Below are 56,056 nucleotides of genomic sequence, written 5' to 3' on the forward strand. Positions count from 1 at the left end.
TCATCGGTCAGCTGATTGAACATGTCTTCCGCGCGGTCATATAACCCGGCGGCCATGTAATCACGCCCCAGTTGTTGAATCGCCAACAGACGCTGTTCATAGGTCAGCGAGGCGCTTTCCATTAGGGTCTGATGGATGCGAATAGCGCGATCAACTTCGCCACGCGAACGGAACAGGTTTCCGAGCGTAAGGTGGGCTTCAACGGTGCCTGTATCCTCTTTAAGCATATCGAGAAACAGGTCTACCGCTTTATCCTGTTGATTACTAAGCAGGAAGTTAACCCCCGCTACGTAATCACGCGACAAGCGGTTGGCTTCATCTTGCTTGTTTTGTTGCGCACTTCTGCGGCCCATATACCAGCCATAGGCAGCGGCTACAGGCAAAAGCAGAAACAACAACTCCAGCATAGAAAGTTATTCCTTCGCCGCTGACGAGTGCGGCACTACAGCCACGTCAGTCGCGGGTGAAAGCTGGTTTTCCAGTCGCTTTATTTTACGTTCAGCGCGCGCCAGGGAAACACGAACTCGCAGCCAGAACAGGCCACAAATCAACCAACCGATAGCAAACCCCGCAGCAAACAATACCGCCAGCAATGTGGAAATACGGTACTCCCCTTGCGCTAACAGATAATTAAACGTCACCTGTTGATCGTTCTGCGCACCCAACGTGACCGAAATCACGAAGATCGCTAACACCAGTAAGAAAATGAGTAAATATTTCACATTACTTCCCGTTATGTGGTTAGAGCGAATAAATTATGGTCAACTTACCGCAATAGCCCTTTAAAGTACCATTTTCGCGCCGTCTGCGAAATGGCATCCACACGCATTGTTGATGATTTAAGGGCTAAATTCGGAAAATCAACCAGCGTTAACTTTCTTGTTCTCGTTGCGCTATTTCGCGATTTTCTTCCGCAGGCGGTGTTAATGGCCCACAAATTCGTTGCGTAAGCCACGTTGCCACCGCCACCAGCGCCCACGAAATCAACGTAGCTACCACCAGATCGCGTGGCCAATGCATCCCGAGCAGCAGGCGGCTTCCCATGACTCCCGTTGCCCAGACCAGCAAGATAGCAATGGTTAACGTTCGCCGACGCGGCCACAGCAAACCAACGGCCAGCAGTGCCCAACTGGCAGCAAACATCGTGTGACCGGAAGGAAAGGCAAACCCCGTCTCTTTCTGCCAGTGTGAACGCAAATATTGTGGGATATTTTTCTCTTCAGCCAACTGTTCTTTCACTAGATTTCCGCGTTCTGCTCGCTTTAAAGTGTAGAACTCATCAACCGGAATATGATGTGTTTTTTCCAGCCAGATAACAAAAGGTCGTGGTTCCTGGACTTTGTCTTTGATCCAGGATTTAACGCCTTGTCCCACAAGGATTGCCGCCGCCAGAATGGCAAATAATACAAAGGCAGCCTTAATGCGAAAACGCAGACACCAGAGAAACCAGCCGAATAAAATCAAATGTGTAATGACGCCCCAGGGCTGGGTGACAGTTTCAGTAACCCAAAAAGCCGCTTTTAGTAGCCAACTTTGTTCTCCAGGTTGCCAACGCCAGCCAGAAATCCATACGGCTACTGGCATAACAAGCAATAGTGCAGCTCCCACTGCGGTACGTCGGGCAATCGAACGCATGGCCTCTCCTTTTTGATAAGTCCCACAATCATAACTGAAAATGCCAGTTCCAGGAAAAATTGACAGATTTGTGCCATTCCGTGAACGATCGACGCGTCGTGATTAGGTGAACCCCTTCTCGTTATGGCAAAATAAGCCAATACAGAACCAGCATTATCTGGAGAATTTCATGCAGCTTAAACGTGTGGCAGAAGCCAAACTGCCAACCCCATGGGGCGATTTCCTGATGGTGGGATTTGAAGAACTGGCAACCGGACACGATCATGTCGCGCTAGTCTATGGCGATATTTCCGGGCATACCCCGGTACTTGCGCGCGTCCATTCCGAATGTCTGACCGGTGACGCCCTGTTCAGCTTGCGCTGCGATTGTGGCTTCCAGCTCGAAGCGGCATTGACGCAAATTGCCGAGGAAGGCCGTGGTATTTTGCTGTATCACCGTCAGGAAGGTCGTAACATTGGTCTGCTGAATAAAATCCGCGCTTACGCACTGCAGGATCAAGGTTACGATACCGTAGAGGCTAACCACCAGTTAGGCTTCGCCGCTGATGAGCGCGACTTCACTCTTTGCGCTGATATGTTCAAACTCCTTGGCGTCAATGAAGTCCGCTTGTTAACCAATAACCCGAAAAAAGTCGAAATTCTGACCGAAGCAGGGATTAATATTGTTGAACGCGTACCATTGATTGTAGGTCGTAACCCCAATAACGAACATTATCTCGATACCAAAGCCGAGAAAATGGGCCATTTGCTGAACAAATAACCCTCTTGCATTGTGTAATTCATTTGCTTGCCGGAAGCAAAATAACCGGCAAGTAAATAGTTGTTACTTCAACATATTACGAATGACATAATGCAAAATGCCGTCGTTCTGGTAGTAGGTCAACTCCGTCGCGGTGTCGATACGACAACGGCAGGGTACGACTTCCTGGCTACCATCCGCGCGCGTAAGCGTCACCGGAACCGTCGCGCCGGGTTGTAGGTTTTGCAGATCGCCAATATCAATCTTCTCTTCCCCGGTTAGCCCTAACGTTTTACGCGTTACGCCTTGCGGAAATTCCAGCGGCAGGATGCCCATGCCAATTAAATTCGAACGGTGAATTCGTTCAAACGATTCGGCAATCACCACACGAATACCAAGCAGACGCGGACCTTTTGCCGCCCAGTCACGACTGGAGCCTGATCCATACTCTTTCCCGGCAATCACCGCCAGCGGCGTTTGCTCCTGCTTATAGCGCATCGCAGCATCATAAATAGAGACTACGTCGCTGTCAGGTAAATGCCGCGTCATCCCCCCTTCAACGCCAGGCACCATTTCATTACGGATGCGAATATTGGCGAAGGTGCCGCGCATCATCACTTCATGGTTACCACGCCGCGAACCGTAGGAGTTAAAGTCTTTTCGCTCAACACCCCGACCTTGTAGATATCGACCCGCTGGGCTGTCGGGCTTAATACTGCCCGCCGGAGAGATATGGTCAGTGGTGACTGAATCCCCCAGCATTGCGAGGATCCGCGCACCGTGAATATCTTCCACTGGTGCTGGTGTTGCCTGCATTTCATCAAAGAAAGGCGATAAGCGAATATAGGTTGAGTCCTCCTGCCAACCGTAGGTATCGGATCGTGTGACGTTAATTCCCTTCCACTCTGCTGTGCCTTCAAAAACTTCTGCGTACTCTTTGCGGAACATTTCTGTGGAGACTTGTTCTACCGCACGGGCAATTTCTTGTGCCGATGGCCAGATATCTTTCAGATAAACCGGATCGCCTTTGCGATCATGGCCGATAGGCTCAGAAGCCAGGTTGATATTCATATTTCCCGCCAGCGCATAGGCAACCACCAGCGGCGGCGAGGCCAGCCAGTTAGTTTTAACCAGCGGATGGATACGGCCTTCAAAGTTACGGTTGCCGGACAGCACCGCACCGACGGTTAAATCGCCTTTTTTGATTGCCGTTTCGATAGGATCGGGCAGCGGCCCAGAGTTACCAATACAGGTGGTACAACCGTATCCCACAAGGTTAAACCCCAGTTCGTCGAGATACGGTGTCAGTTTCGCTTTTGCCAGATAATCAGAAACGACTTTCGAACCCGGTGCCAGCGACGCTTTGACCCATGGTTGCCGCTTGAGGCCCAGAGTTACGGCTTTTTTCGCCAGCAAGCCTGCGGCCATCAGCACACTTGGGTTAGAGGTGTTGGTGCACGAGGTTATCGCAGCAATGACCACAGCGCCATCAGGTAACTGATACTGATGTCCGTTCATAACATAATCGACCGCCTGGCGATCTTTATGCGTGGCATTCACATCCAGTTCGTTACTGGCGGCAAATGCTTTTGGTACATCGGGCAGTGCAACGCGATCCTGTGGGCGTTTAGGCCCTGCCAGGCTCGCTTCAACGTCATTCATATCCAGTTCTAACGTACTGGTAAAAATTGGTTCATCGCCCGGGTTACGCCACATGCCCTGCGCTTTGGCATATTTTTCGACCAACTCGACCTGATCTTCGCTGCGCCCGCTTAAACGCATGTAATCGAGGGTTACAGCATCGATTGGGAAGAAGCCACAGGTGGCACCATATTCTGGCGACATATTGGCAATGGTGGCGCGATCCGCCAACGGTAGTGAATCCAGACCATCACCATAAAATTCGACGAATTTCCCCACCACGCCATGTTTGCGCAGCATTTGGGTAACCGTGAGAACCAGGTCTGTGGCGGTAATACCTTCACGTAATTTTCCGGTAAGTTTAAAGCCCACTACGTCCGGGATAAGCATGGAAACCGGCTGGCCTAACATTGCGGCTTCTGCTTCGATGCCACCCACGCCCCACCCCAGCACGCCAAGGCCGTTGATCATAGTAGTGTGCGAGTCAGTACCAACGAGTGTATCCGGATAAGCAATCCATTCACCGTCCTGCAATTCGCTCCACACTGCTTTGCCGAGATATTCGAGGTTAACCTGATGGCAAATGCCTGTGCCTGGCGGCACGACGCTAAACCGACTGAACGCTTGCTTTCCCCATTTCAGGAACACATAACGTTCGTGGTTGCGCTCCATTTCCAGGCGTACGTTTTCTTCAAATGCCTCATCATCACCAAAACGATCGACGGTCACCGAGTGGTCAATGACCAGGTCGACCGGTGAGAGCGGATTAACCTTTGCAGTATCGCCGCCGAGGCGTTTAACCGCTTCGCGCATTGCCGCCAGATCAACAACGGCAGGTACGCCGGTAAAGTCCTGCATCAGCACCCTTGCCGGGCGGTAGGCAATTTCACGGTCAGCATGGGCATTTTTCAGCCATCCCGCCAGCGCGTGGATATCCTCTTCGGTAACCGAGTTACCATCCTGCCAGCGCAGCAGGTTTTCGAGCAAAACTTTGAGTGACTTGGGTAGACGGGTGATATCGCCCAGTGATTTGGCAGCAAGCGGCAGGCTGTAGTAGTGGTAAGTTTTATCTTTGGCCTGCAACGTGTCCTTACTGGCTTCTCGTAGGGTTGACGACATAGCTCCTCCTTAATGACAGGGTTGCGAAGCCCTGATTCTCTTCAGGGTGAATATTAAAGATAACACAAACATCGCGTAACGATTTGATAACAACCCAAATTGATAAAAGAGGAGAAAGCTTGTGGCAAAGCAAATGAAAACCCCGCCGCAGCGGGGTCAAGGATCAGTGAGTAATGATCCAGAGGAGTTCGGCCCAGAAGAGCATCGACAGAGAAAACGCGCCCATCCAGGACCAATATTTCATATTTGTGTTGATCATAGGCTACACCCTTAACGGTTATTACTTTGTGTTGAGATAACTCAACCTGTTATTGCTGCGGTGTATTAAAAGCCCTTTAATTCATTAAAAATGGGTAATAAGAATGATGATAATTATTGTTTCGGCTGATCATCTTCAGCAAACAGTTCTATAAAGGCTTGCTGCTGCGATGTTAGTTGCCAGTCGTCTGGAATAACGACGGAACATTCCCGTTTCGTTTCTGGTTCATTGTCACTATCCTGGCATAATGGTGACGACTCCAGTTGCTCCTGACCAACCATAGTTATCCCCACACTTTCCAAATCAGCAGTGCGACAACCACCCAGAAAAGTGCAGAACCAAGAAAAACCGCCAGCCAGGCTTTACGTTTTAATTCAGGATCGCGGCGGGGTTCCTGATTTCCAGAAGGCATTGCTAACCTCATATAATCGCCATCACTTATCAGCAAGACGTTGAACGATTGGTGTAATTAATCATACGATGAGACAAATCCTAAAGAAACTTTAGTCAAAAATCCAGCGAATTTACGAATCGTCTCCAGTGAATAATTCAATCTTTTGACCTGAAATAGATATTTGAAAACTGGAATTTGCGAGGCGGGTAATTAGACACTACTTTACAGGTAATTTACCCTATAAATATGAGGGATAAAAATATTGTGCACGGTATACAAATAAGTAACAAAAGAGAATATATTCCGGCACCTTCGCTACATAAAAGGTGCCGAAAATAACGCAAGAAATTATTTTTCCGGCAGTTTTATATCTTTAAACATGACCTCAATTTCTTCATTAGAGCGCAATGCGACAGCCGCATCAACGACATCACGCGTTAAATGCGGTGCAAAACGCTGAATGAAATCATACATATAACTGCGCAAAAAAGTACTACGGCGAAAACCAATTTTGGTTGTACTGTGGCTGAAGATATCGTGAGCATCAACACGCACAAGGTCGGGATCGGCGACCGGATCCACCGCCATGCTGGCAATGACCCCTACCCCCAGCCCTAACCGGACGTAAGTTTTAATGACGTCAGCATCCGTTGCCGTGAAGACGATACGCGGCGTTAACCCTGCGCGGTTAAAGGCAGTATCCAGTTCTGAACGTCCGGTAAAGCCGAAGGTATATGTCACCAACGGATATTGCGCCAGTTCTTCAATGGTAATGGCTTTTTTGCCTGCCAGCGGGTGATCCGGAGTGACTACAATAGCCCGATTCCAGTGGTAGCACGGTAACATCACTAAATCTTCATACAGATGCAGCGCTTCTGTGGCGATAGCGAAATCGGCATTGCCTTTAGAGACGGCATCAGCAATTTGTGTCGGCGAGCCCTGGTGCATATGCAAAGAAACGCGGGGATAACGCTCAATAAAGCCTTTGATGACGTTTGGTAATGCGTAGCGTGCCTGGGTATGCGTGGTGGCGATATACAGTGAGCCTTTATCCGGCCAGGTGTGCTCTCCGGCAACCGATTTTATGGCATCGACTTTCGACAGGACTTCGCGAGCGATACGAATTATTTCTTGCCCTGCTGGCGTTACCTGCGTCAGGTGCTTGCCGCTTCGGGAAAAAATTTGAATGCCTAGCTCGTCTTCCAGCATTCTGACTTGTTTACTGATCCCGGGTTGTGATGTGTAAAGTCCTTCCGCTGTTGATGAGACATTCAGGTTATGATTGACCACCTCAACAATATAGCGAAGTTGTTGTAATTTCATGTTAAACCATCCACTTAGACGCCATCAGAACATCGTTTTTTCGTCACACCAGGCGGCGTGACTAATACGATTTAATAATAAAAAAGGTGCTAACTATAACCACTATATCATTTATAGCCTTAGTGTATAGGTGTGAAGAAAAAATAATATGCAATAAAAAAGGGCCGCTTTCGCGACCCTTTGTTTATAAAAAACTGACAGAATTAAAGGTTATTTTTTCCCTTCAACCCATTTGCCATCAACATAAAATGCTGACCAGCCAGTCGCCTTTCCGTCTTTTTCCGAAGAGACATATTGCTGTTTGGTTTTACGGCTAAAGCGAACCATGGTCTTATTACCTTCCGGATCCTGCTGCGGCGCATCGGCCAGATAACGCAGTTTTTCCGGCAGACGGTCGCGGAAGCGATACAGCTCTTCCACCAGCGGCGCACGCGTTTCACGCGATTTCGGGAAAGTGTTGGCAGCCAGGAAAACACCCGCAGCGCCGTCACGCAACACAAAATAAGCATCCGATTTTTCGCAAGGTAGTTCTGGCAGCGGAACCGGATCTTCTTTCGGTGGTGCCACTTCGCCGTTACGTAAAATCTTACGTGTGTTTTTACACTCTTCGTTGGTGCAGGCCATGTATTTACCAAAACGCCCCATTTTCAGGTGCATTTCAGAGCCACATTTTTCACACTCAACGATCGGGCCGTCATAACCTTTAATGCGGAATTCGCCCTCTTCGATCTCGTAACCGTCGCAAGTTGGGTTATTACCACAGACATGCAACTTACGTTTCGGATCGATGAGATAGCTGTCCATCGCCGTGCCACATTTCGGGCAACGACGTTTTGCGCGCAGCGCGTTGGTTTCAGCGTCTTCGCCTTCCAGCACGTTCAGCACTTCGTTTTCCGGCACCAGGTTAATGGTGGTTTTGCAACGCTCTTTCGGCGGCAGCGCATAACCAGAACAGCCAAGGAATACCCCAGTGCTCGCTGTGCGAATCCCCATTTTGCGACCACAAGTCGGGCAGTCAATGCTGGTCAGAACCATCTGGTTCGGGCGCATACCCCCCTCTTCCGGATCTTTTTCAGCTTTATCTAACTGCTGGGTGAAATCCGAGAAGAAGTGATCCAGTACAGCTTTCCACTCTGCTTCGTGATTTGCCACCTGGTCAAGGCTGTTTTCCATCTGCGCGGTGAAGTCGTAGTTCATTAACTCGCGGAAATTCTCTTCCAGGCGATCGGTGACGATTTCGCCCATTTTTTCCGCATAGAAACGACGATTTTCTACTCGCACATAGCCACGATCCTGAATGGTCGAAATGATCGACGCATAGGTAGACGGGCGACCGATACCACGTTTTTCCAGTTCTTTAACCAGCGATGCTTCACTGAAACGGGCTGGCGGCTTGGTAAAGTGCTGGGCTGGTGTCAGTTCAACGAGCGTCAGAGCATCGCCTTTATCGACTGCCGGTAAGATACGATCTTCATCGCCTTTACGCAGTGCAGGCATCACTTTCGTCCAGCCATCAAAGCGCAAAATACGACCGCGTGCTTTCAGGCGGAAATCGCCCGCACCAACGGTCAGCGTCGTGGAGTCATATTTCGCTGGGGTCATCTGGCAGGCAACGAACTGACGCCAGATTAACTGGTACAGTTTCTGCGCATCTGCTTCCATATCCTTCAGCGATTCCGCCATCACATTGACGTCAGAAGGACGAATCGCTTCGTGCGCTTCCTGTGAGTTTTCTTTGCTGGCGTACTGATTCGGACTTTCCGGCAGATATTTCTTACCAAAATTATCGCTGATATAACCGCGAACCATATTTACCGCGTCCTGACTCAGGTTAGTGGAGTCGGTACGCATGTAAGTGATATAGCCTGCTTCATACAAACGCTGCGCCATCATCATGGTTTTTTTCACGCCAAATCCAAGACGGGTGCTGGCAGCTTGTTGCAGCGTAGAGGTAATAAAAGGAGCGCCAGGTTTACTGGTTGTCGGTTTGTCTTCACGTTCCAGCACGCTGTAGCGCGCTTTTTCCAGCAGACTTACCGCAGCCTGAGTTTGTTCTTTGTTGACCGGACGGAACGGTTTGTCGTTCTGATGAGTCACCTGCAACGCCAACGCTTCACCAGATGGCGTGGTCGTGCTGGCATCGACTTCCCAGAACTCTTCCGGCACGAACGCTTTAATTTCACGCTCACGCTCGACCACCAGGCGGACTGCCACCGACTGCACACGACCGGCAGACAGACCACGAGCGATCTTTTTCCATAGCAGCGGCGAAACCATATACCCCACCACACGGTCCATAAAGCGACGCGCCTGCTGGGCATTAACACGATCAATATTCAGCTCACCCGGTTTGTTAAATGCCTGGCGGATCGCGTTTTTAGTAATTTCGTTAAACACCACTCGGCTATAGCGCGCATCATCACCACCAATCACTTCCCGCAGGTGCCATGCAATGGCTTCCCCTTCGCGGTCAAGGTCGGTTGCGAGATAGATGTGGTCGGCTTTTTCAGCCAGTTGTTTCAGTTCAGAGACGACCTTCTCTTTACCAGGCAACACTTCATAGTGCGCCTCCCAATTGTGCCACGGGTCAACCCCCATACGGTTGACGAGAGCGCCACGTTCATCCTTTTTAGGCTTTTTAGCCGTCTTGGTGGAGGTAGAGTCGGCACTCTTTTTGGCAGCTGAGCCACTGGTCGGCAAATCGCGGATGTGACCGACGCTGGATTTCACCACGTAGTCACTACCCAGATACTTGTTGATCGTTTTGGCTTTTGCCGGGGACTCAACGATGACAAGAGCTTTACCCATATTCACCTTACCTAATTTGATTCTTCCAGGAATGCGTCGCACGTTGATAAACCTTCCACTGGCAACGAGTTACCGATATGGACTCGCTCTCTGCGGATATCAACCCCTTGTCGTGACTCTGTTCACGAAAATTCAGGTGACTGAGTTAACAGGTCTTGGCCTACAGGCGCTATAGCACGACGGAATTTTGGTCGAATGTCAAGCAAATCTATTGCCAGATTGACGAAAGCGTCACACTGTACCTGATAAAATCCGATACGCAACTTTATTAGCATGCAAAATCCAAAGTTGCCAGTAAGGCGCTCTTGCCACCAGCGTGGTATATTTGTCTGCAAGCCATGCCTGGCGTAGACTAATGTCCTTGTTTAAGGAGTAAATAATGAACAAAGAGACACACCCCATCGACCGCGAAACGCTGTTGAAAGAGGCCAACAAAATCATTCGTGAGCATGAGGATACGCTCGCAGGGATTGAAGCCACCGGCGTCACGCAGCGTAATGGCGTGCTGGTATTTACCGGCGACTACTTTTTAGATGAACAAGGATTGCCAACAGCCAAAAGCACCGCGGTGTTTAATATGTTCAAACACCTGGCCCATGTGCTTTCAGAAAAATATCACCTGGTTGATTAAAGCAAAACGCGAGGTCTTACCCTCGCGTTTGTCTTTTACATCAATGGCTTTTGCCCCCGCTGCCACCAGCGTAACAACAATCGATCGGCGCTCTCTGCCGCGCTGCCGGTGAATCGGTCAATGAGTCGTTTACGCTGCATATAGCGTACATTGACCACTTCTCGGCCTTCCATCAGGCTAAGAATAACTTCATCACTGGTGTTGATTTCATCAACCAGGCCTTTCTCTACCGCCTGTTGTCCGTACCAGTGTTCACCCGTTGCCACCTGTTCAATATCCAGAGACGGACGCATACGCTTCACAAAATCTTTAAATAACTGATGCGTTTCGTTCAGCTCTTCGCGGAATTTCTCCCGCCCTTCTTCGGTATTTTCACCCAGCAAGGTCAGCGTACGCTTATACTGCCCGGCGGTGTGAAGTTCGATATCAATATCTTTACTTTTCAGGAAGCGGTTAAAGTTGGGCATTTGCGCCACCACCCCAATGGAACCCACAATAGCAAACGGTGCGGAAACAATTTTGTCCGCCACACAGGCCATCATGTAACCGCCGCTGGCAGCGACTTTGTCTACCGTAACAGTTAAAGGAATGTTTTTATCACGCAGACGCTGCAGCTGCGAAGCCGCCAACCCGTAACCATGCACCATGCCACCAGGGCTTTCCAGACGTAGTACAACCTGATCCTGCGGTTTGAATGCTGCGAGTACAGCCGTTATCTCTTCACGTAGCGAGTTCACTTCATGGGCGTCCATGCTGCCTTTAAAATCCAGCACCCAGACGCGGGGTTTACTGTCAGTTGCCACCTCTCCCAGTTTGGCTTTCGCTTTTGCTGCTTTCGCTTCTTGCTTATGCTTTTTCTTCTGCGCTTTGTGCCACTGTTTTTGCTGATGTGAGTCCATCAGCGCCGCGGCCAGTTCTTCTTTCATCTCCTTATACTGTTCGCTGAGATTGTTGACCCGTAACTCGCCACGCTGGCGTTTATTACGTTGAGCAACATTGACAATAATGGCGGCAATCGCCGCAATCGCTAGCACAACGGTAACGATTTTCGCCAAAAACAAACCATATTCAGACAACAATTCCACGAGTCCCCACCTTGGTTAAACAACGCTTTGGCTCACAGTTTACAACAGGCATGTTAAGCCGTCTCGCAGAGATGTTATTGCAGCGAAAGTATGACAAAGTATCCATTTTGCGGTGTTATCGCCCCAGGCTGATTGAAATGCCCTTCTGTTTCAGGCATAAAGCCCCAAAGTCATAAAGTACACTGGCAGCGCGACAGACAACGTCGTTGAGGAGTAGCCATGCATTACCAGCCAAAACAAGATTTACTCAATGATCGCATTATCCTGGTGACGGGAGCCAGCGATGGGATTGGCCGTGAAGCCGCGATGACGTATGCACGCTATGGTGCGACAGTGATTCTGTTGGGCCGTAATGAAGAAAAATTACGTCAGGTAGCCAGCCACATAAACGAAGAAACTGGACGTCAGCCACAGTGGTTTATTCTCGATTTGCTGACCTGCACGTCCGAAGATTGCCAACAACTGGCACAGCGCATTACCGTTAATTATCCGCGTCTGGATGGTGTTTTGCATAATGCCGGATTGCTCGGCGATGTTTGCCCAATGAGCGAACAAAATCCACAGGTCTGGCAGGACGTCATACAGGTCAACGTTAATGCCACCTTTATGCTCACCCAGGCACTGCTTCCTTTATTACTCAAATCGGACGCCGGTTCACTGGTCTTTACTTCATCAAGCGTTGGACGTCAGGGACGAGCCAACTGGGGCGCATATGCAGCGTCGAAATTTGCCACCGAAGGGATGATGCAGGTACTGGCCGATGAATATCAGCAGCGCCTGCGCGTCAACTGCATTAACCCAGGCGGTACGCGCACCGCAATGCGTGCCAGCGCCTTCCCGACCGAAGATCCACAGAAACTTAAAACACCCGCTGATATCATGCCGCTCTACCTCTGGCTGATGGGCGATGACAGCCGCCGTAAAACCGGCATGACCTTTGACGCCCAACCGGGCCGTAAACCAGGAATTTCCCAATGAGTGATGAACGCTACCAACAGCGTCAGCAGCGAGTGAAAGAAAAAGTAGATGCTCGTGTGGCCCAGGCCCAGGATGAACGCGGTATTATCATCGTCTTTACCGGCAATGGAAAAGGCAAAACCACCGCGGCATTTGGTACGGCAACACGCGCAGTTGGTCACGGAAAAAAAGTGGGCGTCGTGCAGTTTATTAAAGGCACCTGGCCTAATGGCGAACGCAATCTGCTGGAGCCACATGGCGTTGAGTTTCAGGTGATGGCAACGGGCTTTACCTGGGATACACAAAACCGCGAGTCTGATACCACCGCCTGCCGCGAAGTCTGGCAACATGCAAAGCGGATGCTTGCTGATTCCTCACTGGATATGGTTTTGCTTGATGAGCTGACTTATATGGTGGCGTATGACTATTTGCCACTGGAAGAAGTGGTGCAGGCGTTAAATGAACGTCCACATCAACAGACGGTGATTATCACGGGTCGAGGCTGTCATCGGGATATTCTTGAACTGGCGGATACGGTGAGTGAGTTGCGCCCCATCAAACATGCGTTTGATGCCGGTGTAAAAGCGCAGATAGGGATCGATTATTAATCTGTAAAAATGCCGGATATGACGTCCGGCATACTTTGATTAACCGTTATTATTACGTCCGCCAGAACGACGACCGCCGCTCACCTGACTGTGACGTTTCACCGCACGACGAATCTGATTCGCCTTCATGCGACGACGGTCTTTTTCTACAGCGACTTTAGAGCTGGTTTCTGGCGGTAGCTCCACCAGTTCGCGCAGATAGTTAGTCTGGGCGAGGTCCAGCTCCGTCCAGCCACCGCGTGGCAGACCTTTCGGCAGTGGGATATCACCGTAACGAACACGGATCAGGCGGCTGACCTGCACACCAACCGCTTCCCACAGACGACGAACTTCACGGTTACGGCCTTCGGTCAGAGTAACGTTGTACCACTGGTTGATCCCTTCGCCGCCGCTGAACTTGATGGTTTTAAAAGCTGCCGGACCATCTTCCAGTTGCACGCCACGACTCAAATCACGCAGTTTCGCGTCGTCAACCTGACCAAATACACGCACGGCGTATTCACGTTCAACTTCACGGCTTGGATGCATTAAACGGTTTGCCAGTTCACCGTCAGTGGTGAACAGCAGCAGACCACAGGTGTTAACGTCCAGACGACCTACGGCAATCCAGCGTGCGCCACGCAGCTTTGGCAGACGGTCAAACACCGTCGGACGCCCTTCCGGATCGTTACGGGTACACAACTCACCTTCCGGTTTGTAATAAGCCAGAACGCGACAAATTTGTTCAGCGGACTCACGTACCGAAATAAGGTGACCATCGATACGGATTTTCAATCCAGGGGTAACTTCAACGCGATCGCCGAGTTTAGCAATTTTGCCATCAACACTCACACGACCGGCTTCAATAATAGATTCGATTTCACGGCGAGAACCGTGGCCGGCACGCGCCAGCACTTTCTGTAGCTTTTCGCTCATAGAGCTTCCTTTTGGTGTCGCCTTCCCAGGCGTCTGATATGCTTTTGTGCAACAGTGAGTCAGAACTTACATCTGACTCACTGATAGTAAAGTCTGTTTGAACTCCTCAGGCCTTAAGTAAACGACTCGACGTTTTAACTGGCCTGGCTTTGAGGCGCAACATACTACACTATCTTTATGGTTAAAGCTTGTTTCGATTAACATCAGCTTAATTACCAGCCACCACCGCCTCCGCCACCCGCGCCGCCGCCAGCACCACCACCGGAATAACTTCGCCCCAACAAACTGGTATAGGCCCCGCAACTTAGGTGCGTCTGTAATGAGAATAAAACGCCGCTACGGGCAATTTCCGGGGCGCGAACAGCCGCTGTGAGTGATGGGGTGATACGTGCTGCCCATTATCTGCCAAGGTTTGCCGAGACCGCCCAACCTAGCAACGCATAATCCAGTTTCCGTGTTTCCCCTTTCCGACGCCGCCCACTGTGTGTTGCCGCCTCTTTACGCGCAAGATAGTTAACGATAGCTTCACCGTGGGCATAACGTTGCTGTCCAGTTTGGGTAAACTTTGGCAGAAAAATATACCCCATGCCAGTGAGATAACCGGTCAGGAAAACAGCGGTAAAATAACCCGCTGGCATATACCAGTAAAAGAATACATCTCCGACATTGATGTAGAGAGAATAGAAGGCCACGCCTGAACAAATCAGTGGTAAAAACAAAGTGATGATTACACGATTAACGCAAGGCTTGTCATCATCGCGGGCAAACAAAAGCTCAAGGGAACAAAATAAAAAAGGAATAATCCAGCAGATCATAATAAACATATCGCCCACCAGACTCATTCCTGCCCAGCCTACAGAACTCAAGTTACCGTAAAGAATGACCGCCAATATTGCCAGTCCACCCCATTGCAAAAAAGTATCAGACCGGTAAAACGAAGACTTTTTACGCGGCAGATAAAATTTCTGCATCCGTAAAAATGCCCTGCGTAAGACTCTGTTGCGTCTCCCCGTAAGAACGACCTTATCGCCTTTACGAAATAACGCTTCCAGTAATAACTGCTCTGCGGGCAGTAATACCGCATTATTTCTGGTCGCGCCTTCATTAACACGAATCAGGATTTGCTGGTTCTTGTCAGACTGATCTGACAGATGAATTTTTCCTTTCACAATCAGATTTACGATATCGGCACAAAAACCTTTATCGTCGTAAACTAGCTTCGCATCGAGACGTAACATGCCGGGCGTGTAATCTGGCGGAATGACATCGGTTTCAATCACATCTACCGGCGTAAATTGCGGCCTGCGCTTCCAGAGATATAACCATCCACAAACCAGGAACAGACACGGAAACCAAATTAACAACGATGACGTGGAGGGTAAAAGAAGATGGCTGAAAATATTCGTCGTTTGCGGAGCCGAGGCATTGCTAAGTAAAGCGTGAGGCCAGCGGTAGAGGACCGTGAAATCTTCACGATAAAACGGATCGCGGGATTCAATTCTTCCGTCCTCAAGGATGCGGCCATTACGATATGTGTCGCCCTCTTCTCCGGTAAAGAGATCGATTTCGCTAAATGGATTACCCGCAATATTAGAGAACTGGAGAGAAAAACGGGTCTTATAAATTTCAAACGGCCAGTGGTTACCGGTCACGTTCCAGATTAGCAGATCAGAATCCCCCTCACGCAGGAAAGCATTTTTAACCTGATAATGAATTTGATAATGATAGTCGCCTTGAGGCAAGAAACGTTGTTTATCGCCCACGACAATACTCATTAACCCGATATGCCAGTCAAGATGCCAGGGTTCAGGAATACCATCACGGGTGACGCCAACAATATGATAGTTCAGCAGTGCAGCGTCCCCATCAGGCTGCATCCAGAGTCGTGGTAAATCACGATAAAAGCCGTGCTTAATCTGCTGATTTCGCGCCTGAAAATGAATATTTTCTTTGATGTCGAGCACCCCATCTGGTTGCAGAGTGGCTTCAACATCAAAGAGCGAGATCCCTTCTTCATAAGAAGGGATCTCCGTGTTTTCTGCATAACTTAGAGATGATACAAACAGCCCTGCTATCAACAGCAAAATGCAGCGAAACTTCCCTGCCATAGTCTTCCATCCATGGAACGCAATTTGTTATAAGAAAGGCTTCACATCACCTACGCCTTCACGCACCACGACCGGCGTATCATCGGTAAGATCAATAACCGTTGTTGGTTTCTGCCCGAGATAACCGCCGTGAATAATCAAATCTACCTGTTTTTCCAGACGGTCTTTAATTTCTTCCGGATCGGATTCGGTAAATTCGCTGCCTGGCAGCATTAGCGAAGTGGAAAGCATCGGTTCGCCCAATGCTTCAAGCAACGCTTGCGCAATCGGGTTAGAAGGCACACGCATACCGATGGTTTTGCGTTTTTCCTGCAACAGACGGCGTGGCACCTCCTTCGTCCCCTTCAGGATGAAGGTAAAGTTGCCCGGCGTGTTGTTTTTCATTAAACGAAACGCAACGTTATCGACAAATGAATAGGTCGAGAGTTCAGAAAGATCGCGACACATCAGGGTAAAGTTGTGACCGTCCGGCAGCTGGCGAATACGACAAATACGCTCCATGGCGTTTTTATCTTCAATTTTACAGCCGAGCGCATAGCCGGAATCAGTTGGATAAACAATCACCCCGCCTTTACGCACGATCTCCACCGCCTGGTTGATCAGACGTTGCTGTGGGTTATCAGGATGAATATAAAAAAACTGGCTCATAATTCCCTCTCTGTGGTGTTCTGCGGCTGTTCCCATAGCTGCCAGACGCCTTCAACGCCTGCGGGCAGCCAGAGTTTACGACCCAGTTCGATCCACGGGCATGGCTGATGAAAATCAGATCCTTGTGATGCCCATAAATGATGCTGACGCGCAAGGGTCGCCAACTGGGTGCGTTCATTGGGCGATTGCTGGCACTGCGCGACTTCCATCGCGTCGCCGTGGTGTTCGGCAAAATGCGCAACCAATCTTTTCAGCCATTTAGCACTAAGATTGTACCGCCCAGGATGAGCTAGCACCGCCTTACCGCCAGAATGATGAATGACATCAATAGCTTGTTCTATTGTACACCACTGTGGCGGAACGTATCCGGTTTTCCCGCGCGCCAGATACTTTTTAAAGACATCCGCCATTGAACTGGCTTTGCCGCACTCCACAAGGAAACGCGCAAAATGACCGCGCGTCACTGCGCCGCCCTGAGCCAGTCGTTGCGCGCCTTCCAGCGCCCCAGGTATTTGCGCTTTTTCAAGTCTTTCGGCAATGAGCTGCGCCCGCTGATTGCGCCGTTCTGTCTGCTGCGCGAGGAACTCACACATTAGCGGATGAGTAATATCAATATTCAGCCCGACAATATGAATTTCATGATTTTCCCAGACCGTGGAAATTTCCACGCCGGGAATAAGATTCAGCGCCAGTCCCGAACGTGAAATTTCCTCTCTTGCTGGTGCGATTGCAGCTGTGGTGTCATGGTCGGTGATCGCCAGGGTGCCGACGCGCATCTCGACTGCACGGTGCACCAATGCTTCTGGCGTCAGGCAGCCATCGGAAGCTGTGGTATGGCTGTGCAGGTCGTAAATCACTGCGTAATTCGTGTCGCTCAAGGCGCACTCCCGTTCTGGATAATGTTTTTTGCGCCGACATCATAACGGTTCTGGCAAATATTCTGAAATGAGCTGTTGACAATTAATCATCGAACTAGTTAACTAGTACGCAAGTTCACGTAAAAAGGGTATCGACAATGAAAGCAATTTTCGTACTGAAAGGTTGGTGGCGCACTTCCTGAAACGGGCAGTGTATTCACCATGCGTAAAGCAATCAGATACCCAGCCCGCCTAATGAGCGGGCTTTTTTTTGAACAAAATTAGAGAATAACAATGCAAACACAAAAACCGACTCTCGAACTGCTAACCTGCGAAGGCGCTTATCGCGACAATCCCACCGCGCTTTTTCACCAGTTGTGTGGGGATCGTCCGGCAACGCTGCTGCTGGAATCCGCAGATATCGACAGCAAAGATGATTTAAAAAGCCTGCTGCTGGTAGACAGTGCGCTGCGCATTACAGCTTTAGGTGACACTGTCACAATCCAGGCACTTTCCGGCAACGGCGAAGCCCTGCTGGCACTACTGGATAACGCCCTGCCTGCGGGTGTGGAAAGTGAACAATCACCAAACTGCCGTGTGCTGCGCTTCCCCCCTGTCAGTCCACTGCTGGATGAAGACGCCCGCTTATGCTCCCTTTCGGTTTTTGACGCTTTCCGTTTATTGCAGAATCTGTTGAATGTACCGAAGGAAGAACGAGAAGCCATGTTCTTCGGCGGCCTGTTCTCTTATGACCTTGTGGCGGGATTTGAAGATTTACCGCAACTGTCAGCGGAAAATAACTGCCCTGATTTCTGTTTTTATCTCGCTGAAACGCTGATGGTGATTGACCATCAGAAAAAAAGCACCCGTATTCAGGCCAGCCTGTTTGCTCCGAATGAAGAAGAAAAACAACGTCTCACTGCTCGCCTGAACGAACTACGTCAGCAACTGACCGAAGCCGCGCCGCCGCTGCCAGTGGTTTCCGTGCCGCATATGCGTTGTGAATGTAATCAGAGCGATGAAGAGTTCGGTGGCGTAGTGCGTTTGTTGCAAAAAGCGATTCGCGCTGGAGAAATTTTCCAGGTGGTGCCATCTCGCCGTTTCTCTCTGCCCTGCCCGTCACCGCTGGCGGCCTATTACGTGCTGAAAAAGAGTAATCCCAGCCCGTACATGTTTTTTATGCAGGATAATGATTTCACCCTATTTGGCGCGTCGCCGGAAAGCTCGCTCAAGTATGATGCCACCAGCCGCCAGATTGAGATCTACCCGATTGCCGGAACACGCCCACGCGGTCGTCGCGCCGATGGTTCACTGGACAGAGATCTCGACAGCCGTATTGAACTGGAAATGCGTACCGATCATAAAGAGCTGTCTGAACATCTGATGCTGGTTGATCTCGCCCGTAATGATCTGGCACGCATTTGCACCCCCGGCAGCCGCTACGTCGCCGATCTCACCAAAGTTGACCGTTATTCCTATGTGATGCACCTCGTCTCTCGCGTAGTCGGCGAACTGCGTCACGATCTTGACGCCCTGCACGCTTATCGCGCCTGTATGAATATGGGGACGTTAAGCGGTGCGCCGAAAGTACGCGCTATGCAGTTAATTGCCGAGGCGGAAGGTCGTCGCCGCGGCAGCTACGGCGGCGCGGTAGGTTATTTCACCGCGCATGGCGATCTCGACACCTGCATTGTGATCCGCTCGGCGCTGGTGGAAAACGGTATCGCCACCGTGCAAGCGGGTGCTGGTGTAGTCCTTGATTCTGTTCCGCAGTCGGAAGCCGACGAAACCCGTAACAAAGCCCGCGCTGTACTGCGCGCTATTGCCACCGCGCATCATGCACAGGAGACTTTCTGATGGCTGACATTCTGCTGCTCGATAATATCGACTCTTTTACGTACAACCTGGCAGATCAGTTGCGCAGCAATGGTCATAACGTGGTGATTTACCGCAACCATATTCCGGCGCAGACCTTAATTGAACGCCTGGCGACGATGAGCAATCCGGTACTGATGCTTTCTCCTGGCCCCGGTGTGCCGAGCGAAGCCGGTTGTATGCCGGAACTCCTCACCCGCTTGCGTGGCAAGCTGCCCATTATTGGCATTTGCCTCGGACATCAGGCAATTGTCGAAGCTTACGGGGGCTATGTCGGTCAGGCGGGCGAAATTCTTCACGGTAAAGCGTCGAGCATTGAACATGACGGTCAGGCGATGTTTGCCGGATTAACAAACCCGCTGCCGGTGGCGCGTTATCACTCGCTGGTTGGCAGTAACATTCCGGCCGGTTTAACCATCAACGCCCATTTTAATGGCATGGTGATGGCAGTACGTCACGATGCGGATCGCGTTTGTGGATTCCAGTTCCATCCGGAATCCATTCTCACCACCCAGGGCGCTCGCCTGCTGGAACAAACGCTGGCCTGGGCGCAGCAGAAACTAGAGCCAGCCAACACGCTGCAACCGATTCTGGAAAAACTGTATCAGGCGCAGACGCTTAGCCAACAAGAAAGCCACCAGCTGTTTTCAGCGGTGGTGCGTGGCGAGCTGAAGCCGGAACAACTGGCGGCGGCGCTGGTGAGCATGAAAATTCGCGGTGAGCACCCGAACGAGATCGCCGGAGCAGCAACCGCGCTACTGGAAAACGCCGCGCCGTTCCCGCGCCCGGATTATCTGTTTGCTGATATCGTCGGTACTGGCGGTGACGGCAGCAACAGTATCAATATTTCTACCGCCAGTGCGTTTGTCGCCGCGGCCTGTGGGCTGAAAGTGGCGAAACACGGCAACCGTAGCGTCTCCAGTAAATCTGGTTCGTCCGATCTGCTGGCGGCGTTCGGTATTAATCTTGATATGAACGCCGATAAATCGCGCCAGGCGCTGGATGAGTTAGGTGTATGTTTCCTCTTTGCGCCGAAGTATCACACCGGATTCCGCCACGCGATGCCGGTTCGCCAGCAACTGAAAACCCGCACCCTGTTCAATGTGCTGGGGCCATTGATTAACCCGGCGCATCCGCCGCTGGCGTTAATTGGTGTTTATAGTCCGGAACTGGTGCTGCCGATTGCCGAAACCTTGCGCGTGCTGGGGTATCAACGCGCGGCGGTGGTGCACAGCGGCGGGATGGATGAAGTTTCATTACACGCGCCGACAATCGTTGCCGAGCTGCATGACGGCGAAATTAAGAGCTATCAATTGACCGCTGAAGATTTTGGCCTGACTCCCTACCACCAGGAGCAACTGGCAGGCGGAACACCGGAAGAAAACCGTGACATTTTAACACGCTTGTTACAAGGTAAAGGCGACGCCGCCCATGAAGCAGCCGTCGCTGCGAACGTCGCCATGTTAATGCGCCTGCATGGCCATGAAGATCTGCAAGCCAATGCGCAAACCGTTCTTGAGGTACTGCGCAGTGGTTCCGCTTACGACAGAGTTACCGCACTGGCGGCACGAGGGTAAATGATGCAAACCGTTTTAGCGAAAATCGTCGCAGACAAGGCGATTTGGGTAGAAACCCGCAAACAGCAGCAACCGCTGGCCAGTTTTCAGAATGAGGTTCAGCCGAGCACGCGACATTTTTATGATGCGCTACAGGGTGCGCGCACGGCGTTTATTCTGGAGTGCAAGAAAGCGTCGCCGTCAAAAGGCGTGATCCGTGATGATTTCGATCCAGCACGCATTGCCGCCATTTATAAACATTACGCTTCGGCAATTTCGGTGCTGACTGATGAGAAATATTTTCAGGGGAGCTTTGATTTCCTCCCCATCGTCAGCCAAATCGCCCCGCAGCCGATTTTATGTAAAGACTTCATTATCGATCCTTACCAGATCTATCTGGCGCGCTATTACCAGGCTGATGCCTGCTTATTAATGCTTTCAGTACTGGATGACGAACAATATCGCCAGCTTGCCGCCGTCGCCCACAGTCTGGAGATGGGTGTGCTGACCGAAGTCAGTAATGAAGAGGAACTGGAGCGTGCCATTGCATTGGGGGCAAAGGTCGTTGGCATCAACAACCGCGATCTGCGTGATTTGTCGATTGATCTCAACCGTACCCGCGAGCTTGCGCCGAAACTGGGGCACAACGTGACGGTAATCAGCGAATCCGGCATCAATACTTACGCTCAGGTGCGCGAGTTAAGCCACTTCGCTAACGGTTTTCTGATTGGTTCGGCGTTGATGGCCCATGACGATTTGCACGCCGCCGTGCGCCGGGTGTTGCTGGGTGAGAATAAAGTATGTGGCCTGACGCGTGGGCAAGATGCTAAAGCAGCTTATGACGCGGGCGCGATTTACGGTGGGTTGATTTTTGTTGCGACATCACCGCGTTGCGTCAACGTTGAACAGGCGCAGGAAGTGATGGCTGCGGCACCGTTGCAGTATGTTGGCGTGTTCCGCAATCACGATATTGCCGATGTGGTGGACAAAGCTAAGGTGTTATCGCTGGCGGCAGTGCAACTGCATGGTAATGAAGAACAGCTGTATATCGATACGCTGCGTGAAGCTCTGCCAGCACATGTTGCCATCTGGAAAGCATTAAGCGTCGGTGAAACCCTGCCCGCCCGCGAGTTTCAGCACGTTGATAAATATGTTTTAGACAACGGCCAGGGTGGAAGCGGGCAACGTTTTGACTGGTCACTATTAAATGGTCAATCGCTTGGCAACGTTCTGCTGGCGGGGGGCTTAGGCGCAGATAACTGCGTGGAAGCGGCACAAACCGGCTGCGCCGGACTTGATTTTAATTCTGCTGTAGAGTCGCAACCGGGCATCAAAGACGCACGTCTTTTGGCCTCGGTTTTCCAGACGCTGCGCGCATATTAAGGAAAGGAACAATGACAACATTACTTAACCCCTATTTTGGTGAGTTTGGCGGCATGTACGTGCCACAAATCCTGATGCCTGCTCTGCGCCAGCTGGAAGAAGCTTTTGTCAGTGCGCAAAAAGATCCTGAATTTCAGGCTCAGTTCAACGACCTGCTGAAAAACTATGCCGGGCGTCCAACCGCGCTGACCAAATGCCAGAACATTACAGCCGGGACGAACACCACGCTGTATCTCAAGCGTGAAGATTTGCTGCACGGCGGCGCGCATAAAACTAACCAGGTGCTGGGGCAGGCGTTGCTGGCGAAGCGGATGGGTAAAACCGAAATCATCGCCGAAACCGGTGCCGGTCAGCATGGCGTGGCGTCGGCCCTTGCCAGCGCCCTGCTCGGCCTGAAATGCCGTATTTATATGGGTGCCAAAGACGTTGAACGCCAGTCGCCTAACGTTTTTCGTATGCGCTTAATGGGTGCGGAAGTGATCCCGGTGCATAGCGGTTCCGCGACGCTGAAAGATGCCTGTAACGAGGCGCTGCGCGACTGGTCCGGTAGTTACGAAACCGCGCACTATATGCTGGGCACCGCAGCTGGCCCGCATCCTTATCCGACCATTGTGCGTGAGTTTCAGCGGATGATTGGCGAAGAAACCAAAGCGCAGATTCTGGAAAGAGAAGGTCGCCTGCCGGATGCCGTTATCGCCTGTGTTGGCGGCGGTTCGAATGCCATCGGCATGTTTGCTGATTTCATCAATGAAACCAACGTCGGCCTGATTGGTGTGGAGCCAGGTGGTCACGGTATCGAAACTGGCGAGCACGGCGCACCGCTAAAACATGGTCGCGTGGGTATCTATTTCGGTATGAAAGCGCCGATGATGCAAACCGAAGACGGGCAGATTGAAGAATCTTACTCCATCTCCGCCGGACTGGATTTCCCGTCTGTCGGCCCACAACACGCGTATCTTAACAGCACTGGACGCGCTGATTACGTGTCTATTACCGATGATGAAGCCCTTGAAGCCTTCAAAACGCTGTGCCTGCACGAAGGGATCATCCCGGCGCTGGAATCCTCCCACGCCCTGGCCCATGCGTTGAAAATGATGCGCGAAAACCCGGATAAAGAGCAGCTACTGGTGGTTAACCTTTCCGGTCGCGGCGATAAAGACATCTTCACCGTTCACGATATTTTGAAAGCACGAGGGGAAATCTGATGGAACGCTACGAATCTCTGTTTGCCCAGTTGAAGGAGCGCAAAGAAGGCGCATTCGTTCCTTTCGTCACGCTCGGTGATCCGGGCATTGAGCAGTCATTGAAAATTATCGATACGCTAATTGAAGCCGGTGCTGACGCGCTGGAGTTAGGTATCCCCTTCTCCGACCCACTGGCGGATGGCCCGACGATTCAAAACGCCACTCTGCGCGCCTTTGCGGCAGGTGTGACTCCGGCACAATGTTTTGAAATGCTGGCACTGATTCGCCAGAAACACCCGACCATTCCCATTGGCCTGTTGATGTATGCCAATCTGGTGTTTAACAAAGGCATTGATGAGTTTTATGCCCAGTGCGAAAAAGTCGGCGTCGATTCGGTGCTGGTTGCCGATGTGCCAGTTGAAGAGTCCGCGCCCTTCCGCCAGGCCGCGTTGCGTCATAATGTCGCACCTATCTTCATCTGCCCGCCAAATGCCGATGACGACCTGCTGCGCCAGATAGCCTCTTACGGTCGTGGTTACACCTATTTGCTGTCACGAGCAGGCGTGACCGGCGCAGAAAACCGCGCCGCGTTACCCCTCAATCATCTGGTTGCGAAGCTGAAAGAGTACAACGCTGCACCTCCATTGCAGGGATTTGGTATTTCCGCCCCGGATCAGGTAAAAGCAGCGATTGATGCAGGAGCTGCGGGCGCGATTTCTGGTTCGGCCATTGTTAAAATCATCGAGCAACATATTAATGAGCCAGAGAAAATGCTGGCGGCACTGAAAGTTTTTGTACAACCGATGAAAGCGGCGACGCGCAGTTAATCCCACAGCCGCCAGTTCCGCTGGCGGCATTTTAACTTTCTTTAATGAAGCCGGAAAAATCCTAAATTCATTTAATATTTATCTTTTTACCGTTTCGCTTACCCCGGTCGAACGTCAACTTACGTCATTTTTCCGCCCAACAGTAATATAATCAAACAAATTAATCCCGCAACATAACACCAGTAAAATCAATAATTTTCTCTAAGTCACTTATTCCTCAGGTAATTGTTAATATATCCAGAATGTTCCTCAAAATATATTTTCCCTCTATCTTCTCGTTGCGCTTAATTTGACTAATTCTCATTAGCGACTAATTTTAATGAGTGTCGACACACAACACTCATATTAATGAAACAATGCAACGCAACGGGAGAAATAACATGGCCGAACATCGTGGTGGTTCAGGAAATTTCGCCGAAGACCGTGAGAAGGCATCCGACGCAGGCCGTAAAGGCGGTCAGCATAGCGGCGGTAATTTTAAAAATGATCCGCAACGCGCATCTGAAGCGGGTAAAAAAGGCGGTCAACAAAGCGGTGGTAATAAATCAGGCAAATCCTGATTCACCGTTAATTATTAATATCAGCTGATAAAGATAATTGCATCTGCGGGCCGTATGGCTCGCAGTGATTTCACTGGAGAAAAATATGAATATGAAGACCATTGAAGATGTATTTATTCACCTGCTTTCAGATACCTACAGCGCAGAAAAACAATTAACCCGGGCACTGGCAAAACTCGCAAGAGCAACATCAAATGAAAAATTAAGTCAGGCTTTTCATGCGCACCTCGAGGAAATTCATGGACAGATTGAACGTATTGATCAAGTTGTGGAGTCCGAATCGAACCTGAAAATTAAGCGCATGAAATGTGTGGCAATGGAAGGTCTTATTGAAGAAGCTAATGAGGTCATCGAAAGTACCGAGAAAAACGAAGTGCGTGATGCCGCACTGATTGCCGCAGCACAGAAAGTCGAGCATTATGAGATTGCCAGTTACGGGACATTAGCGACGCTGGCTGAACAATTAGGTTACCGTAAAGCAGCGAAGCTTCTGAAAGAAACCCTGGAAGAAGAAAAGGCCACCGACATCAAACTGACTGATCTGGCCATTAATAACGTAAATAAGAAAGCCGAAAATAAAGCCTGAAATATGAATTTTAACTTTTAGTCATTTTATAAAGAGGACATTTTCATGAATCGTATTGAACATTATCATGACTGGTTACGTGACGCCCACGCAATGGAAAAGCAAGCCGAATCTATGCTTGAATCCATGGCCAGCCGTATAGATAATTATCCTGAACTACGCGCTCGTATTGAACAACATCTTAGTGAAACCAAAAACCAGATTGTTCAACTGGAAACTATTCTTGATCGTAATGACATTTCACGTTCAGTCATTAAAGATTCCATGAGTAAAATGGCTGCGCTTGGGCAGTCAATCGGTGGTATATTCCCTTCTGATGAAATAGTCAAAGGCTCTATTAGCGGATATGTCTTCGAGCAATTTGAAATCGCCTGTTACACCTCACTATTAGCAGCAGCAAAAAATGCCGGTGATACAGCTTCAATTCCAACCATCGAAGCGATTTTAAATGAGGAAAAGCAAATGGCCGACTGGCTGATTCAGAATATTCCGCAAACAACTGAGAAATTTTTAATTCGCTCTGAAACTGATGGCGTAGAAGCGAAGAAATAATACCCTTTATACCATGTCCTTATTGACCCCGTATATTACGGGGTCGTTTTTGTGCGGAATTAAAAACGATATCCTGCTGAGAACATAAACACCCACGGATCGAGGCGTACGCTATCGTGTTGCTGTGCACCGCCCAGCTTATAATTGGCGGTGGTATCGATATCCATGTACCACACTGACATGTTAACCAACCAGTCACGGTTAATCAGATAATCAACCCCCACCTGCCCGGCAGCTCCCCAGGAATCTTTCAGACTGAGATCGGAAAGCCCTGCCTCTTTGCCATGATCGTTAAATCCATTATCAAAGAAGGTGGTGTAGTTAATACCTGCCCCAACGTAAGGACGGAATTTGCTGCTGGCATCACCAAAATACCACTGCGCCATCAGTGTTGGTGGCAGATGATGAACGGTTGCAATATCGCCGGTCGCCCGGGTGCCGATTTTATGGCGGAACGGCGTCGCTGCCAGTAATTCCACACCAATGTTGTCGGTCGCCATATAAGTAAACGTAAGGCCCAGTTGCGTGTTATTGGTCACGCTGAATCCACCCAGACTTCCTAACGTACCACCAGCACCTTCTGTTGGACGTACGGTTGCAGAACCTGCACGCATAAAAAATTCGCCTGCTTCATGCGCAAAGGCACTGCCAGAGAGAAGAGTTGTTACTGCCAAAGCCGCCACTGTTAACTTTTTCATATCCGCTCCGTCGTTATGGTTATAAAAACGTGACGAATATACCTACATTGGAGTAACAAATGATCCTACATAGATCACATTACATATGATAATTCACCCTTTATTGATCTGGATTAATTTAGAAGTTGCATTGAGAATCCTGGTTAATGTGATTTAAATCAATTTTTAAATATTTTCGCTACGCAAATATTAACTCGGTCGCCACTTGCCGCGATTTGCCCATGCCTGAAGGCCAGCAATTACCTCCGCTTTACAAAGATATGCTTTTCCATACAAGACCTGATGCTGCCACCCGAGGCTTAACCAGGGTACAATTGCCCGCTAATTAACACCTGCATAAAACTCAAGGAGAGTGCATGTCTATCACGGCGCAGTCCGTATACCGTGACACCGGAAATTTCTTCCGTAATCAATTTATGACCATTCTGTTGGTATCGTTGCTATGTGCGTTTATCACAGTGGTGTTAGGGCATGTTTTCTCACCCAGTGATGCACAGCTTGCGCAGCTCAATGACGGCGTGCCCGTTAGCGGCAGTAGTGGGTTGTTCGACCTGGTTCAGAATATGTCACCGGAACAGCAACAAATTTTGCTGCAGGCTTCAGCGGCGTCCACTTTTTCAGGATTAATCGGTAACGCCATTCTCGCCGGAGGCGTAATATTAATTATCCAGCTGGTGTCTGCGGGTCAGAGAGTCAGTGCGCTGCGAGCTATTGGTGCCAGTGCGCCGATATTGCCAAAGTTATTTATTCTGATTTTTCTGACTACCCTTTTAGTACAGATTGGCATCATGCTGGTGGTCGTTCCGGGAATTATCATGGCCATTTTACTGGCCCTGGCACCGGTGATGTTGGTACAGGACAAAATGGGCGTTTTTGCCTCGATGCGTAGCAGTATGCGGCTGACTTGGGCGAATATGCGTCTGGTGGCACCCGCAGTACTGAGCTGGTTGCTGGCAAAAACACTGTTGCTGCTTTTTGCCTCTTCTTTTGCCGCATTAACCCCGGAAATTGGTGCCGTACTGGCGAACACCTTGAGCAACCTGATTTCAGCCATATTGCTCATCTATCTGTTCCGCCTGTATATGTTGATTCGCCAATAACCTTAAGCATTTGATTACGGAATCGTAAAATGAAGCAGTTTCTTGATTTTTTACCGCTGGTTGTCTTTTTCGCGTTTTACAAGATTTATGACATCTATGCGGCTACTGCGGCGCTGATCGTCGCCACGGCGATTGTGCTTATCTATAGCTGGGTTCGCTTTCGTAAGGTTGAAAAGATGGCCCTGATCACTTTTGTTCTGGTGGTCGTCTTCGGTGGCTTGACGCTGTTCTTCCACAATGATGAGTTTATTAAATGGAAGGTTACAGTCATTTATGCTCTATTTGCGGGAGCCCTGTTAGTCAGCCAATGGGTGATGAAAAAGCCGCTAATTCAGCGGATGCTGGGTAAAGAACTCACGCTGCCGCAACCGGTATGGTCGAAGCTGAATCTGGCCTGGGCTGTTTTCTTTATCCTTTGCGGTCTGGCAAACATCTACATCGCATTCTGGCTGCCGCAAAATATTTGGGTCAACTTTAAAGTCTTTGGCCTGACCGCCCTTACCTTAATCTTCACATTGTTAAGCGGTATCTATATCTACCGCCACATGCCGCAGGAAGATAAATCCTAACCAGACTGCCAGTCCTTCGGGGCTGGCGCTGTATCTCCTCTGTTCTCCTCAGGAAAATCATAGTAGCATCGCGCCTGTGATTTTCCTTTTAAGTCGGTTTTACCATGTCTACAACACATAACGTCCCTCAGGGCGATCTTGTTTTACGTACTTTAGCCATGCCCGCCGATACCAATGCCAATGGTGACATCTTTGGTGGTTGGTTAATGTCACAAATGGATATTGGCGGCGCTATTCTGGCAAAAGAAATTGCCCACGGTCGCGTAGTGACTGTGCGGGTTGAAGGAATGACTTTCTTACGGCCGGTTGCGGTCGGCGATGTGGTGTGCTGCTATGCACGCTGTGTCCAGAAAGGGACGACATCGGTCAGCATTAATATTGAAGTGTGGGTGAAAAAAGTAGCGTCTGAACCAATTGGGCAACGCTATAAAGCGACAGAAGCATTATTTAAGTATGTCGCGGTTGATCCTGAAGGAAAACCTCGCGCCTTACCTGTTGAGTAATAGTCAAAAGCCTCCGGTCGGAGGCTTTTGACTTTCTGCTTACTGAATTTCGGTGGTGCCGTTAATTTTAAACAGGATATTCACCACAATCCCACTGCCTGGCTTACCCGGCTCATAACGCCATCTGCGCATCGCATTTTTCACCTCACGCTCAAACATGTTCGCAGGCTTGGCTGAGAGGATTTGTACGTTATCCACGCGACCATCCGGCGTAACGTCAAATTTAACTTTAACCTGCCCTTCAATGCGCAATGCCTGTGCTCGTGCCGGATACTGCGGCTGATTACGGCTTAATGCGCGTGGTCCTGAAGCCACACTGGTAACCGGCTTGCTGGTTGCAGCCGTTGCTGTACTTGATGTCAGGCGTGCCGGTGCCGTATTTTCAAACGGTGATGCCGGACGCGACTCTACGGGTTTGACATCGCGTTTTGGCTGCTCCTGTACCTTTTTCACCGGCTTCGGTTTTGGCTTAGGTTTAGGCTTCGGCTTTTCAATGACCACCGGTGCTTCTTTTGGCGGTTCGGGGATCGGCTCAGGTTCCGGTTCTGGCTCTACCACCGGCTCCGGTGGCGGCTGAACGGCTTGTGGCGGTTCGAGATCAGCAGGCGTAACCATCGTGACAGAAATCGGCTGCGCAGGCGCAGGTAGTTCAATAACCTGATGTACCGAGGTATAGAGCAGACCCGCCACAACAGCACCATGAATGCAGACCGAAAGTAACGTCGGCCAGGGGAAGCGGCGAGGTAAATCAAGGGTCATTGTATTGTAGCTATTCGGCATTGTAGCATTAGCCATAACGGTTATAAGCTTATCTTTAAATGAGAATCAATTGCATGGGAGTTTATCACCATGAGGAGCGTAATTACATACCTTCGGTACAGTTCAGCCATACAAGGCGCTGAAGGTGCAGATTCAACCAGACGACAAAACGACCTGTTCAAGCAGTGGCTGAAGAAGAATGGCGATGCTCAAATAGTAGCGTCTTTCAGTGATGAAGGGTTGAGTGGTTACAAAGGTAAACACCTTACTGGTCAGTTTGGTGACATGTTAGCCCGTATTGAGGCTGGGGAGTTTCCAGAAGGTACAATTCTGCTAGTTGAGAGTATCGACCGTATAGGCCGATTAGAGCATCTTGAAACAGAAGCCTTGATGAACCGCATCTTAGGCAACGGGATAGAGATTCACACATTGCAAGATGGCCTTATCTACACAAAGGATGCTTTAGCCGATGACCTTGGCATAAGCATCATCCAGCGTGTCAAAGCCTACATAGCGCATCAGGAATCTAAGCAGAAGTCTTTCCGTGTTTCTCAGAAATGGGGGCAACGTGCAAAACTTGCCCTTGCTGGTGAACAACGTCTTACAAAGATGGTTCCCGGATGGATTGACCCTGAGACTTTTAAACTCAATGAACACGCTGAGACTGTGAGATTGATATTCAAACTGCTGCTAGATGGTGAAAGTCTGCATAACATTGCACGTCACCTTCAAAGCAACGGTATAAAGTCGTTTAGTCGCCGTAAAGATGCTAATGGGTTCTCTGTTCACTCTGTACGCACCATTCTAAGGTCAGAGACAACAATAGGCACGTTACCAGCATCACAACGTAATGACCGCCCCGCTATACCGAACTACTACGAAGGTGTTGTAGATATACCAACGTTCAATAAAGCTCAAGAGATTCTCGACAAGAATCGTAAAGGCCGTACACCTGCAAGTGATAACCCATTAACGATTAACATCTTCAAAGGTCTGTTTAGGTGTCAGTGTGGGGCTAGTGTCCATCCTACCGGAACCAAGAATAAGTATGCGGGGGTCTACAGGTGTAATAACCATCTTGACGGTCGCTGTGATGTTCAACCGTTGAAGCGTAAACCGTTTGATAAGTGGGTGCTTGAAAATTTTCTAGGAATGATTGACGTGGGGAATGATGGAGAATCAGAGAGGAAGATTGCAGCGTTACAGCATGAGGTTGAAATTGTCACAGCCAGAATCAAGAAAGCTACCGCCCTACTTCTTGAGATGGATGATATTACAGAGTTGAAAACACAGGTGAAGGGACTTAACCAGAAGCGTACAGAAATACAAACTACTATCGACACTCTGAAGCGTAAAACCTCACTCAGTGACAAAGGATTACCCCAACTTAAAGATATTGACCTTATGACTAAAGCGGGTCGTGTCGAGTGTCAGTTGATTTTGTCCAAGCATCTAAAAGGGCTTACATTGGGTAAGGATTCGGTAACTGTAACGCTACAGAACGACACTGAAATCACCATACCTACAAACCCGTTACCGCTAAATGATGGGTCACCAATCTTTGAAATTGCTGATAAAGAGCTACTGGATATTGACGCTTATCAACTGTAATTTTCAGGGGCTATGAAGCCCCTTTTTATGTCTCAATAAGTGCCCTTCTTGTTAGGGTTCACAGAGTACTTTCGCAGAGCATTACCCGGCTTAAGCACCTTTGAAGCTTGCTCATTAGCGGCATCTGAGAAGGTGCTCTCACCATTTTTAACGCTAACGCTCTTAGAGCACGTTACACGGGCTTTTAGCGCTTCATCTGATAACTCACTTGCCGAATAGCTAAAAAGCTCTTTACAGGTCAGCATAGGGCTTCCAAGGCTCGTTGTAGTGTTTCCGGTGTTCTTTTTACTGGTAGCACCGCCATCATTCGTGGTAGCGGTCTTTCCAGTTGCAGATGAAATATCAGTTTGCCCTACGATAGCTTTAAAGTTAATTTCCTGAAAAGTGCGTATTTTCATGAAAGGAGATCACTCAATAACTTCCATCGAGATCGGGTAATAACATTTGAACAGATCGCTGAATAACATCGATGGAGATCACTTTTGACTCATTTTGTTATTCAGTGATCTCCATCAATGTTATTGGAACTTCACAGGTGTGTTGATCTGTATCTTTTGCCATTCCGGTAAAGGATACCTATGCCAACAGTTCCAATTTCTATGAGAAAACTTAAAGAAATTCTTAGGCTTAAATACGGTGTTGGACTCAGCCATCGACAAATTGGTCGTAGTCTTGCAATCTCCCCTTCCGTTGTATCCAGATATGCTAATCGGGCGGCTCAACTTGGCATAAAGCAGTGGCCCTTACCTACAGGATGGGATGATACAAAACTAAAACATGCGTTCCTTCAGACCCAGGTTAAGATGAAGAAGCACTCTCTGCCTGACTGGGCTACAGTACACCGGGAACTGCGTAATAAATGCGTGACGCTGCAGCTACTCTGGGAAGAATACTGTGAGCGTAATCCAGGCGGTTTTTACAGCTATAACCATTACTGCCGGATGTACCGTGAATGGCTCAAAACCACTTCACCATCAATGCGTCAGGTACATAAAGCTGGCGAAAAACTTTTCGTTGATTACTGTGGACCTACCGTTGGCGTTACCGACCCTGAGACCGGAGAAATAAGAACTGCTCAGGTCATCGTAGCTGTTCTCGGGGCATCAAGTTACACATGGGCAGAGGCCACCTGGTCTCAGCAGCTTGAAGACTGGGTGATGAGTCATGTTCGCTGCTTCCAGTGGTTGGGTGGCGTTCCTGAACTTGTTGTTCCGGACAATCTGAAAAGCGCCACATCCAGGGCATGTAAGTATGATCCTGACGTTAACCCTACCTACCAGCAGATGCTTGAGCATTATAATGTCGCAGTTTTGCCTGCGCGGCCACGTAAACCGAAAGATAAAGCCAAAGCTGAAGTTGGCGTTCAGGTTGTTGAACGCTGGATCATGGCCCGAATCAGGCATGAGATCTTCTACAGCCTTGCATCGCTTAATCAGCGCATTCGGGAGTTGCTGGAAAGACTGAATAACAAAATAATGCAGAAGTTGGGTTATTCACGTGCAGAACTCTTCATCCAGCTTGATAAACCCGCACTGAAGCCTCTTCCTGAAGCCAGTTACAGTTACACCCTGGTGAAGAAAGTCAGAGTTCATGCCGATTACCACGTGGAAATCGACAAACATTACTACTCGGTTCCATGTTCGCTGTTAGGCCAGCAACTGGAAGCATGGATCTCCGGAGAACTGGTAAGACTCTTCAATCAGGGGCAGGAGGTTGCTGTGCACCCGCGCAAGCGTACTTATGGCTACAGTACCCGCAACGAGCACATGCCTGAAGCTCATCGACAGCATGCCACCTGGACGCCAGAGCGTCTTCTGGAATGGGCGGGGCACATAGGCAGTGAAACTCATAGTTATGTGCTTCATATACTGAACTCTCGTCCACATCCGGAACAAAGCTATCGCTTCTGCCTTGGACTCCTGAACCTTCATAAAAAATACAGTAAAGCCAGACTTAATGCAGCATGTGCAAGAGCTCTGAAAACAAAGGTATGGCGTCTGTCAGGTATTAAATCGATCCTGGAAAAAGGTCTGGATAAACAACCTGTTCAGGATCCAAAACCAGATCTGTTATCCACGATGGAACACGAAAACGTACGCGGCAGTGAGTATTACCACTGATACGGGATCCAATGATGAATCATCTTTACGAACAACTGACCGCACTTAAACTCACCGGCTTCCGTGATGCGCTTAAAAAGCAACTTGCTCAGCCGGGCACATACCAGGAGCTGGGCTTCGAAGAACGCCTGTCATTACTGACAGCAGAAGAACTAACCTGCCGTGAAAACAGGAAGGCAGAGCGTCTGATCAAACATGCACGGTTCAGACTTAATGCTGAGTTATCAAAGCTGGATTATCGTAACAATAGAGGGCTGGACAGGGCCCTCATCCGTTCACTCAGTCAGGGAAACTGGTTAACCCTGAAACAAAATATTTTACTGACCGGGGCCACCGGCAGCGGTAAAACGTTCCTGGCATGTGCACTTGGTCATAATGCCTGCCGACAGGGATACAAGGTCTACTATTATCGCCTTAAAGCGCTGATGGAACAGTGCTATCAGGGGCATGCTGATGGAAGATACAGCAAACTTTTGACCAGGCTGAATAATAGCGATCTGCTGCTTCTGGATGACTGGGGGCTGGAACCTCTCTCATCAGAACAGCGTAGCGACCTGCTGGAAATAGTGGATCTGATGTACCAACGAGGCTCAATCATCGTAGTGAGCCAGTTGCCGGTGGAAAACTGGTACAAAATGATCGGAGACTCCACACATGCGGATGCCATCCTAGATCGACTGGTTCATGGCAGTATCAAGATCGAACTTAAAGGAGAATCAATGCGGAAAATACAATCTCCGTTGACCGAAGGAGATCAGTGAAGGTAATTTAAAAACGGTTCTGTGAAAGTGACACGAACCGATCTCCATCGATGTTACTCACCGATCTCCTTCACGGTAATACGCAAAAAGTTAGCTGGATTCTTAGGCCATTAGAAATTCCAACATCTTTAGAGGCTTTAAAACTCGTAATAATGGAATCGTCAATTTTAATTCCGTCTCGACAGATGACCGAAATAATTTGCTTCTGGTCACGCCAGCTTTCCAGAGTGTCGATGAAGTTTTCCACCAGCTTATTATCTCTTGAGATGAGGATACTACCGGATTCACCAACCACAACCACACCACTGATTGAAATAGTTCTGGGTGAACGCATTACATTATCTGTGACAGCCTGCCCTGATTGCATATTTTGAGTGGTAACCATCATAGGGCTATCAAATTCCATGTTCTCAGTAGCTGATAGTGACAAGAAATTATCTGGTTGGCCTTGTAGATGGAAGTAAACACCATCTTTGCCACTGTAACGAAGCTGATTAGTGTAAATCATTAAATTCTCCTTTGATTTCAAAGGCTTAGTGTATTTTAAGTATTTTTAACTAATCCTTTGATATATAAGTGTTTTCTCTGTTAAGCGTGAGCTACGTGAAAAATAATTTTTTAGTGTGGGTATTAACTTTGCTTTATTCACGTAGCATTCGACTATTATCAATCATCTTCTGGGAATGATGAACTTAATAGCGTAGCTTCTGCGTATTGGTCGTAGATATTACCGCTAAAGGTCATAAAGCTGGTTTCATCTGGTTTAATGGCAACTTCACCACCAAGTGAAACTTTCACAGGCTCCTGAATACGTTTACTCAAAGCGGAGATTTCATCTCTCAGGCTTTGGATATCTGCACTCGTTAATGCTGAATCTTGCTTAATGTTGTTTAATTCTGGATGCTGGAAGTTAGCAAGATTCATGGCAGCACTATTAAACCACCCTTTAACATCATCCATAGTGAAAGCGGGTTTAAGTCCAGACTCTTTAGCTAGCTCTGGTAATTTAGCTTGTGCTTCCATTCGTTCAGGCGTAGAAGCTAATCTCTCATAACCTGCATAGATTGCACTACCAGTTAATAGCATATTCCCAAGATTAAACCTTGATGGTTTCCCGTTCTTTTTATTTACGTTATCTGCTGTAGTATCAGCGACCTGACCTAATCTTGTGATAGCAGTCATAAGCCCGTAAATACTTCTAGTTACACCAACAACTTTATTTACAGCAATAACACCAGCCAAGACTTTTAAACTATTAATCAAGCCAGAACCTAAAGCATCAACAACTTTCTTTTGTTCATCGGTTAAACCACGATAAGCTAATGTCACCTCATCAAAGAACGCTCTCACCCTGTAACTAATATAAGTCAGGTTATCGATACCATGTGACATATCACTCATCAAGCTACCAAGACTTTCACCTAATGTTTTACCACTTCCATCTAAACTATTTAAAAGCGTTGTTAAGCTTCGTGTAAAATCTTGCAGACCATTTTCAGAACCTTTGAAAATATCCGTTAATGAGTTATTCCAGGTATTCTTTAAGTTCCCTAACATTGTCTGCGTAGAGTCCTGAATAGCTTTCCAGCCACCTCTTGAATTAATCTGTGCACCAAGTTCTTTAGCAAACTTAGGGAGTGCATCAGAGGCTTTAACATCACCATTTTTCATCTTATCGAAAAGCTGTTTTTCAGTCAGACCTAAAGCCTTTGCAAATGCCTGAGTAGCACCCGGTAAAGCTTCAGATAATTGCCCCTTCAACTCCTCAGACATCACCTGCCCCTTAGAAGCCATCTGCGATACTGCGGTTAATGCTCTTTGAATCTGCTCATCTGAACGCCCCATTAGACGGGCATATCCAGTTAAGTTTTTAAATAATTCCTCTGAGCCTTCAAGACCCATCGTATTCTTTGCAGATGCACCGAATGAGGCAAACTGAGCTTGTGTTTCGGTCGTGTCCATACCCGTGACTTGAGTTAAATCCTGAATGAACTTTTTAACCTGTGTACTTTGGTCACCGAATACGAAATCAATACTTCTTTCCGATGATGCACGCTGTAAACCAACTTCCATAATCTTCTGATAACTGGCTAATACAGCTTGCATTGAGATAAATGCACCTGCTGTTTTAACTGCTGCTGAAGACAGGTTATCAAGACTATTAGCTGCTCTGTCACCATTAATGCTGGTGGATGTATGACCTCTGGCTTTAGCAATTGCTTCTCGTACACTTGAATTTAGTTTAGCAAGGGCTTCATTAAACTTGGTGTTATCCATCTGACCAGCTTTACTACTTAATGCGTAAAACTGGCTCTTAATGTATTTCTCGACAATTGGGTTAAGACCTTTCAGTTTGGTCATACTCGCTGAATAAGCTGCTGTGATTGCTCTGCTTCCGCTAATTCGTGGTTGCCTTGATTGTCTAAGTGGCTTTAAAGTATCCTCAATTTCCGTTTTAATCTTAAACGCTTTAGTGTTTTTAAGACGCTGCTCAATCTTGGAAACAGTTTTATCGACATTTCTTTCCATGACCTTGAGAGAATCATTTAAAGGCGTAGGATTAACTCTGAATGCTTTATTTAGTCGTTTTTCAATTCTTGATGCGATTTGCATCGTTTGTTTCTCGGCTTTTTCCAAGCCTTTTAAAACTTTCTGAGAGTTAAAACTTAACTCAATCAGGAAGTCATCAACTTTAAACTGTGCCATTATTCATATTCACCTCATACAAAAAAGGGGAGGACCAACCAATTAAGGTTAATCTCTCCCCGTATTTACCCAACCAATTCTTTTTTAATGTCGGACAAGATAATGTAGTTCCGTTTCACCTATAATTTGAGCATCAGAAGGAATACGGTCAATACACCACTTTGGAATCTTGCGTGTTTTTGGTTGGTGTGAGGTGATGTAATGACGGTTATTCTTAATTCGTAGCTTTTGTCTATTTGGTTGTAGCTGGAGTCTTTCGCAAACAGACCGAATAGTCTCTAAACGTTCTTCAAACATTAATCACCTCACATATTGCATAATCAAACAGCCTTGCTAAATTCTCGTGGAACACTCAGAAAATCATTGAAGCTGATAATCTGTGCCAACTCTTGACGGTACTCCTTAGCCAGCGCTTGATGGTCACTAATCAGCTTAGCCAGTCTTGATTTCAGCAAATTAATCTCATTTTCTCTTGCTTTCATCAGTTTCTCTTTGGCAATTTCTTCAAGCTCAGCTTGTGATTTATCAGCAACAATTAGAGACAGTCGATGTGGCGCTCTAATGGCTCTTTCTGTACGAACAACTCTTTGACCTTCTGGTAAATCTGCAATCACTTTACCAATCTCTACAGGGTCATACCCCCAACCGTCACGGCCTAGTCGAGAGAAATAAGCATAAGGATTGGTTTGAAGCTCCATCAAAATAGCCATTTCGTCAATTTCGTCTTCAAGCTTGGACTGAATTTTCTCGTAAACACTTCTCATTGCTTCTTGAGAGTCTTTAATAGCTTGGAAATATCGGCGTTGTAGCTTCAACTTCAAATCAAGTTCACACCGTTCGTTCATAGAAAAATCAATTTCAACTCTTGGAATCTCGAGTGGTTCTGGTGGAATATATGGACCTTTATTTACTTCGTGTGATTCCCGCCAAGCTCTATCAAAAGATTCACGCAAACTTAATTCGTGAATATCAAGTGCACTTGGTCTGTTCTCAACAATCATTTCGTGTTCATTACGAATAGACATTATTTTTTTCACCTCATTGGTTTTTGTTTGTTTTTCAATTTATAGAAGCACACTCAGCAATCAGAGGTGAAGAGTCTGACTGAACAAGAACCTGCCAAGTGTGCTTTTAAAAACTGAAAAGCCCTAAACATAGGTGATTCGGATATTCATGGAATCATCCTTATCTGTGAAGGGCTTTGGAGGTTTGCTTATAACGTTAACGAAGTTTCAGGAAAACTTTCTTTAAAAGCTCTGTTTAAAAACTCTTAAAGAAACGCCCTAATCATGAGTCAGGGCAAAGCTGTAAAGGATTCAATGAATGAACAAAGATTTTTGATATGGCCTATTTAGTGTGGGCTAAATAAGCCATGACGAAAAGCATTGCACCTTTCAGAATAACTATCCCTAGATGTAGATGGAATTGTTGAAAGAAATAAGAGAGAATTGCTCTCCCATAATTAAAATTATGCCATGCTTAAGGTTATTTGTCAACAGCTTTTTAACAGATTGGTAACATCAATTTTTATTTACTGTGTTACCTACCCAGCAACCAACAAATAAGCCAAGCAGCGTCCAAGCAATTATTAAACCCATTAGTGAGCCCTCACAGAATCCGTCACCAAAATACTGTCGCCATACAAAATTGCTATAGCCGCCTTGAGATATTTTTCAGGGCTAACGCTGTATTTGTTCGTTTCTTCGATAACAAGCCTTTTCATGTTTGAGTCGGTAACGGGAAACATAAAACGTGGTTCACCAGTTTCAATTCCCTGAATAAAACCTTCAATTGCTTCTGAGTTTTCAGCCATTAGCTTTAGTAATTTATCAAAGTCAATTGATACACCGGAATCAGTGAAAGCCTGCACCATCGTAGCAGTGTCGCTATCAATGAAAATCTGTAATTCATATTCGTTCATTTTTAAAATCTCCTTTTTTACCAGACCTCCTCAATCGCTCTGTAACGAGCTAAATAGTCTTTTTCAGGGGTAGCCTGTACAGTGGTATTACCCACCCTAAAATAGGGTAGTTTTTTTTGCGTTAGAATGCGATTGAGAGCGTCTGAGAAGCTGTTTTTCTAATTTCTCTTAAAGTCTCGGACTTGCATAAGATTTTTTGGTCTGGTATCGGCTCTGTTACCATTTCGATGGATGATTTGCTTATTGGATTGATAGCCATGATAAAGGAACCAGACAACATATTTCACGCAGAAAGTGTATCGGCCTATATTAAATGTTTTGTTGCCGTAGTCGTCGGTATTTATCGTGACCGACTCTCCATCAGACCAGCACAGGGAATCACTGGATTCATCATAGGTAAGTTGTTCTGTAAAATATCGCCTAACATCTTCATGCCAAGGTTTCATAAAACCTCCTCACCCCAATAACCTAATTCAATCTTGTGACGCTCAAACCATTCCGGTTTAACTGCTGCTTTCAGTGTTTCATTTGGGCCAATGACTTTAATGAAAATATCTCTTGAGTTAAAGATGTCACCGAATCCGTTTCCTTTAATCAGGAGGTCGGAGATGTAGCGAATCATTTTATCTGTGTGGTATTCAAAGGTAACGCATAGCATTAAACCTCCATTGCTAACTTGTGAATTTTAATACTCATTAGACGGGCAATATCAATTTTAAAGTTGTTTAGTCCCTTCAAAGTATCTAAAGCGTCCTGAGTAATTCGGATGTGTTTACGACCTTTAGAGACTGGACATTTCAATAAATCCAACTCAGTGACCTCTTTAGCAATTGCAAGCTGCATCACAGTCTGATGAGGCAAGTTAGTAGCTCGTTTAATTCTGGTAAGCTCGTTAAAAGCTTCCTCTGAAATACGGGTTAATGTGTGTTTATTCATTTTAAAATTCCTCTGTAACTAAATACGGGTCAAATTCGAAATCTGGCTCACTGGTCGTAAGGCTGATATTTCCCATTTCCGCATGATGATTGATTGCCTCAATAACTTTCATGCAAACGGTGTTTAGGTTAGCGCAATATTTATCACTTGGTAATTCATAGCTAAGTCTAGTTGCTTGTCTTTGAAGATGGCTCGTCACTGTGCTTGAGTTAATCTCATCAAGACTTCGCAGTAAATAGAAAACTTTCCGGTGATAGTTATCCCTTCCAAAGCTGCGACAAGTGCCGATAATTAAATCTTCAATTTTTGATGGTAGTTGCTCGTAAGAATCAAAGCTCATCAAGAAAGTTTTTAAGTTATTCTTTGTTGTTTTGCGTGTTGGCATATATCTGCCTCGTGGCGTAATGCTACGAATGACCGCTTCAATGCTTTCACGTTCGGATTTGGAAAAGGCTGGTAGTTCGTAGCTGGTGGGGGTGTCTGTGTAGCTGTAACCGTTGCTTCTGTTTCTTGCTTTGCTCTCTTCAAGAAATCTTTGAAATTCTCTGTCGTTCATTCATATTCTGACCCTCATGGAATGTTATTATTCTGTTAACTCAATACATACAATACTAGCATTTTCAAAGACTAATGTCAACTATTTTTTTAACAATTTATTAACATTTATGATATAATGGTTCTATGAGAGAGGGAAAAATAGAAAAGGCGTGGCTATGTATTTGGTCACATGTTTGCATTACACAGAAGGTATATTGAATGCTCAACTTCCCTCAAGATTTAGGGTCAACATGGATGAGTGGCGGTATCGGGCTTGTTGCTGGTGCCCTGATTCGCTACTGCCTTGTTCGGCTATTCGTGGTCTTCAGGTTGTTCGGTCGAGAATGGTCGTTTGACCTGAAGGACAGAGGCCGTGAAGACAACCACAAAGACCCATCCTAACCTCCAATCACTCCCGCCTCTGAAATATTTTTAGCTGGTGGGTAGTGAAATCTCTTGACAAAGCCGGAAAGCCGTATCTTTCAGTTGGTCACATCAAACTATCCAGTTGATAGTTTGTAGAAAAAACCCTTATTCATCAATGAGTTGTAATCACCCAATATAAAGGGCTGACAAGACCCTTCACAGAGAACCTCCTGGACTCACTAAGATACAAGGCGATAACCCCAGAAAGGGAGAGCCATTCTTAACCAACCTTCCTTACAGTCTTTACAGGCGTTGTTCAAGGTAATCACAATAGATTTTCTTCCCTCGTTCTTCGTGTTCCTCGGTTTGCCTATTGAGGTTTGAAAGACCTCTGTAACTTCCCTCTTAGACAGGGAAGAATAATATTGGTGACACAAACGGAGCGCCCCTCTAAAAAGACTTTTTACACACTTTTGTTTGTAATCACAGCAAACAGTATATTTCATTGATTTAAATCAAAGACAAAAGCATTGACAAATGCTAATATTTTTGACATAGCCCTTACTTAACAGGTTTCTTAAGAGCTTTTGAGAAGTCTTCTAAACGGGATATCTTACTGGATGTCTGTTTTTTATTTATATTTAAGAGTTCTGTTTAGTAATCTCTCAAGTTTATTCTTAAGTCAATTGTTAAGATTAATACTCTCCCTTCGGGTTAATCGTATTTCTTCCTCCCGTTAAATATTCCCTTCATAGCAGACTAAATAAAACCTGTGTAGTTCTTGGTAGAATCTTTCAAGGTAACTTAGCTCTGAGTTTATGAAGTTGACCTATGAGATAGACTCTACCGAATCTGTTAGTCAATTGTTGCTTAGGTGCTGCTAAGGCTTACTTAGTGGGAAGAGAGGGAATATGTGACCATAGGAACCCCTCCTGTTAAAAGTTTCTTGACGTTACTATCTCGATATGTATAATGGCTTACTGTACTAGGTTTACTTCCAAAGCAACCAAGCACACTCTCTATGGCAGTGTCCGGCGAGGTAAGGTCGTGTAGGGTGCGGTTCGGTGGGGTAAGGTTTGGTGCGGTATGGGTGGATGGTAGTAGCCACATTAAAAATCTACCTGATGAGGACTCCTTCACCGGAGTTCTTTTTTGTTTGTATAAAATTTGCACAGCTAATATCCAGCTTCTAATTTTTTATAAAATCGATTAGACCCTCTTCGAGTTCCCTTTTCCGACAATCTTCAAAAATATCTGCGACAGGTCTATACCCGTTTAGTAGCCCAGATTCACGATATAGCCCCCCCTTTGCAAAAGGAAATAAAATATCTGTCATATCCTTATGACTGTCTAAATAATCACTTCGCTAATCGGTAATAAGTTGCTTTAGAAATTCCTAACTCTTCCTGAATCTGTAACCGTGTCTTACCTTGTGAAATAAGCGTCTGTACAGCCTTTGAAGAAGCTTTTACGGGTCTTCCCATGTGAACCCCTTCAGCTTTAGCACGCTCTATTCCAGCCTTTCTACGCTCTGCTATCAAGCTTCTTTCAAGCTGTGCCAGTGTTGACATAATACCCAGCATTGCTTCACCGATTGGTGTAGACAGGTCGAACCCTTCACGCAACGAAACAACCCGCACACCTTTAGCCTGTAGAGCTTTAACGGTTGATAACACATCGATTGTGTCGCGTCCGAGACGGTCTACAGCCACCACCACCACGGTGTCACCTTCTCGTGCATAAGCTAATAGTCTGCTGAAACCATCTCTTGAAGAAGCTTTGACAGAACCACTGACAGCCTCATCAGTGAACCATTTAGCAATGTTGTACCCTGCCTCTTCAATTTGCATTTGTTGGTTAGCGACAGACTGGTCATCTGTACTCACCCTGCAATAACCGATTGTCTCCATACATCCCCCCCCTAAGAAGTCTCAAAAGTTAGTCTCATAAGTTTAGCTGTCTCATAATCCAAAAACAATCTTTTGAGACTACTTGAGGGTGCATTCTACCGTTACGTTGAAAGTGTCTCAAAAGGAAGTCCTTTTAAGACTGGTTTATGGATTGGTAACAATACCAATTAGAGGATGATTCATTGAACATCCGAATCATTTAAGAGGGAGCTATGAAGATTTAGGAGGGTAACTGTGACCATCGCTTCCTAACTTTCATGTAGGAAATCGTTAAGCAGTTTGATAGTCACTTTAAGGGAGTATTGATGGTGACCAACTGCATAGATAGCGTTATATATTCCTGTAAATAACGCTTTTCAAAGTGTCTGGAGAGGAACGACTAACACCCTGCATAGTTTCCTGAAAAGAGGCTTTACATATTCTTTATATATTTCAATAAGTTATACCCAAAAGGAACTATGTCGATACTGTATAGAATCTGTGTAGGATTGCATAGATACTTGGAAAAATATCGTTAAATTGCATAGGTACTAACCTGTTTATGTCCTGTTTTTACCTGTTCTGGCGATAAGCGATTTCAGCCTCGTTATTACTGACTGCATAGTAGTTTCATGTAGGTAAAAATCTTTAAAACTGATTTCTTTTAACTTAAAAGATATTCTTACAGGTTCATCCATACTGGTAAGGATAGCCATGTAATCGCCGTTCACATAGCCTCGCGTATGTGGGATGTTCTCTTCAGTTATACCTGCCCTTATAACCTTCCAAACTGAGTCATTGAAGTTCATCACATCATTACAGAATCGTCCATGTGCTTCCATCATATCACTAACCAGTGAAGCCGATTTAGGGCTAAGTTTGTTACCCATTGCATCCATCATTTGTAGTGACGATGCCAGATAATCTAGTTCAGCGATGATTTTGTAAGAGTTCGATTTAACCTCCCATTGCAATGACTTGTCTTTAGGTTCAGATATTGGCGAATGCAACCCATACTGACTATCAAATATTCTTCTTGAATCCTCAACGTATTGGATAGCTGAATAGTAACGTTTATGGAGATTGTGTACTTCTTTATAGAAGTTTTCAGCACTCTCAAGACGCTTGGTTTTAAACCAGTCATTAGCTTTGAATGCAGCCCAGACAGCGGTAGTAGCCATAACTATGTTGGCTATCATGCTTCCCCAATCAGTAGTGTTGCTCATCCTTTCATACCCTGAAAACTCAATCAGTTAACTATCTTAACGCTCTAGGGAGATGTAAGGAACATCACTTGAAGATTATGTGAGGCGAACATCTAAAGAAAACCGAATAGACTTTATTCAAGGGTCATTGAAGTCATAATCATTTCAGTAGAAAAACCAGGTCTCGATTTTAAATGCAAATAGCAATCATATTCAATAAGGCAAGACGATCAGGATCAGTGAAAATGTCATTTTTGGCGTAATTACCCTTACTTTATGCATGGCCTTAACAAAGACATCATCTTTCCGTTGCAGATCTTCGCCCTTTCAAATAACGTACTTTACAACTTTCCCGAACAAGGAGTTGTGCCCGTGTTGTATGTTATTTACGCTCAAGACAAAGCTGATAGCCTCGAAAAACGCCTTTCCGTTCGTCCGGCACATTTAGCACGTTTACAGTTACTGCATGATGAAGGTCGTTTGTTGACAGCTGGTCCAATGCCAGCGGTAGACAGTAACGATCCAGGGGCTGCGGGATTTACTGGCTCAACCGTTATTGCTGAATTTGAATCGCTGGAAGCAGCTCAGGCCTGGGCCGATGCTGACCCGTACGTAGCGGCAGGAGTCTATGAACACGTTTCAGTGAAACCATTTAAGAAAGCGTTCTAATTTATTAGAAATTTGCACTTAAATCAAAAAGTTACGAACGATTCAACCACCAATCAATAAATTAAAGGGCACATTAAAGTACACAATATTTGTGCCCTTCTCTGTTTCTTTCCCGTTATCAGCTAGCTGGAAACTTTTTATACAGAGTTGAGAGCCCTACTCCATACGTTTTTGATACGCTTTGTCGTGATTCACCGGTTGCCATCCGCTCCCCCATTTCCCGCCATTGCTCATCCGTGAACTTAGGCCTGCGACCACCAACTCGCCCTTTTGCCCTGGCTACGGCCAGCCCTGCTAAGGTACGTTCGCTATTAAGATCAGATTCATATTGTGCTGCGGAAAGGATGTTACGAAAGTTATAGCGGCCGCTGGCTGTTTTGAGATCCACGCCATCGGTAATACTGCGGAAGTTGATACCCTTTTCCTGTAACTGCTGGAACATCAACAGCGCATGCAGAACGTTGCGGCCTATCCTGTCCAGCTTCCAGACCACCAGTTCATCCCCCGGCTGCATAGTGGCGATCAGCCGTTTTAGAACCGGCCGATTCGATTTCCTCCCGCTGGCATGCTCTTCAAAAATTTTCTCACAACCCGCTGACTTGAGCGCCGTTAGTTGCAATTCAGTGTCCTGGTGGTTTGTTGATACTCGGGCATAACCGTAAATCATGGGATTTCTCCTGTTATGAAAACAGGAGAAACGGCGAAGCATCACCAGATTTTTGATGGTTATAAAAAAGGTTCAATTGGGAGAAGCTGCAAAAGTAAGCCTCGGAGTTGATCAGACATGGCAAGACATGACATCAAGTAGAAGTATTGGAGTGGTTTACACAAACACAACAGGAAAACCAATTCAGTTATTGCTTGATTTTGTCCGACCATCAGCAAGCTGGTCTGTGAATGTCCGAATAAATGGTGTGACAATAAGTGGCGCAGGAGGTTATTGCCCCGTTATTCCCAATAATTCCACCTACCAGGTTATTACCACTGGTATCTCAAGTGTAAACTGGAGGGAGCTAAGATGAAGTATTTTATCGATGATGCAGATATAATTTATGCCTATGAGGATGACGGTTCACAAGATAAGTTTATTGGTAATAAAAAAGAAATTACGGAAGATGAGGTTAATTCAATATTAAATCATCCACCGTCGCAGGCAGAATTGATCGAGAAAGCCGAAGCTAATAAGTTGCAATTACGAGCCATTGCTGACGCCGAGATAGCCTGGCGACAGGATGCGGTTGATGCCGGTATCTCGACTGATGAGGAAACCGCCGCGCTTTCTGAATGGAAAAAATACCGGGTCTTGCTGATGCGAGTTGATACAGCAAAACCCGTATGGCCTACGCTTCCGGGGGAACAGGCCAGCTAACATGCTCAGGGTCGATTGTCACATCAACCGATTTCACATCGTTTTTATATGCCAGCCACGCCGACAATGTTGCTTTGTTGGCGTCGCTGATTTCTCCCAGCATTAATTCTGTACGCCAGTCGAGCATCATCGCATCAGCGTGAGCCAACAGCCGCTGACGTTCATTCTCAGCAGTCGTAATCAATTCTTCCCGGGTCTGGGGCGGAATATCAACCCACGCTGGTTTCCCATCCACAGCACCAAGTTTTTTCCCATCAGGTGGTATGGTCATCCAGTATTCAGCAGTCTCTTCTTCGGTAACGAGCACAGCATCAGAGGGCCAGTTTTCTTTTGTATAGGTACCGTCACTTTTCCATGATTCAGAAATGAATGTTGGTACCGATGGAATAAAATACGCTCTCATTTTAATATCCTATTGCGAACCATTGGAAACCATTTGCCGGGGTTGAACTGGACACCCAGGAAAAGAAGAAATTAATTCCCGTAAGGGATGCACTTTGTAATTGTGCAAAAATGTCACATGAGGTATCCCCTGCAAGATTCAAAGGAATTGCAATTGCAAAACGTCCAGAATTAGGGAATGGCGTGGGTAATACCACGTTTTTAGTCCCCTCATTTATGGTTCCTGTAACTTGTCCCCACTGAATTATGGTCCCACCAGGAACGTCAGGAATTCGAATAAAACCGGATACCTGCATTACTTTCGTTGGCAGGTATTTTTTTAGCCCCTCCGCACCCACCAACTTACTGGCTTTACCAGCCTGAATATCAGCTACAGTGGCAATTTCTCCCAGACCAAGGTTTGTGAGAGCCGTAGAAATCGCCGCTGCACCATCTGATTTGATATCGGCAAATGGGTTTGCACGGCTCAGTGTGAGTTTTTGAATGGCTTTTAAAACCTGAGTCATATCGTTAATGTCGAGCGCCAATCCTGCTGACTCTACGATATGCGCTAACTCTTCCTGCATGGCATTAAACGCTGCTGCCCGCAGCCTCGTTGCGGCAATACCACCAGCAACACTTCCATCAGTATATTTGCCATCCTGCGTTGCAGTGGCTTCGACTTGCCCGATTCGGAGCATAGTTAATCCTCACTTAGTGTTAAGCGATAAAATCAGAGGGGGAAATATCAGTTATGAATAATTGAAAATGATGTTCAGATGGGATGGGGCAATTTTGTTGATTGAACACTCCAGTTGTTTATTGCCCCACGATGCGAGCGGATCTCCGCAGTAGGACGCGCCAGCAAGCGAATACTTGATCGTTGTTTGTGGCGCATTTATCCGCCAGGTAAATGGCCACTCGTCACCGTTAAGCGCATCACCGCATACTGACATGCCACTCATAGCGGGCCGGAACTGTGTGATAGTGATGGTATAACCAAGAGCTGCAGCCACCCGGATGTAATAATCGCGGTTCAGGCCGCCGGTGCTGATTAACTTTGCCACCACGGCGCGCTGGCGATCGCTGACGCCACCGGATTCACCAATCGCACAATCATCTGGTAACCCCAGAGAGCTTTCCCATTCTGACAACATTACCGTCGCTGTAGGGGGAAAAGCACCAGTAATCAGGCTTTGCGCATCGTTGTCAGAACGCTGAAACGCGCTGCCCAGTGCCCGTAATACCGCAGCCTGTACCGTTCTTTGCGACCGGGGCCACGCCCTGCCCGTCGGTAGCAGCGCACCAAGCGCACCGGCATAATCATTTTTTGAAAAGAGGCTCATACAAAATTCACCCCGCCAAGCACCGGAATTTCGCCAACAGCAAAGGTGATATTGGCCGTCGGAGAGTTAAGAATATAGCCCGTCGTGCCGCTAACACCGCCGATACTCCCGTTAATATCAGAGAGGTAAACTTTCCCGGAACCATCAGGGTTAGCTTCATCAAAAAACAGCGCCGTCAGCGCGTCTTTTATCCCCTGAACTGTGGTGCTGTCGGCATTTTTGATCCCAGAGATTTCAATATTGATGACTTTCTTGATCGGGGAACATACGAAAACAATGGCAGTGTCTGTCTGCTGCGGATAGATGTGGTCGGCGACAGCGAGCTGGTCTCCGGTGGCTTTAACAGCCCCCCAGTCCTCAAGTTGGGATATTCCGTCGGTACCGACCGGAAACCCACCATTGTCATTCCGATCACACATGATATACACGCCAACGGTCCCGGCCCCGTTCAGACGCCGCTTTACCCACGCGCGGGTGACGCCCGAAACCTCAAGCGCCCATTTTTTATAATCGGCGTCGCTTCCACCCTGAGGCGGATTCTGCCATGCCAGCAAGCCACGACTGCGAAAATCCTCTTCCGTTTCAATATCGGCTCCGCCGGTCGCAGCGGACAGTAACGTTACCTGTGGATCCACGCCAGCAATATTCGCGTCCAGGGTCATTATGGTCCCGGCATCAGCGTTACCGCGCGCGCCTCCACCCGTTACATCACTGGTAATATCCGGCAGGATGGCCGTCACCGCGACGATACCAAATCCATCTGCCTGAATTTTAAGATCTGCATCCGTCCGGTACTGGTATCCGTCCCCGCGGTTAATGATCGAGCCAACAGGGATAATACTGTCAACACTGCCACTAGCCTGTACCGCAGGCGACTTCGCCGCTGCAGCTGGTTTTCTGAATACCTGCTTAAGGGCCATCCACCCGGCGAGATACTCATCGGTAGAGGTAAACGGGTTTGTCTGCAGGGCAATATAGTCAAGGTAGGCGTAATGCAGATGCCCCATCCCCGCATCCATGTCAGCCAGTACCTTCAGGTTCGCGAAGCGCAGGAGCGCACCAACATCCTCAAGCTCCGCCTGCATAAATTTCCGGTTTCCGTCGCGGAGTTCGCTCAGCGTCGGTCGTTTAAACGGCATATTAACGTTGCTCCCATATCCAGTAAAACCTGAATTCCTGCCAGTCCTTCCCCGGTGCCTGATAGCGGATAATGAGATTGAGCCGGTCAGGCAGGACGATCCTTGCAACAGGAATAACCTCGCTGACAACGCCATCAACCTTTAACCAGTTGAGCGCTTCACTCGAGTATTCCTCCGCTTTTTTTGCTACATCCGGGGTCAGTTTTTTCCGCCGTAGCAGCCACAGCCGGGATCCCAGTTGGGATTCCTCCCCGGAATCCCCCCACCAGCCGCGGCGATCGCTATCCTCATAATCATCGTCAGCGCGCGCCAGCCTGTCGGTAAACAGGCTGTCCAGTATTGCAGTCTGTAAATCGTTCCCCGTGGTGAGTTCACCCAGCCCTTTCTGCCAGTCAGCAAACATCTCATCCACATTCCAGAATGAAGCGATGTCACTCATGTCACCTGATCCTCTGTTTTTTGGCTGCGGATATTGTCATTGCCACTCTGGGCATTTTTAACCACATGATCATGGTCATTATGTGCATCCCGCAGCTCTTTCAGTGTTCGGGTATTGGTTTCACAGTTATCAACAATGTCACCCGTGCACCTCAGGATCGGGGTATTTGCAAGGATCCCCTGGCTGGCATTGATGGTCACGTTAGTGGCGTTATTGACCTCAACATTCTGGCCCTTTGCATCCAGGAAGATCCCCTTCTCCGTCAGGAGAATATTAAGGCCCCACTGGTTATACATGACCGTTTCGCCCGCTTTCAGGCCTGTATGACGGAACCCCTGATGGTTGGACGCAATTACCACCGCGCTGGAACGATCACCGCCAATAAAAGCCAGAACCACGTCAGTCCCTGACGGCAGGCCGGATGAAAAGCCAAATTCTGCCATCCGCGGAGCGCTGGCCACCTCCAGCGGAGTCTGGTACTGGATAGACTGCACCACCCCACCATCTTTCATAGCCGTGATCCGGCCAATCCCCAGCATGCCGGCGATCCTGGTCGCTGCATGTTTAAATAGTTGCTTCATGTATTGAATCCCGCCAGGTTCTGGTAGAAGGCATATGGCTGAACGGAGAATGCTTCAGGCGGCATCAGCGTCATGCGTGCATGGGTGCCGTAGTCATCGCGCATATAGGTGACTTCTGCCAGTAGCAATTCAGTCTTCGGCAACCGTAAGGTGGGAAGATCAACGGGGATCAATGTGTTTGGTTCCCACAGTTTCCCGTCTTTATCCCGCCAGGAATCGATGGTTACCGAGAGCTGTTTTGAACGTCCGTACCGCCGGTTCATTTCCCAGTCGATCGCACTTTGTGCCTGTTGAGTAGCCATCAGGGTACTTTCCACAATCGATATATGTTTTCGGTACCGCATGCGGGCGGCCTCCGGATCTCTCGCCGTTGCCAGAGTCACAGCGTCATAGGCCGTATCAGGCGAATACCCTGCAATTGGAGAAACGCTCATTGATACACCGACATAATCTGAAAACCTGTCAGCCATCGATTTGCGGTAGTATGCCTGCTCGACATTTACCCCTTCGGCTATCCCACTTGCCGCACGACGTGTTCCCACCCGGGTCAGTAACAGGTTTCCATCGGGCTGATCGTAGTAAAGCAGAGCAGACCATCTGGCCACCCGATCGATGACTTCTTGCGGAGACTCACCCCAGTTCAGAGTGAACTGGGGTACCTTCACAAGTTCATCAACATCCGTGGTTACGGTGATGCCGTAGTAGGATGCCAGGCGAGAAGCAATTTCAAGCGCATTACTGGCATTGATGACGTTGTTAGGCCACTCGGCTGAGCAATCCACCAGGTCCTGACATTTGCTCCTGCCCGTGGCGCGGACCTCATGGCGGGAGCGCGATAGTGCGGGTTCCCAGTCATCAACATATCCCGTCAGTGTCAGATCATCTCCGATACGAACTTCACAAGACATTCCCTCTTCAACGAGTTGACGATCTTCGTTGCCAGGGAAGTAATCCATTAGCCCAAGATCGAAATCAGAGGGAAAACGCTCAATACCCCGCGTTACCCGGACAGAATCCCACCCCTCGATGATTTTGCCGTCGACCGTCAAAGAAACAACATCCAGATCGCTGTCTGCATTCATTGCCTCAGTACCTTCATGGTTGTCGGCATAAACGCCGGATGCGGTACGCGCGCTTCCTGTACCAGTTCATCTGCACGGGTGGCATCCTGGTATAATCGGTTTGCCAGCGTCAGCGCCGGAAGCGGCTGAGCGGTAGTAACCTGCAGAAGCTCGCTCAGACCAGAAGCACGCTCACTCATCGTAGAAAGGAATGCCGATCTGACGGCGAGAAGCGCGTTATACATATCATCGTCCGCGCGGTCTCCAGCCAGAACCAGCGCCGTATCAAGTTGCACAGACACTCGTTGAGTTAACTCTTCTGCCTCGTCTGTACTGGCTGGTCTGGAGTCCGCAGCGGCACTGGTCATGGCACCAGTACATAGCACAACAATCAGCGTGTTCATGGTCGCCGAAATCGCTTTGCTGCTGTCGGACTGCTGGTACTCCGTGCTGATTGAATTAGCCAGTTTTTCCAGCGCTGTGATTCGGTCATTAACGCTGCCGGCGCTGTTAAGAATTGCGTTTACCACGTCGGCGACGCCCTGGACAAACTCATCAGGTGTGTTGGAGCTGCTAAGCTGGCTCGACCTGTCGGTAACATTTTTCCGGTCCATTACCGACTGGGCTGTTACCTTGTCAGCCAGTGCTCTCTCATCATCCACATCAGCAACTGACGATTTGCCAGCAACAGCAGAGGAACTACCGCCCACAGAGCCTTTACTGTAACGTCCGTACCGGGTATTCCCGAACGTGGAGTTCAGGACATTGCTGAGATTCGTGACCTGACTGATGGTGCTGTCAACCATGTTAGTCCAGAACGTGACCGTGCCTCTGATGGTGTTTATAGCCTGTGTGACACCGCGGATTTCACTCTTAACCCTGGCAATCGTGCTCAGCACAGCAGTGCTGACCAGTTTCAGATAGTTGGTTTTCACCGTGGCGCCTGCAACGGTACTGCCCGTGACAGCAAACACTTTAAGCCCTGATTCAATTGCCATCAGGGTAAATTCAAATACTCGCCCGTTCTCCATCGAACCGGAAATACGCAAACCATTCTCAGGGATGGAAACCGTTAATTCGCCCAGTGTCGGATGGACAAGCGTACCGCTACCTTTTTGTTCACAGGCTTCAATCAGTGACTGGCGCTGCGTGATAGCATCGCCGCCGCCGTAAACCTGGCTGTTCTGGATCAAGAAACCGCGAATAACAAATCGCCGTGTTGCCCGCCCGATATCCTCTATCCAGGCTGTATCACGGTAGGGATATTCATGTACCGCCTGGCGTCGGCCGTGGCTCCCTTCCTCAGCAACAATTGCAAATGGCACACCTCTGAATGAGCTGGGCCGTAACTGCCCCTGCCAGTCATCGCTGGTATCTCCCCCCAAAAGAGAAGTTATTGCGTCCTGGATAATTGACGGCATCACGCCTCCGGAAATAAAAAAACCGCCATGTCGGCGGTTTACATATGCACTGAAATGACTTATCTATTTATCGCTGGATCCATTACGGTCAAGAGATTCGGCGATCCTGTAAAGATGCTCAGTCGCCTTGAATGAGTTCATTAGGAACTCATAAAGCACACGTAAAAGCAATGCACTTACCACCGATATCGTAATCGCCGTGAAATTCATTGAGACAACAGAAAAAACGAGGTAAATGCCAATTACCAGGTAAACAAGCGCAAAAACCTTTGGAGTCTAAATGGCTTTTGCTCCAAAAACTTTTTCATTCATAACTTCTTCCTTAACGAAATGACGACAGTGATCAGTAATTCATGGCCGTTGTTATTCTGCCATTATTTTCCGCATTATAGGTTTTACGCTCCCCCTTATCATTGACCATCGTGATTTCAAGCTTGAGAGACTGATCGGACATGGCCTCCTTAAACGACCGCGCCAGATTTTCACTAAGGGCAACTTCATCACTTTTCCCTTGTTGTGTTCTGAGTATCGTGGGTTCTTGATCCACGCCGCGTGATCCAGAGATAATGTCATACCGCTGCTGGGCCAGCACATCCGGATTTCTCTTCCCTGACCACCGATCATCAGTAATGGCGGTCTGGATGGCGTTTAGCAGTTGTTCCTCAGTATAAGGTTGTGCGCCATTCTCATGTTTAATCATGGCTGCCATTATCGTTTTTAATGTTTCCGGATCGTGCAGATTTACTTGCTCTTTGGCTCCATATCCAGTGGCTTTTGAGACGGAGTCAATATATGCACGAGTATTATTCTCTGATTGCGGAGCATAGGTATGAATAATCCCATCCAGAGTATTATTCCCCCTGTCACCATACAACATCAGCTGTCTCGCCATTGCAGTTCTTCCGTCGGCATCATTCGCAAAGGTAGAAAATCCGCCATTTTTACCCGTTGCGTTTGCTGCAACCCTCAAATTACCGGGATTATTATTTCTGAAGCCAATTGCGTTATTCCTTGTTTCCCCGTAAGGAACATTGCCGCGTGCAACGTTGGATTGTGGCTGGCTGATAGCGGATAAGTCATTCTGCAATTGAATCGCAGAATCGGTCGCGCGGTAATTCGCATCGTACCGCTTTCTTACAGCATCAGTCATGAAACCCGCGTCAACCTGCCCACGTTCACTGCGGGGTAAGCTGTTATAAAGTTCCTTATCGTTCTGAATGCGCCGTAGTTTCTCAGCATCATTGCTGTTGATAAAACCGAGAGCATGAGACAGCCCAGTAAAATCACCATTAGTGAACAGATCGGTAACACCTTCAAGGCCGTCTTTGACTGAACCATCCGAAAGAATGGTCTTAAGTGCCTTGTTTTTTGAACGTTGCCACAGACCATCCCAGGATGCGCTGAGCTCATTCATAGTGCCGTTCACTTCACTCAATTGCTGATTTAGTGCCGGATCCACAGTCAGACCAAATTCATCCGATTTCGCCAGCAGCTTTTTCATGCGCTCACCGTCACGCATTAGCGCCAGCAATTCGGGCGTCAGCCCAAGTGCATCAGCGGCGGACTTCTGCTGTTCAGGTCGCAAGGTTGGAAAAATTTTTGCGATAGACTCCAGTGTTTTAAGGGTATTTACTGAACCATCGCTGTTTTTTTGGATTTGAGCACCAATTTGCGCCATCGCTGCCATAACCCCCTCGTTTTTACCACTGGCAGCCTCATTGAATGCTTTGAAAATACCTTCTATTGATGCATTAGCGCTCTCGCTGTCTGCCCCAAGAATACGCATTGCCCCGGAAAGTCGGGTAAAATCGTCAACGCGCATTCCCGCATTTTTTGCCGAAACATCAAGATTATAGGCCTGACGGGATGCCTCCCGAAATCCATAAGCGACCTGTTTCAGTCCGTAGCCGGCAGCACCGGCTAACCCCAGCGCCCCCATCTTCCCCGTGAGCTCCCCCACCATTTTCAGTGGGGGAACCATGTCGCCAATAAACTGCACGTTATCCCGCGCGCTCTTCGACATATTCTCGAGGCGAGAAATAAAACCGCTCAGTCCGTCGGCTGTTTCCTGACCGCCTAACTTGAGCCCTTCTTTAGTTTTATCTAGCTTCGGCTCCAGGTCACGGACAGCCTCATTAATGCGGTCTATAGCCTCGCTAACCTGGTCGCTGGCCACCAGCTCAAAATCAAAAGAATTACTCATCGTCTTCAGGTTTCCTAAGCTTGTTTATCCGGGATGCCTGCGCCACCCACCATTTCAGCCGGGCGCGGGTCATTCCCCACGCCCTGTCCTCAGACCAGCGGAAATAGAAGGTGACGTCAGCGGCCATTTCCTGCCAGGTTGTCAGGGCTTCCAGGTCAAAAAACTGAGCAGATACTCCTCACACTTACGGAAGTCGAGAAAATCCATCGGCTGCAGTACGCTTTCACGCGTACCGGAAACCAGCGCAATAAGCAGGCGCATCGCCGCGAGCGACGTTGACGCAGCCTGTTTCTCGTAAAACTGCTCAGCCTGGCTTAGCGTGGGTGCTTTCAGCTCCAGCTGCGTATAAGTGGTCTTCTCCGCAGCATCATCCAGCGCTACGGTTAATGGAATGGTTTTAACGCGTTCAATCTCAGCCATCTTAGTTCTCCGTTACGTCGCGGCCTTCCCAGCGAACATCAAATACTGCATCTTCGCTTTCCACTTCCTGGACGTTGACCGTCCAGAGTGAACGGCCAATGATAGTTTTCCCGTTAGCCAGCTCGGCGATCACGTTGACGTTCGTCTGCTGGTTAAAGCCCTGCACATTCGTTCCGCCACTGTCACGCAGTCGGGCAGAAATGTATGGCGCCACAGGTTTTTCCTTATATCCGTGCACACCATCCATCCCTGTCAGGGTGGTACGGTTTACGGTGGCAGCCTGGTATTTAAACGAGCCCTCCACCATTACCGTCACACCGTTAACAGTGACATAGGCGGTTCCCGCCAGGCGGTTAGTAGTATCACCTGCCATCGTTTAAGCTCCTGTTGATTCAGCCCGAGTGCGGAACTGATTGAGCAGCGCGAAAATGCGCAACTGGTTCATGAGGGTTCCCGGCCACAGCACATCGACGCGGTTCGGATTTTTGGCGTTCTGCTCGACGATGATATTTTTTGCGAATGCCTCCGCATCCTGCGCATAACCGTTCCATACCAGAGTCTGGTACTCGGCAATCTGATCGGCCTTGATAATGTTTGGCGTGACGATCGCCGCGCCAGGTGCAAATCGGGTTCCATCCGCAGCAAGCTTCATACGGCCAAACTTGCTGGTCACCGCTGTGCGCAGGTAGCGGGTCACAAACATCAGGCTGAACAGCGTCTCCACTTCCAGATAACTGTCATCTGCATCGCCATAGCTGTTTTTCTGGTAGGTGGTGATCAGGTTTTCAATGCGCACCGTGCCATCGTCATCGACCGTAAATGTCGAAATGCCGCTGTACAGCAGATTGTTACGCTCGGTCAGCTCAAAGCGATCCTGCAGTTCTGGCGCAAGCACCCCCTGAACAGCGAGCGACTGTAGCGGGCGGCCGGGGTCATTACGCAGACTCACCGCAGCTGCGCCGGTGTAAGCTGCAGACCATGCCCAGGAAGGGGACGGCGATTTATTTACGCCCAGCAGGGTCTCATGCTGGTTATTGCGCAGCTCACCTTTGGTACCGAGCTGGGCGTAAGTCCCGGTGGTGGTACCAAAGGAATG

The 56,056-nt window shown here is 48.0% G+C and carries 59 protein-coding genes, 4 pseudogenes and 1 other annotated feature (2 of these 64 only partly in view); of the genes and pseudogenes, 22 read left to right on the plus strand and 41 right to left on the minus strand.

What is annotated here, in order from left to right; translation table 11 throughout:
* From lapB to pgpB, 3 genes are all read right to left on the minus strand, one after another.
* A protein-coding gene (gene lapB / locus ACU8XX_RS13655; protein WP_000891353.1) for a lipopolysaccharide assembly protein LapB crosses the window boundary here: on the minus strand, window positions 1-407 show its start. 763 nt of this gene lie to the left of the window's left edge; the window shows 407 of its 1,170 coding nt (coding positions 1-407); it begins with the start codon at window positions 405-407; the stop codon falls past the left edge of the window.
* Window positions 408-413: 6 nt separating this feature from the next.
* The gene (gene lapA, locus ACU8XX_RS13660; protein WP_000876286.1) at window positions 414-722 is read right to left on the minus strand and encodes a lipopolysaccharide assembly protein LapA; all 309 of its coding nucleotides are present in this window, start codon (window positions 720-722) and stop codon (window positions 414-416) included.
* Window positions 723-870: 148 nt separating this feature from the next.
* A complete protein-coding gene (gene pgpB, locus ACU8XX_RS13665) occupies window positions 871-1,635 on the minus strand; it encodes a phosphatidylglycerophosphatase B (RefSeq protein WP_001256540.1) in 765 nt (254 codons plus the stop codon).
* A 169-nt stretch (window positions 1,636-1,804) separates the two neighbouring features.
* On the opposite strand from pgpB, the gene ribA reads away from it, so the two are divergent.
* Window positions 1,805-2,395 carry a GTP cyclohydrolase II gene (ribA, locus tag ACU8XX_RS13670; RefSeq protein ID WP_001176295.1) on the plus strand — a complete coding sequence of 197 codons (591 nt, stop codon included), beginning with the start codon at window positions 1,805-1,807 and terminating at the stop codon, window positions 2,393-2,395.
* A 63-nt stretch (window positions 2,396-2,458) separates the two neighbouring features.
* On the opposite strand, the gene acnA is transcribed toward ribA, so the two are convergent.
* The 6 genes from acnA to topA all read right to left on the minus strand — a co-directional run bounded on the left by acnA (window position 2,459) and on the right by topA (window position 9,918).
* A complete protein-coding gene (gene acnA, locus ACU8XX_RS13675; protein ID WP_001543702.1) occupies window positions 2,459-5,134 on the minus strand; it encodes an aconitate hydratase AcnA in 2,676 nt (891 codons plus the stop codon).
* A 163-nt stretch (window positions 5,135-5,297) separates the two neighbouring features.
* Window positions 5,298-5,393 carry a small membrane protein YmiC gene (gene ymiC, locus ACU8XX_RS13680; protein ID WP_001310756.1) on the minus strand — a complete coding sequence of 32 codons (96 nt, stop codon included), beginning with the start codon at window positions 5,391-5,393 and terminating at the stop codon, window positions 5,298-5,300.
* Between the two features lie 113 nt (window positions 5,394-5,506).
* On the minus strand, window positions 5,507-5,674 hold the full coding sequence (gene yciX, locus ACU8XX_RS13685) for a protein YciX (RefSeq protein ID WP_001295578.1): 168 nt from the start codon (window positions 5,672-5,674) through the stop codon (window positions 5,507-5,509).
* A gap of 2 nt (window positions 5,675-5,676) precedes the next feature.
* On the minus strand, window positions 5,677-5,817 hold the full coding sequence (locus ACU8XX_RS13690) for a YmiA family putative membrane protein (protein ID WP_001300896.1): 141 nt from the start codon (window positions 5,815-5,817) through the stop codon (window positions 5,677-5,679).
* A 318-nt stretch (window positions 5,818-6,135) separates the two neighbouring features.
* A complete protein-coding gene (gene cysB / locus ACU8XX_RS13695; protein ID WP_000776253.1) occupies window positions 6,136-7,110 on the minus strand; it encodes an HTH-type transcriptional regulator CysB in 975 nt (324 codons plus the stop codon).
* Between the two features lie 210 nt (window positions 7,111-7,320).
* Window positions 7,321-9,918, minus strand: coding sequence for a type I DNA topoisomerase (gene topA / locus ACU8XX_RS13700; RefSeq protein ID WP_001295576.1), 2,598 nt, complete (start codon window positions 9,916-9,918; stop codon window positions 7,321-7,323).
* 379 nt (window positions 9,919-10,297) lie between these two features.
* Between topA and ACU8XX_RS13705 the strand changes: the two genes are divergently transcribed.
* Window positions 10,298-10,549 carry a YciN family protein gene (locus ACU8XX_RS13705; protein WP_001031494.1) on the plus strand — a complete coding sequence of 84 codons (252 nt, stop codon included), beginning with the start codon at window positions 10,298-10,300 and terminating at the stop codon, window positions 10,547-10,549.
* A gap of 35 nt (window positions 10,550-10,584) precedes the next feature.
* On the opposite strand, the gene sohB is transcribed toward ACU8XX_RS13705, so the two are convergent.
* Entirely contained in the window at window positions 10,585-11,634 is a 1,050-nt protein-coding gene (gene sohB, locus ACU8XX_RS13710; RefSeq protein WP_000422045.1) for a protease SohB, read from the minus strand.
* Window positions 11,635-11,853: 219 nt separating this feature from the next.
* Here sohB and ACU8XX_RS13715 point away from each other — a divergent pair, with 219 nt between their 5' ends.
* Together ACU8XX_RS13715 and cobO are read left to right on the plus strand one after the other, a co-directional pair.
* Window positions 11,854-12,612 carry a YciK family oxidoreductase gene (locus ACU8XX_RS13715; protein WP_000559280.1) on the plus strand — a complete coding sequence of 253 codons (759 nt, stop codon included), beginning with the start codon at window positions 11,854-11,856 and terminating at the stop codon, window positions 12,610-12,612.
* On the plus strand, window positions 12,609-13,199 hold the full coding sequence (gene cobO / locus ACU8XX_RS13720) for a cob(I)yrinic acid a,c-diamide adenosyltransferase (RefSeq protein WP_001278907.1): 591 nt from the start codon (window positions 12,609-12,611) through the stop codon (window positions 13,197-13,199). The genes ACU8XX_RS13715 and cobO overlap by 4 nt, the downstream gene beginning before the upstream one ends.
* Window positions 13,200-13,238: 39 nt before the next feature.
* On the opposite strand, the gene rluB is transcribed toward cobO, so the two are convergent.
* The 4 genes and pseudogenes from rluB to rnm form a co-directional block, all read right to left on the minus strand.
* Window positions 13,239-14,114: a 23S rRNA pseudouridine(2605) synthase RluB gene (gene rluB, locus ACU8XX_RS13725; RefSeq protein ID WP_001291217.1), complete on the minus strand. Its 876-nt coding sequence runs from the start codon at window positions 14,112-14,114 to the stop codon at window positions 13,239-13,241.
* 212 nt (window positions 14,115-14,326) lie between these two features.
* Window positions 14,327-16,222, minus strand: a pseudogene (locus ACU8XX_RS13730) (DUF2207 domain-containing protein).
* Between the two features lie 27 nt (window positions 16,223-16,249).
* The gene (locus ACU8XX_RS13735) at window positions 16,250-16,870 is read right to left on the minus strand and encodes an L-threonylcarbamoyladenylate synthase (RefSeq protein WP_016242067.1); all 621 of its coding nucleotides are present in this window, start codon (window positions 16,868-16,870) and stop codon (window positions 16,250-16,252) included.
* Entirely contained in the window at window positions 16,867-17,748 is an 882-nt protein-coding gene (gene rnm / locus ACU8XX_RS13740; RefSeq protein WP_001285663.1) for an RNase RNM, read from the minus strand. Before rnm ends, ACU8XX_RS13735 begins: the two co-directional genes overlap by 4 nt.
* Window positions 17,749-17,885: 137 nt before the next feature.
* Between rnm and trpL the strand changes: the two genes are divergently transcribed.
* The 9 genes from trpL to ACU8XX_RS13785 all read left to right on the plus strand — a co-directional run bounded on the left by trpL (window position 17,886) and on the right by ACU8XX_RS13785 (window position 26,250).
* A complete protein-coding gene (gene trpL / locus ACU8XX_RS13745) occupies window positions 17,886-17,930 on the plus strand; it encodes a trp operon leader peptide (protein WP_001700591.1) in 45 nt (14 codons plus the stop codon).
* Window positions 17,907-18,000 (plus strand) — a sequence feature (Trp leader region). (Overlaps the previous gene by 24 nt.)
* 21 nt (window positions 18,001-18,021) lie before the next feature.
* Window positions 18,022-19,584, plus strand: coding sequence for an anthranilate synthase component I (gene trpE, locus ACU8XX_RS13750; RefSeq protein WP_001194582.1), 1,563 nt, complete (start codon window positions 18,022-18,024; stop codon window positions 19,582-19,584).
* Window positions 19,584-21,179 (plus strand): bifunctional anthranilate synthase glutamate amidotransferase component TrpG/anthranilate phosphoribosyltransferase TrpD, encoded by a 1,596-nt coding sequence (trpD, locus tag ACU8XX_RS13755; RefSeq protein WP_000763511.1) that lies wholly within the window; start codon window positions 19,584-19,586, stop codon window positions 21,177-21,179. Before trpE ends, trpD begins: the two co-directional genes overlap by 1 nt.
* Window positions 21,180-22,541, plus strand: a complete 1,362-nt coding sequence (gene trpCF, locus ACU8XX_RS13760) for a bifunctional indole-3-glycerol-phosphate synthase TrpC/phosphoribosylanthranilate isomerase TrpF (RefSeq protein ID WP_000983912.1) — start codon at window positions 21,180-21,182, stop codon at window positions 22,539-22,541. It abuts the gene before it with no gap.
* Window positions 22,542-22,552: 11 nt separating this feature from the next.
* Window positions 22,553-23,746: a tryptophan synthase subunit beta gene (gene trpB, locus ACU8XX_RS13765; RefSeq protein WP_000209520.1), complete on the plus strand. Its 1,194-nt coding sequence runs from the start codon at window positions 22,553-22,555 to the stop codon at window positions 23,744-23,746.
* The gene (gene trpA, locus ACU8XX_RS13770) at window positions 23,746-24,552 is read left to right on the plus strand and encodes a tryptophan synthase subunit alpha (RefSeq protein WP_000443067.1); all 807 of its coding nucleotides are present in this window, start codon (window positions 23,746-23,748) and stop codon (window positions 24,550-24,552) included. The genes trpB and trpA overlap by 1 nt, the downstream gene beginning before the upstream one ends.
* A gap of 380 nt (window positions 24,553-24,932) precedes the next feature.
* On the plus strand, window positions 24,933-25,112 hold the full coding sequence (locus ACU8XX_RS13775) for a con-10 family general stress protein (protein ID WP_000807651.1): 180 nt from the start codon (window positions 24,933-24,935) through the stop codon (window positions 25,110-25,112).
* 85 nt (window positions 25,113-25,197) lie between these two features.
* Window positions 25,198-25,698 carry a YciE/YciF ferroxidase family protein gene (locus ACU8XX_RS13780; RefSeq protein ID WP_016242065.1) on the plus strand — a complete coding sequence of 167 codons (501 nt, stop codon included), beginning with the start codon at window positions 25,198-25,200 and terminating at the stop codon, window positions 25,696-25,698.
* Window positions 25,699-25,743: 45 nt separating this feature from the next.
* Window positions 25,744-26,250, plus strand: coding sequence for a ferritin-like domain-containing protein (locus ACU8XX_RS13785; protein ID WP_001079505.1), 507 nt, complete (start codon window positions 25,744-25,746; stop codon window positions 26,248-26,250).
* A gap of 59 nt (window positions 26,251-26,309) precedes the next feature.
* Here the strand turns inward: ACU8XX_RS13785 and ompW are convergent, their stop codons facing one another.
* Window positions 26,310-26,948, minus strand: a complete 639-nt coding sequence (ompW, locus tag ACU8XX_RS13790; RefSeq protein WP_000737226.1) for an outer membrane protein OmpW — start codon at window positions 26,946-26,948, stop codon at window positions 26,310-26,312.
* A gap of 239 nt (window positions 26,949-27,187) precedes the next feature.
* Between ompW and ACU8XX_RS13795 the strand changes: the two are divergent.
* The 4 genes and pseudogenes from ACU8XX_RS13795 to yciA all read left to right on the plus strand — a co-directional run.
* Window positions 27,188-27,277 (plus strand): annotated as a pseudogene (locus ACU8XX_RS13795) (YkgJ family cysteine cluster protein); the annotation flags it as partial.
* A gap of 27 nt (window positions 27,278-27,304) precedes the next feature.
* Window positions 27,305-28,048 (plus strand): YciC family protein, encoded by a 744-nt coding sequence (locus ACU8XX_RS13800; RefSeq protein WP_000028545.1) that lies wholly within the window; start codon window positions 27,305-27,307, stop codon window positions 28,046-28,048.
* Between the two features lie 29 nt (window positions 28,049-28,077).
* On the plus strand, window positions 28,078-28,617 hold the full coding sequence (locus tag ACU8XX_RS13805; RefSeq protein WP_000808667.1) for a septation protein A: 540 nt from the start codon (window positions 28,078-28,080) through the stop codon (window positions 28,615-28,617).
* 104 nt (window positions 28,618-28,721) lie between these two features.
* The gene (gene yciA, locus ACU8XX_RS13810) at window positions 28,722-29,120 is read left to right on the plus strand and encodes an acyl-CoA thioester hydrolase YciA (RefSeq protein WP_000108160.1); all 399 of its coding nucleotides are present in this window, start codon (window positions 28,722-28,724) and stop codon (window positions 29,118-29,120) included.
* Between the two features lie 39 nt (window positions 29,121-29,159).
* On the opposite strand, the gene tonB is transcribed toward yciA, so the two are convergent.
* Window positions 29,160-29,879 carry a TonB system transport protein TonB gene (gene tonB, locus ACU8XX_RS13815; protein ID WP_001360141.1) on the minus strand — a complete coding sequence of 240 codons (720 nt, stop codon included), beginning with the start codon at window positions 29,877-29,879 and terminating at the stop codon, window positions 29,160-29,162.
* A 90-nt stretch (window positions 29,880-29,969) separates the two neighbouring features.
* On the opposite strand from tonB, the gene ACU8XX_RS13820 reads away from it, so the two are divergent.
* On the plus strand, window positions 29,970-31,490 hold the full coding sequence (locus tag ACU8XX_RS13820) for a recombinase family protein (RefSeq protein ID WP_001258042.1): 1,521 nt from the start codon (window positions 29,970-29,972) through the stop codon (window positions 31,488-31,490).
* 32 nt (window positions 31,491-31,522) lie between these two features.
* On the opposite strand, the pseudogene ACU8XX_RS13825 reads toward ACU8XX_RS13820, so the two are convergent.
* Window positions 31,523-31,876 (minus strand): annotated as a pseudogene (locus tag ACU8XX_RS13825) (phage baseplate protein); the annotation flags it as partial.
* 192 nt (window positions 31,877-32,068) lie between these two features.
* Here ACU8XX_RS13825 and istA point away from each other — a divergent pair.
* Both istA and istB read left to right on the plus strand, forming a co-directional pair.
* Window positions 32,069-33,610: an IS21-like element ISEc12 family transposase gene (gene istA, locus ACU8XX_RS13830; RefSeq protein WP_001298859.1), complete on the plus strand. Its 1,542-nt coding sequence runs from the start codon at window positions 32,069-32,071 to the stop codon at window positions 33,608-33,610.
* Window positions 33,611-33,624: 14 nt separating this feature from the next.
* Window positions 33,625-34,371: an IS21-like element ISEc12 family helper ATPase IstB gene (gene istB / locus ACU8XX_RS13835; RefSeq protein WP_001016257.1), complete on the plus strand. Its 747-nt coding sequence runs from the start codon at window positions 33,625-33,627 to the stop codon at window positions 34,369-34,371.
* Window positions 34,372-34,456: 85 nt separating this feature from the next.
* Here istB and ACU8XX_RS13840 read toward each other — a convergent pair.
* The 11 genes and pseudogenes from ACU8XX_RS13840 to ACU8XX_RS13890 form a co-directional block, all read right to left on the minus strand.
* Window positions 34,457-34,879 (minus strand): annotated as a pseudogene (locus ACU8XX_RS13840) (phage baseplate protein); the annotation flags it as partial.
* A gap of 158 nt (window positions 34,880-35,037) precedes the next feature.
* Window positions 35,038-37,077: a tape measure protein gene (locus ACU8XX_RS13845; protein WP_240765178.1), complete on the minus strand. Its 2,040-nt coding sequence runs from the start codon at window positions 37,075-37,077 to the stop codon at window positions 35,038-35,040.
* A gap of 84 nt (window positions 37,078-37,161) precedes the next feature.
* Entirely contained in the window at window positions 37,162-37,374 is a 213-nt protein-coding gene (locus ACU8XX_RS13850; protein WP_446908302.1) for a hypothetical protein, read from the minus strand.
* A gap of 23 nt (window positions 37,375-37,397) precedes the next feature.
* Window positions 37,398-38,102: a hypothetical protein gene (locus tag ACU8XX_RS13855; RefSeq protein WP_240765180.1), complete on the minus strand. Its 705-nt coding sequence runs from the start codon at window positions 38,100-38,102 to the stop codon at window positions 37,398-37,400.
* Window positions 38,103-38,674: 572 nt separating this feature from the next.
* Window positions 38,675-38,998, minus strand: a complete 324-nt coding sequence (locus ACU8XX_RS13860; protein ID WP_240765182.1) for a hypothetical protein — start codon at window positions 38,996-38,998, stop codon at window positions 38,675-38,677.
* Between the two features lie 158 nt (window positions 38,999-39,156).
* Window positions 39,157-39,444: an HNH endonuclease gene (locus ACU8XX_RS13865; RefSeq protein WP_240765184.1), complete on the minus strand. Its 288-nt coding sequence runs from the start codon at window positions 39,442-39,444 to the stop codon at window positions 39,157-39,159.
* Window positions 39,441-39,656: a hypothetical protein gene (locus tag ACU8XX_RS13870; RefSeq protein ID WP_274496475.1), complete on the minus strand. Its 216-nt coding sequence runs from the start codon at window positions 39,654-39,656 to the stop codon at window positions 39,441-39,443. The genes ACU8XX_RS13865 and ACU8XX_RS13870 overlap by 4 nt, the downstream gene beginning before the upstream one ends.
* Window positions 39,656-39,934 (minus strand): hypothetical protein, encoded by a 279-nt coding sequence (locus ACU8XX_RS13875; RefSeq protein ID WP_089619943.1) that lies wholly within the window; start codon window positions 39,932-39,934, stop codon window positions 39,656-39,658. The genes ACU8XX_RS13870 and ACU8XX_RS13875 overlap by 1 nt, the downstream gene beginning before the upstream one ends.
* A 1-nt stretch (window position 39,935) precedes the next feature.
* Window positions 39,936-40,490, minus strand: coding sequence for a hypothetical protein (locus tag ACU8XX_RS13880; protein WP_105463967.1), 555 nt, complete (start codon window positions 40,488-40,490; stop codon window positions 39,936-39,938).
* A 1,705-nt stretch (window positions 40,491-42,195) separates the two neighbouring features.
* Window positions 42,196-42,747: a recombinase family protein gene (locus ACU8XX_RS13885; RefSeq protein ID WP_240765188.1), complete on the minus strand. Its 552-nt coding sequence runs from the start codon at window positions 42,745-42,747 to the stop codon at window positions 42,196-42,198.
* A gap of 539 nt (window positions 42,748-43,286) precedes the next feature.
* Window positions 43,287-43,952 carry a hypothetical protein gene (locus ACU8XX_RS13890; protein ID WP_000072663.1) on the minus strand — a complete coding sequence of 222 codons (666 nt, stop codon included), beginning with the start codon at window positions 43,950-43,952 and terminating at the stop codon, window positions 43,287-43,289.
* A 351-nt stretch (window positions 43,953-44,303) separates the two neighbouring features.
* Here ACU8XX_RS13890 and ACU8XX_RS13895 point away from each other — a divergent pair, with 351 nt between their 5' ends.
* Entirely contained in the window at window positions 44,304-44,600 is a 297-nt protein-coding gene (locus ACU8XX_RS13895) for a YciI family protein (RefSeq protein WP_032169930.1), read from the plus strand.
* 118 nt (window positions 44,601-44,718) lie between these two features.
* Here the strand turns inward: ACU8XX_RS13895 and ACU8XX_RS13900 are convergent, their stop codons facing one another.
* Window positions 44,719-45,267, minus strand: a complete 549-nt coding sequence (locus tag ACU8XX_RS13900; protein ID WP_000639140.1) for a recombinase family protein — start codon at window positions 45,265-45,267, stop codon at window positions 44,719-44,721.
* A 351-nt stretch (window positions 45,268-45,618) separates the two neighbouring features.
* Here ACU8XX_RS13900 and ACU8XX_RS13905 point away from each other — a divergent pair, with 351 nt between their 5' ends.
* On the plus strand, window positions 45,619-45,969 hold the full coding sequence (locus ACU8XX_RS13905; protein WP_032169928.1) for a tail fiber assembly protein: 351 nt from the start codon (window positions 45,619-45,621) through the stop codon (window positions 45,967-45,969).
* On the opposite strand, the gene ACU8XX_RS13910 is transcribed toward ACU8XX_RS13905, so the two are convergent.
* From ACU8XX_RS13910 to ACU8XX_RS13965, 12 genes are all read right to left on the minus strand, one after another.
* The gene (locus tag ACU8XX_RS13910; protein ID WP_072004457.1) at window positions 45,941-46,372 is read right to left on the minus strand and encodes a tail fiber assembly protein; all 432 of its coding nucleotides are present in this window, start codon (window positions 46,370-46,372) and stop codon (window positions 45,941-45,943) included. The genes ACU8XX_RS13905 and ACU8XX_RS13910 overlap by 29 nt on opposite strands.
* Window position 46,373: 1 nt before the next feature.
* A complete protein-coding gene (locus ACU8XX_RS13915) occupies window positions 46,374-47,051 on the minus strand; it encodes a gp53-like domain-containing protein (RefSeq protein ID WP_446908303.1) in 678 nt (225 codons plus the stop codon).
* 51 nt (window positions 47,052-47,102) lie between these two features.
* The gene (locus tag ACU8XX_RS13920) at window positions 47,103-47,696 is read right to left on the minus strand and encodes a YmfQ family protein (RefSeq protein WP_000051911.1); all 594 of its coding nucleotides are present in this window, start codon (window positions 47,694-47,696) and stop codon (window positions 47,103-47,105) included.
* Window positions 47,693-48,835, minus strand: coding sequence for a baseplate J/gp47 family protein (locus ACU8XX_RS13925; protein WP_063417632.1), 1,143 nt, complete (start codon window positions 48,833-48,835; stop codon window positions 47,693-47,695). Before ACU8XX_RS13925 ends, ACU8XX_RS13920 begins: the two co-directional genes overlap by 4 nt.
* Before the next feature lies 1 nt (window position 48,836).
* Window positions 48,837-49,274: a phage GP46 family protein gene (locus ACU8XX_RS13930; RefSeq protein WP_001279799.1), complete on the minus strand. Its 438-nt coding sequence runs from the start codon at window positions 49,272-49,274 to the stop codon at window positions 48,837-48,839.
* Window positions 49,271-49,855, minus strand: a complete 585-nt coding sequence (locus ACU8XX_RS13935) for a phage baseplate assembly protein domain-containing protein (RefSeq protein WP_023568807.1) — start codon at window positions 49,853-49,855, stop codon at window positions 49,271-49,273. The genes ACU8XX_RS13930 and ACU8XX_RS13935 overlap by 4 nt, the downstream gene beginning before the upstream one ends.
* The gene (locus ACU8XX_RS13940) at window positions 49,852-50,937 is read right to left on the minus strand and encodes a phage baseplate assembly protein (RefSeq protein ID WP_001548480.1); all 1,086 of its coding nucleotides are present in this window, start codon (window positions 50,935-50,937) and stop codon (window positions 49,852-49,854) included. The genes ACU8XX_RS13935 and ACU8XX_RS13940 overlap by 4 nt, the downstream gene beginning before the upstream one ends.
* Window positions 50,934-52,337, minus strand: coding sequence for a DNA circularization protein (locus ACU8XX_RS13945; RefSeq protein WP_001139208.1), 1,404 nt, complete (start codon window positions 52,335-52,337; stop codon window positions 50,934-50,936). Before ACU8XX_RS13945 ends, ACU8XX_RS13940 begins: the two co-directional genes overlap by 4 nt.
* Window positions 52,338-52,680: 343 nt before the next feature.
* The gene (locus ACU8XX_RS13950) at window positions 52,681-54,540 is read right to left on the minus strand and encodes a hypothetical protein (protein WP_001472858.1); all 1,860 of its coding nucleotides are present in this window, start codon (window positions 54,538-54,540) and stop codon (window positions 52,681-52,683) included.
* 141 nt (window positions 54,541-54,681) lie between these two features.
* Window positions 54,682-54,960 carry a phage tail assembly protein gene (locus tag ACU8XX_RS13955; protein ID WP_000807719.1) on the minus strand — a complete coding sequence of 93 codons (279 nt, stop codon included), beginning with the start codon at window positions 54,958-54,960 and terminating at the stop codon, window positions 54,682-54,684.
* Window position 54,961: 1 nt separating this feature from the next.
* Window positions 54,962-55,333 carry a phage tail tube protein gene (locus tag ACU8XX_RS13960; protein WP_000896638.1) on the minus strand — a complete coding sequence of 124 codons (372 nt, stop codon included), beginning with the start codon at window positions 55,331-55,333 and terminating at the stop codon, window positions 54,962-54,964.
* Between the two features lie 3 nt (window positions 55,334-55,336).
* Window positions 55,337-56,056: the 3' portion of a phage tail sheath subtilisin-like domain-containing protein gene (locus tag ACU8XX_RS13965; protein WP_001568795.1), read on the minus strand. Its footprint extends 783 nt past the window's final position; the window shows 720 of its 1,503 coding nt (coding positions 784-1,503); the start codon falls outside the window, past its right edge — the gene reads right to left on this strand; its stop codon occupies window positions 55,337-55,339.

The organism is Escherichia sp. MAL-1 (assembly GCF_052948035.1).

What these genes read in the sequence shown, in the direction of transcription:
- ACU8XX_RS13960 (WP_000896638.1), bottom strand. Translation starts at nt 55,333, where the DNA reads ATGGCAGGTGATACTACTAACCGCCTGGCGGGAACCGCCTATGTCACT.
- ACU8XX_RS13885 (WP_240765188.1), bottom strand. Translation starts at nt 42,747, where the DNA reads ATGGAGACAATCGGTTATTGCAGGGTGAGTACAGATGACCAGTCTGTC.
- ACU8XX_RS13950 (WP_001472858.1), bottom strand. Translation starts at nt 54,540, where the DNA reads ATGAGTAATTCTTTTGATTTTGAGCTGGTGGCCAGCGACCAGGTTAGC.
- ACU8XX_RS13925 (WP_063417632.1), bottom strand. Translation starts at nt 48,835, where the DNA reads ATGCCGTTTAAACGACCGACGCTGAGCGAACTCCGCGACGGAAACCGG.
- ACU8XX_RS13845 (WP_240765178.1), bottom strand. Translation starts at nt 37,077, where the DNA reads ATGGCACAGTTTAAAGTTGATGACTTCCTGATTGAGTTAAGTTTTAAC.
- pgpB (WP_001256540.1), bottom strand. Translation starts at nt 1,635, where the DNA reads ATGCGTTCGATTGCCCGACGTACCGCAGTGGGAGCTGCACTATTGCTT.
- ACU8XX_RS13955 (WP_000807719.1), bottom strand. Translation starts at nt 54,960, where the DNA reads ATGGCTGAGATTGAACGCGTTAAAACCATTCCATTAACCGTAGCGCTG.
- trpA (WP_000443067.1), top strand. Translation starts at nt 23,746, where the DNA reads ATGGAACGCTACGAATCTCTGTTTGCCCAGTTGAAGGAGCGCAAAGAA.
- ACU8XX_RS13850 (WP_446908302.1), bottom strand. Translation starts at nt 37,374, where the DNA reads ATGTTTGAAGAACGTTTAGAGACTATTCGGTCTGTTTGCGAAAGACTC.
- acnA (WP_001543702.1), bottom strand. Translation starts at nt 5,134, where the DNA reads ATGTCGTCAACCCTACGAGAAGCCAGTAAGGACACGTTGCAGGCCAAA.
- ACU8XX_RS13915 (WP_446908303.1), bottom strand. Translation starts at nt 47,051, where the DNA reads ATGCTCCGAATCGGGCAAGTCGAAGCCACTGCAACGCAGGATGGCAAA.
- ACU8XX_RS13780 (WP_016242065.1), top strand. Translation starts at nt 25,198, where the DNA reads ATGAATATGAAGACCATTGAAGATGTATTTATTCACCTGCTTTCAGAT.
- istB (WP_001016257.1), top strand. Translation starts at nt 33,625, where the DNA reads ATGAATCATCTTTACGAACAACTGACCGCACTTAAACTCACCGGCTTC.
- ACU8XX_RS13690 (WP_001300896.1), bottom strand. Translation starts at nt 5,817, where the DNA reads ATGAGGTTAGCAATGCCTTCTGGAAATCAGGAACCCCGCCGCGATCCT.
- ACU8XX_RS13930 (WP_001279799.1), bottom strand. Translation starts at nt 49,274, where the DNA reads ATGAGTGACATCGCTTCATTCTGGAATGTGGATGAGATGTTTGCTGAC.
- tonB (WP_001360141.1), bottom strand. Translation starts at nt 29,879, where the DNA reads ATGACCCTTGATTTACCTCGCCGCTTCCCCTGGCCGACGTTACTTTCG.
- ACU8XX_RS13890 (WP_000072663.1), bottom strand. Translation starts at nt 43,952, where the DNA reads ATGAGCAACACTACTGATTGGGGAAGCATGATAGCCAACATAGTTATG.
- ACU8XX_RS13945 (WP_001139208.1), bottom strand. Translation starts at nt 52,337, where the DNA reads ATGCCGTCAATTATCCAGGACGCAATAACTTCTCTTTTGGGGGGAGAT.
- ACU8XX_RS13800 (WP_000028545.1), top strand. Translation starts at nt 27,305, where the DNA reads ATGTCTATCACGGCGCAGTCCGTATACCGTGACACCGGAAATTTCTTC.
- ACU8XX_RS13910 (WP_072004457.1), bottom strand. Translation starts at nt 46,372, where the DNA reads ATGAGAGCGTATTTTATTCCATCGGTACCAACATTCATTTCTGAATCA.
- ompW (WP_000737226.1), bottom strand. Translation starts at nt 26,948, where the DNA reads ATGAAAAAGTTAACAGTGGCGGCTTTGGCAGTAACAACTCTTCTCTCT.
- topA (WP_001295576.1), bottom strand. Translation starts at nt 9,918, where the DNA reads ATGGGTAAAGCTCTTGTCATCGTTGAGTCCCCGGCAAAAGCCAAAACG.
- trpD (WP_000763511.1), top strand. Translation starts at nt 19,584, where the DNA reads ATGGCTGACATTCTGCTGCTCGATAATATCGACTCTTTTACGTACAAC.
- ACU8XX_RS13870 (WP_274496475.1), bottom strand. Translation starts at nt 39,656, where the DNA reads ATGCTATGCGTTACCTTTGAATACCACACAGATAAAATGATTCGCTAC.
- ACU8XX_RS13785 (WP_001079505.1), top strand. Translation starts at nt 25,744, where the DNA reads ATGAATCGTATTGAACATTATCATGACTGGTTACGTGACGCCCACGCA.
- ACU8XX_RS13920 (WP_000051911.1), bottom strand. Translation starts at nt 47,696, where the DNA reads ATGAGCCTCTTTTCAAAAAATGATTATGCCGGTGCGCTTGGTGCGCTG.
- ACU8XX_RS13865 (WP_240765184.1), bottom strand. Translation starts at nt 39,444, where the DNA reads ATGAAACCTTGGCATGAAGATGTTAGGCGATATTTTACAGAACAACTT.
- ACU8XX_RS13820 (WP_001258042.1), top strand. Translation starts at nt 29,970, where the DNA reads ATGAGGAGCGTAATTACATACCTTCGGTACAGTTCAGCCATACAAGGC.
- ACU8XX_RS13775 (WP_000807651.1), top strand. Translation starts at nt 24,933, where the DNA reads ATGGCCGAACATCGTGGTGGTTCAGGAAATTTCGCCGAAGACCGTGAG.
- trpB (WP_000209520.1), top strand. Translation starts at nt 22,553, where the DNA reads ATGACAACATTACTTAACCCCTATTTTGGTGAGTTTGGCGGCATGTAC.
- trpE (WP_001194582.1), top strand. Translation starts at nt 18,022, where the DNA reads ATGCAAACACAAAAACCGACTCTCGAACTGCTAACCTGCGAAGGCGCT.
- rluB (WP_001291217.1), bottom strand. Translation starts at nt 14,114, where the DNA reads ATGAGCGAAAAGCTACAGAAAGTGCTGGCGCGTGCCGGCCACGGTTCT.
- cysB (WP_000776253.1), bottom strand. Translation starts at nt 7,110, where the DNA reads ATGAAATTACAACAACTTCGCTATATTGTTGAGGTGGTCAATCATAAC.
- cobO (WP_001278907.1), top strand. Translation starts at nt 12,609, where the DNA reads ATGAGTGATGAACGCTACCAACAGCGTCAGCAGCGAGTGAAAGAAAAA.
- yciA (WP_000108160.1), top strand. Translation starts at nt 28,722, where the DNA reads ATGTCTACAACACATAACGTCCCTCAGGGCGATCTTGTTTTACGTACT.
- ACU8XX_RS13900 (WP_000639140.1), bottom strand. Translation starts at nt 45,267, where the DNA reads ATGATTTACGGTTATGCCCGAGTATCAACAAACCACCAGGACACTGAA.
- ACU8XX_RS13855 (WP_240765180.1), bottom strand. Translation starts at nt 38,102, where the DNA reads ATGTCTATTCGTAATGAACACGAAATGATTGTTGAGAACAGACCAAGT.
- trpCF (WP_000983912.1), top strand. Translation starts at nt 21,180, where the DNA reads ATGATGCAAACCGTTTTAGCGAAAATCGTCGCAGACAAGGCGATTTGG.
- ACU8XX_RS13715 (WP_000559280.1), top strand. Translation starts at nt 11,854, where the DNA reads ATGCATTACCAGCCAAAACAAGATTTACTCAATGATCGCATTATCCTG.
- ribA (WP_001176295.1), top strand. Translation starts at nt 1,805, where the DNA reads ATGCAGCTTAAACGTGTGGCAGAAGCCAAACTGCCAACCCCATGGGGC.
- ACU8XX_RS13705 (WP_001031494.1), top strand. Translation starts at nt 10,298, where the DNA reads ATGAACAAAGAGACACACCCCATCGACCGCGAAACGCTGTTGAAAGAG.
- ACU8XX_RS13860 (WP_240765182.1), bottom strand. Translation starts at nt 38,998, where the DNA reads ATGAACGAATATGAATTACAGATTTTCATTGATAGCGACACTGCTACG.
- ACU8XX_RS13880 (WP_105463967.1), bottom strand. Translation starts at nt 40,490, where the DNA reads ATGAACGACAGAGAATTTCAAAGATTTCTTGAAGAGAGCAAAGCAAGA.
- ACU8XX_RS13805 (WP_000808667.1), top strand. Translation starts at nt 28,078, where the DNA reads ATGAAGCAGTTTCTTGATTTTTTACCGCTGGTTGTCTTTTTCGCGTTT.
- ACU8XX_RS13940 (WP_001548480.1), bottom strand. Translation starts at nt 50,937, where the DNA reads ATGAATGCAGACAGCGATCTGGATGTTGTTTCTTTGACGGTCGACGGC.
- ACU8XX_RS13935 (WP_023568807.1), bottom strand. Translation starts at nt 49,855, where the DNA reads ATGAAGCAACTATTTAAACATGCAGCGACCAGGATCGCCGGCATGCTG.
- ymiC (WP_001310756.1), bottom strand. Translation starts at nt 5,393, where the DNA reads ATGATCAACACAAATATGAAATATTGGTCCTGGATGGGCGCGTTTTCT.
- ACU8XX_RS13875 (WP_089619943.1), bottom strand. Translation starts at nt 39,934, where the DNA reads ATGAATAAACACACATTAACCCGTATTTCAGAGGAAGCTTTTAACGAG.
- ACU8XX_RS13905 (WP_032169928.1), top strand. Translation starts at nt 45,619, where the DNA reads ATGAAGTATTTTATCGATGATGCAGATATAATTTATGCCTATGAGGAT.
- istA (WP_001298859.1), top strand. Translation starts at nt 32,069, where the DNA reads ATGCCAACAGTTCCAATTTCTATGAGAAAACTTAAAGAAATTCTTAGG.
- ACU8XX_RS13735 (WP_016242067.1), bottom strand. Translation starts at nt 16,870, where the DNA reads ATGAGCCAGTTTTTTTATATTCATCCTGATAACCCACAGCAACGTCTG.
- yciX (WP_001295578.1), bottom strand. Translation starts at nt 5,674, where the DNA reads ATGGTTGGTCAGGAGCAACTGGAGTCGTCACCATTATGCCAGGATAGT.